55 protein-coding genes and 2 tRNA genes are annotated in these 57,671 nt (G+C 57.7%); 49 read left to right on the forward strand and 8 right to left on the reverse strand.

The window, feature by feature from the left end:
• Positions 1-63: 63 nt before the first annotated feature.
• The 7 genes from LQD11_RS06335 to LQD11_RS06365 all read left to right on the forward strand — a co-directional run bounded on the left by LQD11_RS06335 (position 64) and on the right by LQD11_RS06365 (position 7,031).
• Positions 64-1,185 (forward strand): glycosyltransferase family 1 protein, encoded by a 1,122-nt coding sequence (locus LQD11_RS06335; RefSeq protein ID WP_238616781.1) that lies wholly within the window; start codon positions 64-66, stop codon positions 1,183-1,185.
• 92 nt (positions 1,186-1,277) lie between these two features.
• Complete coding sequence (locus tag LQD11_RS06340; RefSeq protein WP_238616782.1) at positions 1,278-2,309, forward strand: ATP-grasp domain-containing protein; 1,032 nt, start codon at positions 1,278-1,280, stop codon at positions 2,307-2,309.
• 584 nt (positions 2,310-2,893) lie between these two features.
• The gene (locus LQD11_RS06345; RefSeq protein ID WP_238616783.1) at positions 2,894-3,991 is read left to right on the forward strand and encodes an EpsG family protein; all 1,098 of its coding nucleotides are present in this window, start codon (positions 2,894-2,896) and stop codon (positions 3,989-3,991) included.
• Entirely contained in the window at positions 3,988-5,139 is a 1,152-nt protein-coding gene (locus LQD11_RS06350; RefSeq protein WP_238616784.1) for a glycosyltransferase family 4 protein, read from the forward strand. The genes LQD11_RS06345 and LQD11_RS06350 overlap by 4 nt, the downstream gene beginning before the upstream one ends.
• Before the next feature lie 125 nt (positions 5,140-5,264).
• Entirely contained in the window at positions 5,265-6,038 is a 774-nt protein-coding gene (locus tag LQD11_RS06355; protein ID WP_238616785.1) for a YdcF family protein, read from the forward strand.
• Between the two features lie 61 nt (positions 6,039-6,099).
• Complete coding sequence (locus LQD11_RS06360) at positions 6,100-6,549, forward strand: VanZ family protein (protein WP_238617028.1); 450 nt, start codon at positions 6,100-6,102, stop codon at positions 6,547-6,549.
• A 65-nt stretch (positions 6,550-6,614) separates the two neighbouring features.
• The gene (locus tag LQD11_RS06365) at positions 6,615-7,031 is read left to right on the forward strand and encodes a hypothetical protein (protein ID WP_420828255.1); all 417 of its coding nucleotides are present in this window, start codon (positions 6,615-6,617) and stop codon (positions 7,029-7,031) included.
• A gap of 47 nt (positions 7,032-7,078) precedes the next feature.
• Here the strand turns inward: LQD11_RS06365 and LQD11_RS06370 are convergent, their stop codons facing one another.
• Positions 7,079-7,570: an Rpn family recombination-promoting nuclease/putative transposase gene (locus LQD11_RS06370; protein ID WP_238616786.1), complete on the reverse strand. Its 492-nt coding sequence runs from the start codon at positions 7,568-7,570 to the stop codon at positions 7,079-7,081.
• A gap of 196 nt (positions 7,571-7,766) precedes the next feature.
• Here LQD11_RS06370 and LQD11_RS06375 point away from each other — a divergent pair, with 196 nt between their 5' ends.
• Positions 7,767-9,326, forward strand: a complete 1,560-nt coding sequence (locus tag LQD11_RS06375; RefSeq protein WP_238616787.1) for an ATP-binding protein — start codon at positions 7,767-7,769, stop codon at positions 9,324-9,326.
• Between the two features lie 68 nt (positions 9,327-9,394).
• Here the strand turns inward: LQD11_RS06375 and LQD11_RS06380 are convergent, their stop codons facing one another.
• Together LQD11_RS06380 and ppk2 are read right to left on the reverse strand one after the other, a co-directional pair.
• Positions 9,395-11,644: a S8 family serine peptidase gene (locus LQD11_RS06380; RefSeq protein ID WP_238616788.1), complete on the reverse strand. Its 2,250-nt coding sequence runs from the start codon at positions 11,642-11,644 to the stop codon at positions 9,395-9,397.
• Positions 11,645-11,915: 271 nt separating this feature from the next.
• On the reverse strand, positions 11,916-13,157 hold the full coding sequence (gene ppk2, locus LQD11_RS06385) for a polyphosphate kinase 2 (RefSeq protein ID WP_238616789.1): 1,242 nt from the start codon (positions 13,155-13,157) through the stop codon (positions 11,916-11,918).
• 258 nt (positions 13,158-13,415) lie between these two features.
• On the opposite strand from ppk2, the gene LQD11_RS06390 reads away from it, so the two are divergent.
• From LQD11_RS06390 to LQD11_RS06435, 10 genes are all read left to right on the forward strand, one after another.
• Entirely contained in the window at positions 13,416-14,654 is a 1,239-nt protein-coding gene (locus LQD11_RS06390) for an FprA family A-type flavoprotein (RefSeq protein WP_238616790.1), read from the forward strand.
• A 192-nt stretch (positions 14,655-14,846) separates the two neighbouring features.
• Positions 14,847-15,281 carry a hypothetical protein gene (locus LQD11_RS06395; protein ID WP_238616791.1) on the forward strand — a complete coding sequence of 145 codons (435 nt, stop codon included), beginning with the start codon at positions 14,847-14,849 and terminating at the stop codon, positions 15,279-15,281.
• Positions 15,282-15,505: 224 nt separating this feature from the next.
• A complete protein-coding gene (locus LQD11_RS06400) occupies positions 15,506-16,675 on the forward strand; it encodes an MraY family glycosyltransferase (protein ID WP_238616792.1) in 1,170 nt (389 codons plus the stop codon).
• 120 nt (positions 16,676-16,795) lie between these two features.
• The gene (locus LQD11_RS06405; protein WP_238616793.1) at positions 16,796-16,963 is read left to right on the forward strand and encodes a hypothetical protein; all 168 of its coding nucleotides are present in this window, start codon (positions 16,796-16,798) and stop codon (positions 16,961-16,963) included.
• A 34-nt stretch (positions 16,964-16,997) separates the two neighbouring features.
• Positions 16,998-17,624, forward strand: coding sequence for a hypothetical protein (locus LQD11_RS06410; protein WP_238616794.1), 627 nt, complete (start codon positions 16,998-17,000; stop codon positions 17,622-17,624).
• A 1-nt stretch (position 17,625) separates the two neighbouring features.
• A complete protein-coding gene (locus LQD11_RS06415; protein WP_238616795.1) occupies positions 17,626-19,032 on the forward strand; it encodes a PAS domain-containing sensor histidine kinase in 1,407 nt (468 codons plus the stop codon).
• Positions 19,029-20,162 (forward strand): FIST signal transduction protein, encoded by a 1,134-nt coding sequence (locus tag LQD11_RS06420; RefSeq protein ID WP_238616796.1) that lies wholly within the window; start codon positions 19,029-19,031, stop codon positions 20,160-20,162. The genes LQD11_RS06415 and LQD11_RS06420 overlap by 4 nt, the downstream gene beginning before the upstream one ends.
• 9 nt (positions 20,163-20,171) lie before the next feature.
• Positions 20,172-22,421, forward strand: coding sequence for an ATP-binding protein (locus LQD11_RS06425; protein ID WP_238616797.1), 2,250 nt, complete (start codon positions 20,172-20,174; stop codon positions 22,419-22,421).
• A gap of 89 nt (positions 22,422-22,510) precedes the next feature.
• Positions 22,511-22,996, forward strand: a complete 486-nt coding sequence (locus tag LQD11_RS06430; RefSeq protein ID WP_238616798.1) for a response regulator — start codon at positions 22,511-22,513, stop codon at positions 22,994-22,996.
• An 18-nt stretch (positions 22,997-23,014) separates the two neighbouring features.
• Positions 23,015-23,650 (forward strand): response regulator, encoded by a 636-nt coding sequence (locus LQD11_RS06435; protein ID WP_238616799.1) that lies wholly within the window; start codon positions 23,015-23,017, stop codon positions 23,648-23,650.
• On the opposite strand, the gene LQD11_RS06440 is transcribed toward LQD11_RS06435, so the two are convergent.
• Both LQD11_RS06440 and LQD11_RS06445 read right to left on the reverse strand, forming a co-directional pair.
• Positions 23,605-24,156: an arsenate reductase/protein-tyrosine-phosphatase family protein gene (locus LQD11_RS06440; RefSeq protein WP_238616800.1), complete on the reverse strand. Its 552-nt coding sequence runs from the start codon at positions 24,154-24,156 to the stop codon at positions 23,605-23,607. The two genes, LQD11_RS06435 and LQD11_RS06440, sit on opposite strands and share 46 nt — an antisense overlap.
• Before the next feature lies 1 nt (position 24,157).
• A complete protein-coding gene (locus LQD11_RS06445) occupies positions 24,158-24,406 on the reverse strand; it encodes a hypothetical protein (protein ID WP_238616801.1) in 249 nt (82 codons plus the stop codon).
• Between the two features lie 272 nt (positions 24,407-24,678).
• On the opposite strand from LQD11_RS06445, the gene LQD11_RS06450 reads away from it, so the two are divergent.
• The 5 genes from LQD11_RS06450 (at position 24,679) to LQD11_RS06470 (ending at position 30,492) form a co-directional block, all read left to right on the forward strand.
• Entirely contained in the window at positions 24,679-25,563 is an 885-nt protein-coding gene (locus LQD11_RS06450; protein WP_238616802.1) for a response regulator, read from the forward strand.
• 102 nt (positions 25,564-25,665) lie between these two features.
• Positions 25,666-25,742: transfer RNA gene (locus tag LQD11_RS06455), tRNA-Asp, on the forward strand.
• Between the two features lie 54 nt (positions 25,743-25,796).
• Positions 25,797-25,871 (forward strand) — tRNA-Thr (locus LQD11_RS06460).
• Positions 25,872-26,041: 170 nt separating this feature from the next.
• Positions 26,042-26,836 (forward strand): response regulator, encoded by a 795-nt coding sequence (locus LQD11_RS06465; RefSeq protein WP_238616803.1) that lies wholly within the window; start codon positions 26,042-26,044, stop codon positions 26,834-26,836.
• A gap of 170 nt (positions 26,837-27,006) precedes the next feature.
• On the forward strand, positions 27,007-30,492 hold the full coding sequence (locus LQD11_RS06470; RefSeq protein ID WP_238616804.1) for a hypothetical protein: 3,486 nt from the start codon (positions 27,007-27,009) through the stop codon (positions 30,490-30,492).
• Positions 30,493-30,735: 243 nt separating this feature from the next.
• Here LQD11_RS06470 and LQD11_RS06475 read toward each other — a convergent pair whose 3' ends face one another.
• The 3 genes from LQD11_RS06475 to LQD11_RS06485 all read right to left on the reverse strand — a co-directional run bounded on the left by LQD11_RS06475 (position 30,736) and on the right by LQD11_RS06485 (position 32,604).
• Positions 30,736-31,926 carry a phage integrase Arm DNA-binding domain-containing protein gene (locus LQD11_RS06475; RefSeq protein ID WP_238616805.1) on the reverse strand — a complete coding sequence of 397 codons (1,191 nt, stop codon included), beginning with the start codon at positions 31,924-31,926 and terminating at the stop codon, positions 30,736-30,738.
• A gap of 2 nt (positions 31,927-31,928) precedes the next feature.
• The gene (locus LQD11_RS06480; protein ID WP_238616806.1) at positions 31,929-32,135 is read right to left on the reverse strand and encodes a hypothetical protein; all 207 of its coding nucleotides are present in this window, start codon (positions 32,133-32,135) and stop codon (positions 31,929-31,931) included.
• A gap of 61 nt (positions 32,136-32,196) precedes the next feature.
• The gene (locus LQD11_RS06485) at positions 32,197-32,604 is read right to left on the reverse strand and encodes a hypothetical protein (RefSeq protein WP_238616807.1); all 408 of its coding nucleotides are present in this window, start codon (positions 32,602-32,604) and stop codon (positions 32,197-32,199) included.
• A gap of 325 nt (positions 32,605-32,929) precedes the next feature.
• Here LQD11_RS06485 and LQD11_RS06490 point away from each other — a divergent pair, with 325 nt between their 5' ends.
• From LQD11_RS06490 to LQD11_RS06615, 26 genes are all read left to right on the forward strand, one after another.
• Positions 32,930-33,163: a hypothetical protein gene (locus LQD11_RS06490; protein WP_238616808.1), complete on the forward strand. Its 234-nt coding sequence runs from the start codon at positions 32,930-32,932 to the stop codon at positions 33,161-33,163.
• Between the two features lie 109 nt (positions 33,164-33,272).
• Entirely contained in the window at positions 33,273-35,327 is a 2,055-nt protein-coding gene (locus LQD11_RS06495; protein ID WP_238616809.1) for a cobaltochelatase CobT-related protein, read from the forward strand.
• A 97-nt stretch (positions 35,328-35,424) separates the two neighbouring features.
• Positions 35,425-36,612, forward strand: coding sequence for an AAA family ATPase (locus tag LQD11_RS06500; RefSeq protein WP_238616810.1), 1,188 nt, complete (start codon positions 35,425-35,427; stop codon positions 36,610-36,612).
• 65 nt (positions 36,613-36,677) lie between these two features.
• The gene (locus tag LQD11_RS06505; protein ID WP_238616811.1) at positions 36,678-37,301 is read left to right on the forward strand and encodes a sigma factor; all 624 of its coding nucleotides are present in this window, start codon (positions 36,678-36,680) and stop codon (positions 37,299-37,301) included.
• On the forward strand, positions 37,294-37,863 hold the full coding sequence (locus LQD11_RS06510) for a hypothetical protein (protein ID WP_238616812.1): 570 nt from the start codon (positions 37,294-37,296) through the stop codon (positions 37,861-37,863). Before LQD11_RS06505 ends, LQD11_RS06510 begins: the two co-directional genes overlap by 8 nt.
• A complete protein-coding gene (dnaE, locus tag LQD11_RS06515) occupies positions 37,864-41,232 on the forward strand; it encodes a DNA polymerase III subunit alpha (protein WP_238616813.1) in 3,369 nt (1,122 codons plus the stop codon).
• A 79-nt stretch (positions 41,233-41,311) separates the two neighbouring features.
• Complete coding sequence (locus LQD11_RS06520; RefSeq protein ID WP_238616814.1) at positions 41,312-41,824, forward strand: hypothetical protein; 513 nt, start codon at positions 41,312-41,314, stop codon at positions 41,822-41,824.
• Between the two features lie 132 nt (positions 41,825-41,956).
• Positions 41,957-42,817 (forward strand): hypothetical protein, encoded by an 861-nt coding sequence (locus tag LQD11_RS06525; protein ID WP_238616815.1) that lies wholly within the window; start codon positions 41,957-41,959, stop codon positions 42,815-42,817.
• A gap of 52 nt (positions 42,818-42,869) precedes the next feature.
• Positions 42,870-43,802, forward strand: a complete 933-nt coding sequence (locus tag LQD11_RS06530; protein WP_238616816.1) for a 5'-3' exonuclease H3TH domain-containing protein — start codon at positions 42,870-42,872, stop codon at positions 43,800-43,802.
• Positions 43,799-45,859: a hypothetical protein gene (locus tag LQD11_RS06535; RefSeq protein WP_238616817.1), complete on the forward strand. Its 2,061-nt coding sequence runs from the start codon at positions 43,799-43,801 to the stop codon at positions 45,857-45,859. Before LQD11_RS06530 ends, LQD11_RS06535 begins: the two co-directional genes overlap by 4 nt.
• A 50-nt stretch (positions 45,860-45,909) precedes the next feature.
• Positions 45,910-46,455 (forward strand): hypothetical protein, encoded by a 546-nt coding sequence (locus LQD11_RS06540; protein WP_238616818.1) that lies wholly within the window; start codon positions 45,910-45,912, stop codon positions 46,453-46,455.
• 9 nt (positions 46,456-46,464) lie between these two features.
• On the forward strand, positions 46,465-47,502 hold the full coding sequence (locus LQD11_RS06545) for a metallophosphoesterase family protein (protein WP_238616819.1): 1,038 nt from the start codon (positions 46,465-46,467) through the stop codon (positions 47,500-47,502).
• Positions 47,499-47,906, forward strand: coding sequence for a beta barrel domain-containing protein (locus LQD11_RS06550; protein ID WP_238616820.1), 408 nt, complete (start codon positions 47,499-47,501; stop codon positions 47,904-47,906). The genes LQD11_RS06545 and LQD11_RS06550 overlap by 4 nt, the downstream gene beginning before the upstream one ends.
• 223 nt (positions 47,907-48,129) lie before the next feature.
• Positions 48,130-50,076, forward strand: a complete 1,947-nt coding sequence (locus LQD11_RS06555; protein ID WP_238616821.1) for an AAA family ATPase — start codon at positions 48,130-48,132, stop codon at positions 50,074-50,076.
• A gap of 1 nt (position 50,077) precedes the next feature.
• Entirely contained in the window at positions 50,078-50,575 is a 498-nt protein-coding gene (locus tag LQD11_RS06560; protein ID WP_238616822.1) for a hypothetical protein, read from the forward strand.
• A gap of 4 nt (positions 50,576-50,579) precedes the next feature.
• On the forward strand, positions 50,580-51,155 hold the full coding sequence (locus LQD11_RS06565; RefSeq protein ID WP_238616823.1) for a RuvC family protein: 576 nt from the start codon (positions 50,580-50,582) through the stop codon (positions 51,153-51,155).
• Positions 51,156-51,277: 122 nt separating this feature from the next.
• Positions 51,278-52,252, forward strand: a complete 975-nt coding sequence (thyA, locus tag LQD11_RS06570; RefSeq protein WP_338081476.1) for a thymidylate synthase — start codon at positions 51,278-51,280, stop codon at positions 52,250-52,252.
• 448 nt (positions 52,253-52,700) lie between these two features.
• Complete coding sequence (locus tag LQD11_RS06575) at positions 52,701-52,931, forward strand: hypothetical protein (RefSeq protein WP_238616824.1); 231 nt, start codon at positions 52,701-52,703, stop codon at positions 52,929-52,931.
• On the forward strand, positions 52,931-53,722 hold the full coding sequence (locus tag LQD11_RS06580; protein WP_238616825.1) for an SPFH domain-containing protein: 792 nt from the start codon (positions 52,931-52,933) through the stop codon (positions 53,720-53,722). Before LQD11_RS06575 ends, LQD11_RS06580 begins: the two co-directional genes overlap by 1 nt.
• A gap of 527 nt (positions 53,723-54,249) precedes the next feature.
• On the forward strand, positions 54,250-54,735 hold the full coding sequence (gene dut, locus LQD11_RS06585) for a dUTP diphosphatase (RefSeq protein ID WP_420828257.1): 486 nt from the start codon (positions 54,250-54,252) through the stop codon (positions 54,733-54,735).
• The gene (locus LQD11_RS06590) at positions 54,732-55,346 is read left to right on the forward strand and encodes an adenylate kinase family protein (RefSeq protein ID WP_238616826.1); all 615 of its coding nucleotides are present in this window, start codon (positions 54,732-54,734) and stop codon (positions 55,344-55,346) included. The genes dut and LQD11_RS06590 overlap by 4 nt, the downstream gene beginning before the upstream one ends.
• A gap of 79 nt (positions 55,347-55,425) precedes the next feature.
• The gene (locus tag LQD11_RS06595) at positions 55,426-55,983 is read left to right on the forward strand and encodes an Nmad5 family putative nucleotide modification protein (RefSeq protein ID WP_238616827.1); all 558 of its coding nucleotides are present in this window, start codon (positions 55,426-55,428) and stop codon (positions 55,981-55,983) included.
• Complete coding sequence (locus LQD11_RS06600; RefSeq protein WP_238616828.1) at positions 55,980-56,213, forward strand: hypothetical protein; 234 nt, start codon at positions 55,980-55,982, stop codon at positions 56,211-56,213. The genes LQD11_RS06595 and LQD11_RS06600 overlap by 4 nt, the downstream gene beginning before the upstream one ends.
• Positions 56,214-56,263: 50 nt before the next feature.
• Entirely contained in the window at positions 56,264-56,755 is a 492-nt protein-coding gene (locus LQD11_RS06605) for a helix-turn-helix domain-containing protein (RefSeq protein ID WP_238616829.1), read from the forward strand.
• A gap of 75 nt (positions 56,756-56,830) precedes the next feature.
• Positions 56,831-57,382, forward strand: coding sequence for a 3'-5' exonuclease (locus LQD11_RS06610; RefSeq protein WP_238616830.1), 552 nt, complete (start codon positions 56,831-56,833; stop codon positions 57,380-57,382).
• Between the two features lie 15 nt (positions 57,383-57,397).
• On the forward strand, positions 57,398-57,664 hold the full coding sequence (locus tag LQD11_RS06615; RefSeq protein WP_238616831.1) for a hypothetical protein: 267 nt from the start codon (positions 57,398-57,400) through the stop codon (positions 57,662-57,664).
• Positions 57,665-57,671 lie beyond the last annotated feature (7 nt).

Raw genomic sequence — 57,671 nt, forward strand, 5'->3', positions numbered from 1 at the left:
GCTGATGAAAGCTTGAGAATATATGGGCGTAAATAGCATTAACGTAAGGGTGTTAAAAAAGATATGACTGATCCAATAAGAGTGTTGCAGGTTTTCGCAAGCCTTGACATGGGGGGCGCTGAAAGCATGATCATGAATAACTATCGGCACTTGGATCGTTCAGTAATTCAATTTGATTTTGTGGTAAATAATCCCAGCTCGGAACATGCGAGATATGCATTTGAGAAAGAAATTATTTCTCTTGGTGGTCGTGTCTTTTATGTGCCGAGGTTCAATGGGCTAAATATATTAAGCTATCTTCGCTCCTGGTTTTCTTTGTTAAAGAGTCATCCTGAATGGAGCGTTGTTCATGGGCATCATACATCACCAGGCGCACTTTATCTTGGTTTAGCAAGGTCAATGGGTCGACATACAGTGGCACATAGTCACACAGGTGGATTCGATAAAGATTTGCGCTCTAGACTGAAGGTGTTAGCCAGGTTTCCTCTAAGATACGTCGCGCGATCGTTGTTCGCATGCTCAATTGATGCAGCTAAATGGATGTTTGGATCACATTGGCGAAGGGCGAGACTAATGAAAAACGCTATTGACGTAAACAGGTTTGAGTTTTCTCCTGAACAAAGAGAGCTGTTTCGGCATAACTTGGGCTTTAAAGAAGAGCTTATCGTTTCCAATGTTGCTCGATTTTCTAAAACTAAAAATCACGTATTTTTGTTGGAGGTTTTTCATGCATTACTCCAATCAAGGCCAGATGCAATTCTGCTTTTAGTAGGTGATGGCCTTTTACGAAGTGAAATAGAAGAGAGATGTAGGCAGCTTGGGATAGATGAGCGGGTGAGGTTTCTCGGAGTCCGTGATGATGTCCCAGATATCCTTCATGCTAGTGATCTGTTTTTGTTTCCTTCTCTCTACGAAGGGCTCCCTTGCGTCCTTGTAGAAGCCCAGGCAAGCGGACTTCCTTGCGTGGTATCAGATCGTGTGACTAGAGAGGTTGATGCTACTGGACTGGTCTCATTTGTATCACTCGAAGAATCGCCTGAAGCATGGGCGGAAGTCATGTTGTCGATGTCACCAATAAGTGACAGGCATATCGTCAAGGGTCATATTATTAGCAAGGGCTATGATGTTAGGGGTGCATCACGTGAGCTTGCTGATTTCTATTTAAATGCGAGTGGCGCCTGCTAGCTTCATGTTGCCATGCATTCTATTTCTTAGTCAATTGACGGGGGTTCCTGCTATATCATTTTTACTATCATTACACTGAGTAGGGAGGGGGTATGAAAGTAGTAATACATCGAGATTCAGATAGAAAGACCCACAGCAGTAGCTGGAGTCTTTCTTGGGAGGCGCATTGCAAAGAACAAGGAATATCATACAAGATTCTAGATGTGTTTGAGCCCGGCTCTTTTCGTACGATCATGGATCATGATGCGCTGCTCATGCACTTTAGTAATTATAGCGTTCGAGACATGCTCCATGCGAGGTCCATCTTGTATGGTGCAAAGCAAAGAGGTGTTCGTATTTTCCCTGATTTTTTTGACTCCTGGCATTTTGATGACAAGATCGCACAGTCTTATTTGCTAGAAGCTGCCGGTGCAAGTATCCCTCGGTGGAATATATTTTATAGAAAAAGCGATTGGCAGTATTGGGTCAGTCAGAATAGTGAGTGGCCCGTAGTGGCAAAGCTACGAACCGGGTCTGGAGCTCATAACGTTAAATTGATTCATGATCGTGGTTCAGCGATCAAATACGGGAACAAAATGTTTTCCCGAGGATTTAAGCCGAACCCGTCTGTGTTATTTAAGAGTGCTTCTAACATTCGGAGTGTAAAGAGCAGCGAGATGTTTTTTCAACGTGCACGACGTGTCCCAGAGTTCTTTAGGACATGGCTTGCTGCAAGGGAATTTCCGAATGAGAAAGGATATGTTTATGTTCAGGAATTTATTCCTAATGCCGGCTTTGACCTGAGGGTAGTGGTGGTTAATGGGAAACTTGGTTACTGTGCACGTCGCGTTAGGCATGGTGACTTTCGGGCTTCAGGTGGCGGTGATATTTTTTACGACCACTCGCTGATTGATCATGATCTCCGGAATCAGCTATTCGATGTTAGTGACCGATTGCAGTCGGTGTGTATGGGCTTCGATATAGTAATTGATAAATCCAGTAATAAGTCGAAAATTATTGAAATGAGCTACGGATTTGCTGAAGGTGCTAAGAAGGCGGGAGTTTGGTGGAAAAGAAATGGCGAGTTGGTGGAAGGGCATCTTGATGCTCCTGCTGAGATTCTGGAGTTTATAATATCCTATTAGCCTAATAACTATTAGCGCGGCAATCAAGCAAATCACTTGACTTTTTTTAGCTGTCCAGGAAATCATCAGCCTATCGGAGCCGCGACGGATATGGTAGTGTCGACGACTGGTGCGGTCGACGTTAGGTGCTGGGCGTTTGTTGTAGCTGGCGACTTTCGCGAAAGCCGGTGCATTAGTTTAAACCATATTTCCTATTTCAGTTACTCGTCGCGCCGGATGTGTGGATTTCTCACATGCGGTGCAAGGAAAAGGTGTCATGCCTACGCTCATGGAGAGCTACGCGTGCGCAATAGGAACCGTTTCAACCCTATCCCAAAACGCCTAAAAAAATACCTATATCGCACGGCTACTGGAACTCGCTGTGTGAGGGGAAACGGAAAACTATCTTCAGTAATAGAAGTAAGTATTATATTGATTTTTAAGTCGTTTGCGGCAAAGGAGCCGGGATTGGTATTATCACTTGATGAGTCGGCTCATGATCTCGCGTCGTTGTCGGTCCACTTGGTTATCACACTTTGGTGCCTTCACTTATCGGTTGTGGTCAGTTCTCATGCTCGGCGTCAGCTTAGAGGAATATAGCTGAGATGTGGGTGTATTGGTTCATGTTTCTGGTGCCTGCGGTGCTTGCCGTGCAGGAACACCCCCGGCGGATACGGGTATCGTGGCAGGGGATGCCGCGGATTCGCATTCCCCCGGTGTGGTGGGGTGTGCTGATGGTGCTGACCTTGATGGTGGGTTTGCGCCATCAAGTGGGTGGCGATTGGTTTAATTACCTGCGAGGTTTTGAAAACGCTTTAGATGGCCAGCGTTACTTGGACCCCGATTGGTGGTGGAATGACCCTGGTTATCGTCTGCTGCAATGGATCGCCATGCAGATGGACTGGGGGATTCACGGGGTTAACCTGTTGGGCGCTGCGGTGTTCAGTTTTGGGCTGGTGCTGTTCTGTCGCCATCTTCCCCGGCCTTGGCTGGCGCTGGTGGTGGCGATGCCCTACGTGGTAACTGTGGTGGGCATGGGATACACCCGGCAGGGAATTGCGCTGGGCTGCATCATGGCTGGGTTGGTGGCACTAGGCCATGGCAGGGTGATGAAGTTCGTGATTTGGGCAGTGGTGGGGGCTACATTCCATAAGACGGCGGTATTGTTGCTGCCCATGGCGGCTTTGGCTGCCAGTCGGCGGCGTCTGACTACCTGGCTTTGGGTGGGGGTGGTAGCGGCGGGTAGCTATGTAGTGCTGCTGCAGGAATCGGTTGAAAGGTTTGAAACGAGCTATTGGGATGCCGGCATGCAGTCTGAAGGCGCGTTTATTCGTTTGCTGATGAATGCGTTGCCGGCTGCGCTTCTTTTGTGGAAGCGGGAGCGCTTTGCTGCGAACTTGCCCCAGAAGCAGCTTTGGACGTGGTTTGCCGTGGTGTCTTTGGGGTTGATGGCTCTGTATTTTGTGACGCCGTCGACCACGGCGGTGGACCGGATGGCGCTGTATCTGTTGCCGCTTCAACTGTTGGTGTTTGCCTATCTGCCGGAAGCTCTGGGGCGTCGCGACGGGCGGGGCAATAATCAAGTATGGGTATTTGCGGTGGTGGCCTACTATGCGTTGGTGGCCTTTGTATGGTTAAACTACGCCACGCATGCACCAGCTTGGCTTCCCTATCGCTTCTATCCCTTGGAAGGTGTGTTTTGAAGATTCTCCTTTTCGCCAATACAGATTGGTATTTGTATAACTTTCGGCGTTCTTTGGCACAGGCACTGTGCGATGCGGGTTATGAGGTGTTGCTGGTCTCGCCGCCTGGACCTTATGGGGAACAGCTGCTTTCGATGGGGTTTAGGTGGGTACCAGCGCCAATGGAGCGGCTTAGCCTGAATCCGCTTCGGGAAGCTGCGTTGTTGTGGTGGTTACGGCGGTTGTTGAAGGCGGAGAAGGTGGATCTAGTACATGGATTCACTATCAAGTGTGCAGTGTATGGCTCTCTGGGGGCCCGCTTGGCGAGGCTGCCCGCACGGGTTAACGCGGTGGCGGGGTTGGGTTATGTGTTCATCAGTGATAGTCCAAAGGCCCGTCTTCTGCGCCCGGTGGTTCGGTTTTTGTTGCGGGTGGCATTGGGTGGGCCACGGGCACGTTTGATTTTGCAGAATTGTGATGATGTGGCACTGTTTTTAGAGGCCCGACTGGTGCAGGAGGAGCAGGTTCGGCTGATCCCGGGATCTGGGGTGGACTGCGGGCGGTTCGTGCCGGCCGATTGGGATGCCGTGGGGTTGAGAAGTGGGCGTTTGAGGGTACTCTTGCCGGCTCGTTTGCTGTGGGATAAGGGCTTGGCAGAGTTGGTGGAGGCGGCCCGCTGGCTTCGTGCCGCAGGTCGCGGGGTGGATGTGCTGCTGGCCGGGAATCCAGATCCGGGTAATCCGGCCAGCGTTCCCGAGTCGGTGGTCCGGGGCTGGGTAGCAGAGGGGGTACTGGAATGGCTGGGTCATGTGGATGACATGCCTGTTTTACTGCGTTCGGTGGATGTGGTGGTGCTGCCCAGCTATCGAGAGGGCCTGCCTAAGGGACTGATTGAAGCTGCCGCTTGCGCGTTGCCGTTGGTGACCACGGATGTGCCCGGGTGTCGTGAGGTGGTGACTCATGAAGTGGACGGGTTGCTGGTGCCGGTGAAGGATGGTGTTGCCTTGGCGCGCGCGATTGCTCGTTTGCAGGATGACCCTGGGTTGCGTCGTCGGTTGGGCGAGGCAGCCCGGGAAAAGGCATTGCGGGAGTTTGATGAGCGGATCGTGATTGAGCGGACGTTGGGGGTGTATGGGGAGTTGGTAGGGAATGTTGCGGGGAAGGTGTAAACCAGCTTGGCGAAAGGGGCCTCCACCCAAGCCGCTCTCTCCTTCGGCCGGGGAAAGGCTCGGGATGAGGGGGCAGCGGAGGGCCCAATGACTCGCCGCAGTCTGCTCCAAAAGGAGATCAATCAATGTTGTACCTGGACAAACTCCTGGCCCAGCTGGCTTACCCGCTGGGCCTTTTGTTTTTGTTGGCCCTGCTGGCGCTGTTGCTGTGGCTGATCCGCTGGCGACGCACCGGGGCAGGGGTGTTGTGTCTGGGCCTGGCCTGGGTGTGGTTGTGGTCCATGCCGGTGGCATCAGACGCGCTGCGGGCGTCGCTGGAGTCGCGGTTCGAGTATGTGCCGGCACACGCGCTGCCGGAGGCGGATGCGGTGGTGGTGCTGGGGGGTGGCATCAACGTGGGTCCGCCCCAGTGGCCTTATCCGAATCTGGGGCCGGCGGCGGACCGGGTGTGGCATGGTGCCCGGTTGTATCATGCGGATCGGGCGCCGTGGGTGATCGTGTCCGGTGGTTCGGTGCCGTGGCGGGAGCGTGAGCGGGTGGAGGCCCACGCCATGCGGGAGTTTCTGGTGGACTTGGGCGTGCCGGCGTCGGCGGTGTTGCTGGAAACGGACAGTGCCACCACGCGCGGCAATGCGGTGTACACGGCGCAGTTGCTGGAGGACAGGGGCCTGGAGCAGGTGTTGCTGGTTACATCGGCCTTGCACATGGAGCGCGCCCTGGCCACGTTCCGGGCCGCCGGCGTGGAGGCCTGGCCGGCACCCACGGATTTCGAGGTGGAGCCCTTGCCCGCAGATCCCCTGCGCTGGCTCCCGGACGCCCAGGCCCTGGCGGACAGCACCCGGGCATTGAAGGAGTATCTGGGCTTGTGGGTGTATCGGTGGCGCGGCTGGGCGGAGTGAAAAGGGGAGAGACCCCTTTTCTGGTCCTCTTGTCTGAAGGTTGGTGGTGGATAATCAGGTGATGCTCTGGGTGTATGTGATCTGTGCGGGTGTGCTGCTGGCTGCCTGGTATCTGGCCCGGCCGATGCCGTGGTTCTGGCGTTTGGGTTTTCTGGCGGCGATGGCTTTGCTGTTGGCGGGAATGACTCTGCCGCCGGAGGTGATCCGTGAGTGGGCAGGGGTGGTGTCCAGTTGGTGGCCCTGGTCCCAGGAGCCGGATCTGGTCACCCAGCAGACCAGTGCATGGGCCCACCTGATCCTGTTCGCGCTGGTGTCGGCCTGGCTGTGCTGGTGGCGGGCGGATCTGGGGGTGTGGGTGTTGCTGGGTCTGTTGGTGACGTTGTCGTTCGGGACTGAGGGTTTGCAGTTGCTGGTGGACGGGCGTTATGCGTCGTTGACGGATGTGGGCATCAATCTGCTGGGGGCGGGGATCGGGTTCGTGCTGTTGTGGTTCACGCCGCGCAGGTCGTAAAAATGCATAAAAATGGGGACAGACCCCTTTTTTGGGCACAAGAGTCGCTGGGGAACATCCTGCAGATGAACCTGATCGAACTGAACAAGGCGGATCGTCTTGGCTTATCGGAAGGTCCGTTGCATGACTGGATCACCTTTTTCAAGCATTGGCGGGAGGAATTGATCATGGCCAAGGTTGCCCACGAGCCGGTCAAGCGGGCCATGAGCCGCATCCGGGAACTGAGTGCCGACGAGGAAGCGCAGCGGCTGGCATTTGTGCGGGAGCGTGCGCTGCGTGATGAGGTGTCGCTGCTGAATGAAGCTCGGCGGGAGGGTGAGCAGAAGGGTCGGCAGGAGGGTCGACAGGAGGGTGAAGAGATTGGCCTGCAGAAGGGGCAGCGCTTGACGGCCATCAACCTGCTCAAGCTGGGCGTGCTCACCGACGAGCAGATCGCCCAATCGACGGGCCTGTCCCTGGCAGAAGTGAAGGCGCTGCACTGAGCAAAAGGGGTCTGTCCCCTTTTTGTGGGCCAGGTCCGTGGCCAGGGTTACTGCAGGGAGGAATCGTCCTGGAAGATGTCTTCGAGGTGTTCAGCGGTGAGGATGTTGTCGATCCACTGGAGTAATTGAGTCTCATCAGCCTGCTGGACGCGCTGTTGGCAGTGCATCCTGGCCTGGGGGCCGAACTTGCGCTCGATCTGACGCAGCAGGGTCTGAGCCTCGCCCTGTTGAAGGCCTTGCTGAATGCCTTTCTGGAGTCCCTTGGCTTCGCCGCGATCCATCCATTCTTGAGCCAGCGACATGGTGAGTGCCTCCACGAGATGGGGTTTGGCCATGGCCACCCCTTGCTTGAATTCATCTTCGGTCATTGTGTGGACCCGGACGATGTAAATCAATATCTGCCGGGTCAGGGGATCACCGGCCATCTTGTCGGTGAGGGCCTTGGGAAGGCTCTCGCGCAGCAGGGCACCGGCCCGTTCGGGATCTTCGAGCAGGGCCTTGAACAGGGTGTCGTGGGGGTTGGGGAGGGTGTTGCCCATGTTCTGGGTATCGGGGTGGGTGGGCCCATAGGGTAGCCGATCAGAGAGGGATGGAGGCAGTGCGTGAAGTCGGCGGTCAGGCCGGGACAGCCCACGTTGACTCCCTTCTTCCCCCCCCCAGCGGGAGAGGGGCTCTGGCTCTCTTGGGCGATGATAAACTGCCACCGGCATAAAACTTATTCCCGGAGGGCCAGGCATGGCCAACCATCAGCGCCTCACACTCCCCATCGGTATCCAGTCCTTTGAAAAACTGCGCAAGGGCCACTACTACTACGTCGACAAGACCCCCCTGATCGAGTCCATGGCGAAGATCGGCGGCTACTACTTCCTCTCCCGTCCCCGCCGCTTCGGTAAAAGCCTGCTGCTGGACACCCTGCGCTGCCTGTTTGAAGGTCACCAGGCGCTGTTCGACGGACTCTACATCCACGACCGCTGGGACTGGCAGCAGACCCACCCGGCGATTCGCCTGAGTTTTGGAGATGGCGTGCTGACCAGCCGCGAGGCCCTGGACATCCACATCCATGAACTGCTCAATGCCCAGGCCGAGGCATTGGGCGTTTCCCTGCGCAACACCTCCATTGCCGGCCGCTTTCGCGAGCTTATCCACCAGACCCACCAGCACCATGGTCGACGGGCAGTGGTGCTGATCGATGAATACGACAAGCCCATCCTGGACAACATCCTGGAACCGGAGCGTGCCCGGGAGCTGCGCGAGGGCCTCAAGAACCTCTACAGCGTGCTCAAGGACGCCGATCCCCATCTGCATCTGGTGCTGATCACCGGGGTCTCCAAGTTCAGCAAGGTCAGCCTGTTCTCGGGGCTGAACAACCTCAACGACATCACCCTGGACGCACCCTACAGCACGATTTGCGGCTATACCGATGAGGACATCGACACGGTATTCTCCCCGGAACTGCCCGGCCTGGACCGCGAGGCCATCCGCCAGTGGTACAACGGCTACCGCTGGGGCGGCCCCGAGGTCGCATCGGTCTACAACCCCTTCGATGTGCTGCTACTGCTCCAGAAACGCGAGTTCGGTCCCTACTGGTTCGAGAGCGCCACGCCGACCTTCCTGGTCAATCTGCTCAAGCAGCGTGGGGTCTTCACGCCATCGCTGGACCAGTGGGAAACGGAGTACGAGCTGCTCAGCCAGTTTGACGTTGACGACATCAGTACCGACGCGCTGCTCTTTCAGGCCGGCTACCTGACGATCAAGCAGATCAAGGAGCCCATGCTGGGTTACCGCCAGTACACCCTGGGCTTTCCCAACCACGAGGTGGAAACCAGCCTGAACCATGCGCTACTCCCATCATTGGGCGTCGAGAACGGCCCACGTGAACGCCGCACCCTGTTCAAGCACTTGCAGCAGCACGACCTGGCGGGCCTGGAGACTCACCTCAAGGCCCTTTATGCCGGCCTGCCTCACGATTGGTACCGCAACAACCCGATTGCCCGGTACGAAGGCCACTACGCCAGCGTCTTCTACAGCCACTTCGCCGCGCTTGGGGTCCAGGTCACGGTGGAAGACGCCAGCCACCACGGCAAGGTGGACATGACCGTTGACTTCGGCGGCCACATCTACCTGTTCGAATTCAAGGTGGTGGAACAACTCCCCGAGGGCAGGGCGCTGGCGCAGATCAAGGCCAAGGGCTATGCCGACAAGTACCGCGCCTCCGGCAAACCCATTCACCTGATCGGCGTGGAGTTTTCCCGGGAAAAGCGACAGATCGTGGCGTTTGAGGTGGGCCGGGGATGAGGGAACGGCACGATGCAGCAACCCCATCACCCGGAAGCACTGTGGGAGTGGGCACTCGTGGCGCAGTTTCAATATCTGCGCTGGTAGCTGATTGCTCCCAGGGTGTCGGAGGGGGCGTCGGTGCGGTGGCCGGGTTCGCGGATGTGGACGAGGTGGGCCTGGAGGGTGCTGTGGGCGCTAAGAGGATGGCGTAGGCCCAGTTCCAGGTTGCGCTGACGGCCGTCGGGGGTGAGATCCGCAGTGAGGTCGTCGAACAGGATCCGACCGTCCATGGTGCGCCCACCGGGGATGCGCAGGTGGGCTCGGGCCTGATGTACCCGTAGCGGTTCGTGGTACATCAGCACCCATTGGGTATCCTCCCGACGCAGTGTCAGACCCACCGCCGCCTGGCGCAGGGTCATGCCTTCCAGACGGTGTATCAGGCCATGTGGGTGGCTGCGGTCCCCCCGGCCCTGCTCGAATTCGGCGAACAGACTCAGTTGTGGGGTGAAATCGGCTTCGATGCGGCTGTAGAGGAAGTGTGTGACGTGGGTGCCACGGGTGTGCAGGGCGCCGCTGCCGGTGCTGCCCATGAGACGATCCTGTTCGGTGACCCGGGCGCTGCCCAGATGCCAGGTGAGGCGGTTGTGCAGTTGCAGGGCCAGACGGGTGTCCAGACGCTGCAGGGCGCCGTGAGGGTTGAGCTGGGTTGCGTCGCCGGACCAGCCGTAGTCGGCACTCAGGGTGATGCGCTCGCTCAGGCGGTAATGGCCGCTCAGGCCGGTGAGGGTCTCGTCTTCAACAAGCCAGTAGGTACCGCCGCTGTAGGCCAGCAGGGGCATGTGTTCGGCCGGGTGGCCGGGGGTCGGGTTGCCGGCGGTGAACTGGTAGCCGGTGATTCCGCCGTGAGGTCCGTTCCAGGTCAGTTGCATGTTGACCGGCAGACCGTCGGCATCGTAGTCGGCTCGGGCATGCAGGCTGCCGTCGTGGGTGTGGTGTCGGACCAGGGTACGCTCTGCAGAGCCAATGCCCTGCTGGAGGCGTCGGTGCAGTGTGCGATAGGGGTCGACGGGTGTGCGCAGACCGGGAGAGAGATCCATCAGGTAGTCGCGACCCAGGGCGTCGAACCCGGCCACTTGCGACAGTGCCCGGGGCGGCAGGCGGGCGTCGCCGAAGGCGGCCGGCAGTTGCAGGTGGGTCTGGCCAGGAGTTGAGCGGCCTTCGGCGGCGTCCACCCGGGTGCCCATGGCAAGCTGTAGCTCTCCCTTGGGGGCCAGGGCGGTGTCCAGGTCCAGGCGACCCTGTCCATAGTGATAGAAACCGCAGTCCACGGTGCCGCTGGTGCCGCAGCGGGGGTCACCGTAGAGGGGGCTGAAGTGCCGGTCGGCCGTGTCCAGCAGGTGCTGGGTGAGGGTGGCGGCATCCAGATGCGGCCAGTGGGCGCGCAGGGTGGCGGCGGCCGCGGACACGGCCGGGGCGGCGGCCGAGGTGCCGGTGAACTGGGTATAGGCCTGGTCGGTGCTGCTGTGGGCGGTACGGATGCGTTCGCCGGGGGCCAGCAGGTAGCGTGCCTGGGTTGCGGCATGGTCTCCGGGGTGATTGCTGAAGTCGGCGCGATCGTTGCGGGCGGCATTGAGGGCGCCGACGATGAGGTACTGGTGGTAGATCGCGGAGCCGGCCTGCAGGGGTTGGACCGAAGTACTGCTGTTGCCGGCGCTTTCCACCAGGATCACGTCGTTGTCCGCGGCCTGGCGGATGGCATTTTCTCGGTTGGGCACATGGGTGAGGTTGGCGTTGTAACTGAGGTTGAAGACGCCTGCCTGCCGGGTGGCGGCATGTTCCAGGCCGTGGAGGATGATGTTGCGGGTGGTGTTGCCGTCCTCGGTGTTCGAGATCCGGATGTCCATGAGACGGGCCATCGGGGCGTTGCCGGTGCGATGCCCGGCGATGATGCCGGCGACAGCGGTGCCGTGGGGGTTGATGGGAAGTACCCGGGACTGATCCTGGTCGGCGGTGGTGGTGTCCGAGCCGTTGTGTCCTGTGTGGTTCTGTACGGCATCGTAGCGATGGAGGATCCGATCGGTGAGTTCCTGGTGAGTGTGACGCAGGCCGGTGTCGGCGACGGCGACGAGGACTTCTCCTTCGTTGAGTCGGGTGGCGGGTGGGGCGCTGTCGTTCTGCTGTACCGGTGTGGGGCTGCCGCTGCCCTGGTTCGGGTCGGGGCGGACGTTTTTGCCGCCGCCACCACCGCAGGCCGTTAGCAGTGGCGGTATCAGCAAGGCGATGAGTGTGATGCGGACGGCATCCCGATGGATGGGGCGAGGGCGGACGAGGGTCATGACCGTGCCTTGAGCGGTGTCGCGGGTTGCGAGTGGCTTGGGACGGACGTGCCTGTCCGGCCTGACGGCGTGACCGGGTATCGGTTTTTTGCGCGTCAGGCAGGAGTCAAGTTAAATCAAATCCGAAATGGTGTGTTTTCCATTCGGGAGGGGAATTGTTCCGCTGATCGGAATGGTCGGGTTTTAGGCTGAAAGAACCAAGTCAGCGACAGACGCGCCCTTCTCCCCCGAGGGGGAGAAGGGCTGGGGATGAGGGGTGGGGTATTGCGGGTCAGGCGTCTTGCCAGATCCTTTTCACCATGTCGATGGTGTCTCGGTCTTCGATGTCGTCGCTGATGCTGGCGCGGCCGACGATGAGGGGGTCGACCAGGCCCAAGCGCTTGACGTCCTTGTTTTGATAGGGGAGATGGTGCAGGACATGACGCATGGCGTTGAGCCGCGCCCGCTTCTTGCAGTCGGACTTGACCACGATCCAGGGGGATTCCGCCGTGTCGGTGTAGAAGAACATGGCTTCCTTGGCCCGGGTGTAGTCATCCCACTTGTCCAGGGAGGCGCGGTCCACGGGGCTGAGCTTCCATTGCTTCAGGGGATGGACTTCCCGTTCCTTGAACCGCCGGCGCTGTTCTTCCCGGCTGACCGAGAACCAGAACTTGATCAGGTGGATGCCCGAGCGCACCAGATTGCGCTCGAATTCCGGTACCTGGCGGATGAATTCGTTGTATTCCTCGTCGCTGCAAAAGCCCATCACTCGCTCCACTCCGGCCCGGTTGTACCAGGAACGGTCGAACAGGACGATCTCGCCCCGGGTGGGCAGGTGCTGGATGTAGCGCTGGAAGTACCACTGGAAGTACCACTGACCGGCCTCGATGTCAGTGGGCTTTTCCAGGGCCACCACGCGGGCACCGCGGGGATTGAGGTGCTCCATGAAGCGTTTGATGGTGCCGCCCTTGCCGGCGGCATCGCGGCCTTCAAACAGGATGATCACGCGACTGCCGGTTTCCTTGACCCAGTGCTGGAGCTTGAGCAGTTCCACCTGCAGGTCGTATTTCTGCTTTTCATAGCTCTTGCGGCGTAGTCGGTTTCGATAGGGGTAACCGCCTTCGCGCCAGTTGCTGGCCAGGGCGTCGTCACCGCCGCTGCCCGGCGGCGCCCCCTGGCTTCGTTCGTGATGCCAGAGGGCACGTCGCAGCAAGGCCAGATCGTCGGGCGCGGCACCGTCCACGATGGCCGTCAGACCGGTGGCCAGGCGTTCCAGTTCCTTGGGTTCCGAGGTGTGCTGCTTACGTTTTTTGCCCTTGCGGCCCAGATCCAGCAGCACCGACTCCAATTTGAACTGGGCGCCCTGGGTGGATTCCCGGGCTTCGAACTGCTGGATGCCGCGCTGGCTGAGATCCGGGGAGATGTCGCCGCTGTCGATGCTGGATGAGCGGGGGGGAGTGGATTTCCCACGGGCGACGGTTTTCTTGCCTTGAGTTCTGCGTGCTTTGGGCTTCGGGTCGGGAGTGCTGGCCATGGTTCTCCTCTTTGCGCCTGGAAAGCGCCCCTGCCGAGACGGCACAGGCTGGATGTCTGTGCCCAGTGTAGGCAGCGAAGGGCGGGTTTCAGACGGGAAATCCTCCACTCCGGAGGGGATGGCCAGATCCTGAGCGGTCATGATCCGCTCTGGAAGGTTTTTCCGTCGGGCGTATCGGGAATGATTTAGGGTAAGTCTAAATTTTGTCTTCCGGCTGCTATGATGGCGGGTTGGCAAAGCCTGAATAAGGAAAGTGGGATGAGAACAGCGTGTGAAGAGCGGCAGGATCGTGCCGGCATTGAGGTGTGTCCCGATGTCCACTGGGTCGGTGTGCTGGATCATGACATCGTCACCTTCGATGTGGTCATGACCACGGAACATGGCACGACCTACAACGCGTATCTGATCAATGCGGACAAGAAGGTGTTGGTGGACGCGGTCAAGGCGGACTTTTTCGATGTTTATGTGGAGAAGATCCGTCAGGTCATCGACCCGGCGCTGATCGATTACATTGTCTTCAACCATACCGAACCGGATCACAGCGGCTGTCTGGACCGTCTGCTGGAGCTGGCCCCCAATGCCACGGTGGTGGCCAGCCGGCTGGGGATCGGGTATCTGCGTGAGTTCCTGGGGCGTGATTTCCCCCACCAGGTGGTGAAGGGCGGCGACACGCTGGATCTGGGCAACAAGACCCTGCAGTTCGTGGCCGCGCCCCATCTGCACTGGCCGGACACCATGTACACCTACCTGCGGGAGGATGGGTTGCTGTTTTCCTGTGATTCCTTCGGTTGCCATTATGCCCATGCGGCCATGCTCGATGACCGGGTGGGGGATTTCAGCGAAGCCTTCCAGTATTACTTTGACGTCATCCTCAAGCCGTTTTCCCGTTTCATGCTCAAGGCCATCGAGCAGGTGCGGGGACTGGATGTGCGGGGGATACTTCCGGGGCATGGGCCGTTGCTGATGTCCGACTGGCGCAAGTGGGTGGATCTGACCGAGGTTCACGCGCGCCGGGCATTGCAGTATCCGTATCAGGACTATGTGTTCGTGCCCTATGTGTCGGCCCACCACAATACCGAAGCCATGGCCCGGGCCATCGCCGAGGGGCTCGGTAGTGCCGGTGAGTTCCAGGTGCAGGTGGCGGATATCGAGACGATGGCCCTGGGCGAGATGGAAGAGCACATGGCCCGCTGCCAGGCGGTGGTGGTGGGCTGTCCCACCATCAACCAGAACATCCTGTTGCCGGTATACAAGCTGTTTGCGGTGATCAACCCGGTGCGGGACAAGGGCAAGCTCTGCGGTGCCTTTGGTTCCTATGGCTGGAGCGGAGAGGCGGCCAGGATCATTCCGTCCAGTCTGGAGCAGTTGAAGCTGAAGATGCAGGGGGAGGGGGTGTTTGTGCGATTTGCCCCGGATGAGGACGCCCTGGCGGCCTGCCGCGAGTATGGTCGGTCCATGGGGCTGAAGTTGAAGGAGGCACGTCGACAGGCGGCCTGACCGGCGTGTCGTCCGATTCGGGTGTGTAAGGGGCAGTACCTTGCCCGGCAGTGCATGCTGCCGGGTTTTTTTTTGGTTTCAGAATGGACCATTCATTCGCTGCGATACGGTTTGAACCTGTTTACAGTCAATGGATACTTTTTGACGATTCATCGAATCGGCACAGCGGGTGAATGTAAGGAGAATATTTTCATGATCGAGGCGGTATCGGGGCGGCTGGAGGATAGCCTTGCCTATACCCGGTTCATCGGTACATGGGAGCAGTTGCATGATTGCGGCCTGATCACCGATGACTTTTCAGGACCCTCGAATGGCGTCCCTCAGTCATGGCCCAATACGCATCATGACTGTCCCATGAGCACCCTGCACAAGCTGCCTGACGGGCGGTGGGAGGTGCTGTGGTTTCATGAGGGATTCGAGTCCAGGGAGGATGATGAAGCCATCCTTGCATTGCAGGGTATTTCACCATGGGAAGGACGTGTCTATGAGGAAGTATTTGGTCTGATCCGGCTCTACAGGCGTTTGGGGGAGCTGACCTTGCCGCAGCGTCAGAGGCTGATTTACCTGTCGGACTGGTTAATGAGGCATTCCAGGAAAAATCCTTCCGATACAGAGGGTAAGGATTGATTTTATGTTCAAAATGGAGGTTTCTGGTTTTCCGGTTTTACTTTTATTGCTTGTTTTTTAAGTTATCACTTTCATTTTGAATCAGTCTTTTGTTGTGCCCTGGTTTCATGCTGCTAACTTGAGAAAAGAGTGACGTTCAGCGCATCGGGTGATGTTGGTTTTTCACTCGCTGATGGTTTCGGTCTTTTCAAGGGAGAGTATGCATGGGCAGTGCGGAACGGGACATGCTGCTTGTACAGTTTTTCCCTTCATCGGAATGGATGCCGATGGTCATGATGCTGACGGCGATGATTGTCGTCGTTGTCTCCCTGGCTCTCAGTCTGAAAGTGGGTACCGATTATTTCGGTTTGCTGGATCATCCCGGTGCTCACAAAACCCATGTCACACCCACTCCGCTCATCGGCGGCATTGCCGTCATCCTCACCTTGCTGCTTTGCACATTGCCGGTCTGGGCCTGGCACCTGTCGGGCGCGGGCGAAGTGCTTCTCCTGCCTCCCGGGGTGCTGTCGGCCCTGCTGCTGTTGCTGGTGGTGGGCGCGGTGGATGATGCCAGACCCGTTTCCGTCCGACTGCGGTTGGTGGCGCAGATCCTTGCCGTGGGCATGATGGCGTGGTCCGGCGTTCTGATTCTGGATATCGGCCTGTTTGCACTGAATGACGTGTTCGGTGTCTGGGGATGGGCCGTGGCCGCTCTGGTGACGCTCTTTGCCGTGGTGGGATGCATCAATGCCTTCAACATGATCGACGGCATGGATGGCCTGGCCGCCGGACTGGGGGTGGTGTCTCTGGCAGGGCTGGCGGCGGTGCTGTTCATGGCCGACCTCGGCGCACAGGGGATGTTGCTACTGATTCTGCTCGGCGCACTGGCTGGTTTCTTGTTGCTGAACATGCGCCTGGGGCGTCCCCGTGGGCTGGTTTTTCTCGGCGATGCCGGCAGCACCACCCTGGGGTTCCTGATGGCCTACTGGGTGATCGTCATGAGCCAGTCGACCGATGCCCTCATTCCGGCCACGGCCGCCCTGTGGTTCCTCGGGCTTCCCGTCATCGATACCCTGCGCGTGATGCTCAAGCGCATGGCTGCCGGTGCTTCGCCTTTTCAGCCTGGGCACGATCACCTTCATCACCTGCTGCAGGCTCGCGGCCTGGGCGTCAATCAGACCCTGGCGGTCATGCTGGGTGTGCAGGCCGTCATGGTCGGCACGGGCATCTGGCAGGCGCTGTTTGCGACATCGGCCCTGGTCATGACCTTGCTGTGGGTGGCGCTGATAGCGGCCCTTACGGTGACGGCGGAATGGTTGCGCGTGGGCCGGCCCGCCATTCCCAGCCCAGCGACCGATTCGGTGCGAACCAGACAGGTGGTTGATTTGTCTATTGAAAACGTGAAGAGGAGGTGATTTGGATCGATCCATCCGAAATGGATGCTTCGTTTTTGTGATTGCCGCCATTTCGGGCTTATAGTCCACCAGGCTTGGCACGGCCGGTGCCGGGTACTGAACCGAAACGTGGGGTATGTGATGGAAATCAATTGCTGGCTTGCGGTCTATGCGGCTCTGATGCTGGGCGGTGCCGCCGGCATGGTGCTGGCAGCCTTGCTGGCCATGGCCGCCCGGCGCCGTGATGAAGATGATTCCAGTGCCGTGACTTCCGTACTGAACTCAAGTCCCGATAAACTGAAGGGATGATGCTTCTTATTTCCCGCTTTTGTCACTGATGTTCATGCCAGGTATCCGGTCCCCCCAGTGGCAGCGCTGGTTGTGGACGCTGCTGCTGGGCGGCCTGGGTGCCGCGCTCAATCTGTTCCCGATGGTGTCGCTGCACCATCCGGGTCTGCCACTTCAGCTGTACCTGCTGCCAGGCCTGGCGGCGGCCTTCCTGGTCCTCATTCTGTTCGGAACCCGATGGGCATTGCTGGCGACCGCCATCGTTGCCTTGCCGACCCTCTGGCTGTGGCACACCGTGCTTGCAGTCCTGGTCCTGCTGCTGGAGATGCTGGTGGTGGCCTGGCTGGTCCATCGCCGGCATCTCATGCTGCCGGTGGCCGATATTGCCTTCTGGGGGTTGTTGGGTTTGCCCCTGTGGTGGTTGGTGCATCAGTTCGATCCGCGTCTGGACCAACTCGCCGCTGCGGTGGTGTTGTTCAAGCAGGCCTTGAACGGGGTGGCAGCCGCCGCGACGGCAGGACTGATCGTGCTGGTATTCAAGCGCGATCTGATGGATATTGCCGAGCCCATCCGGCAGCGGGTGTATTCCATTCGCGCGGTCGTATTCAACCTTTTCGTGCTGATGACCCTGCTGCCCGCCGTCGTTTTCATTTTTTTTCCATGCCTACCTGCTGGGCGATGACATGGCGTGGCTGCGCTCCACTCATGCCTTTCTGGACTATCTGGCCCTGTCGATACTGATGCTGTTGTCCGGCCTGATGCTGGCACACTGGTTCAGTGTCGTGATCAGCCGTTCGCTGATGCAGACTGCCGTTGCGGTGCAGGGTTTGACCGAGGAACAGACGGTGCCGAGGATGGCGACCCGGCTCCTGGAGCCGGATGTGCTCAATCAGGCCCTGGTGAACCTGTCCCTGGCCCTGCGCGAGGAGCGGCATCAGGTGGAGATGCAGTCAAAGCGGCTGCAGCGCTTGGTGTTCAACGCGCCCATCGCCATCTGGTGCGGACGGGCGCAAACGGATGGCGCGGTGAAAACCACCTTTGCCAACGGCCGATTTGAAGAATTCATCGGTCTGAATGCCATTCCAGATTCCACTGCCTTCTTTGAGCGCGTGCATCCGGTGGATGCGGACAAACTGGCAGGGATGTTCCGTGCGGTACACCTGCGGGGCTATGTGAAGGAAGAGTTGCGTTTCAAGGACTGCAACAATCGCCAGGTTTGGCTCTACATGAATATCAGTCTGCTGGAAGATCCGGTCGGCGAGAACCCGGAAATGGTCTGCCTGATGATGGATATCAGCGAACTCAAGTACAGCCAGTCGCAGCTGGTGCAGGCGGCCAAGATGGCGACCCTGGGGGAGATGACCACGGGGGTGGCCCACGAGCTGAACCAGCCGCTGCAGGTGATCCAGTTGGCGGCGGATAACGCCTATGAAGTCCTGGAGGATGCCGAACTGACGCCGGCAAGCGTGGCGTATGTGCGGGCACGACTCAACCGGGTGACGGATCAGGCCCGTCGCGCGGCGGACATCATCGATCACATGCGGGTGTTTGGCCGGCGCTCCGAACAGGAGTGTCGGGTGCTTTCTCTGTCCGAGGTCACGGAGGGTGTCCTGTCCCTGGTGGGACAGCAGTTGCTCATGAGCGGGATTCGGCATGAAGTGTCCCACCAGGAGCCGCCGGCCCTGGTGAATGGAAAGCTTCAGCAACTGGAGCAGGTACTGCTCAACTGCGTCAGCAATGCCCGGGATGTCCTCAGGGAGCGGACCGCCCTGGCCTCCCAGGAGGGGCGTGATGATTACCATCCCCGGGTTTGGCTGCGCACCTTTGTTCGCGACTCGGGCTGTGGGAAGAAGGAGGCGGTACTGGAAATCCGTGACAATGGCGGTGGCATCTCCGAGGAAGCCATGGAACATCTGTTTGAACCGTTTTTTACCACCAAACCGGTGGGGCAGGGTACCGGGCTTGGACTTTCCATCAGTTACGGGATCATCCGGGATCTTGGCGGCCACCTTGATTGTTGCAATACGGAGGATGGTGCCGTGTTCCAGATCGTTCTGCCCGCCGTGGAGCCGGAGCAAGCGACCCCATGATCGGAGCCCTGTTTGACAAAACCGGCACCCTGACCGGGATGGCGCACCTGATGAAGGCGGCGTCGAACATGCCGGGATGCGCCGGCCTGATGGTGTTGGCCTGCGTGGACAATGTCTGGACGCCGCCGCGGTTGGAAGCCCTGATGCGCGCCCAACGACTGCCTGTGTTCGGCGGGATCTTTCCTGGGCTGCTGTATGAGGGCCAGCGTTTTGAGCGTGGCACCATCGTGGTGGCCCTGTCGCAGGCGCCGACCATGGTCGTGGTACCGGATCTGGCGGCGGCTTCGGAGCAGTCCATCGCCTTGTCTCTGGAGGGGGCTTTTACCTGTCATCAGGAGCAGGATGCCGTCATGGTTGTGCTGGTGAACGGCTTTTCAAGCCATATTTCCAAGCTGATCTCCGGCGTGTTTGACGGCATGGGCCTGAGTTGCAACTATCTGGGAGGCGGGGCCGGGAACCTGTCCTGCCCCGAAACCCCGTGCCTGTTCACCGGTGACGGCCTGCTCAAGGATGGCGCAATCATGGCCCTGATGAACCTCAAGTCCGGCATCGGTGTTTCCCACGGGTGGCGATCGATCTCTTCGCCGGTCAAGGTTTCCAAGTCCCTCAGGAACCGGGTTCTGTCCCTGAATTCCCGGCCGGCCCTGGACGTGTATGCGGAACTGATCGCGGCCCATTCCGGAGTTCGTATCCGTGCCGACAATTTCTTTGATGTGGCCAAGGGCTATCCACTGGGCATCTGCCGTTTGCGGGGGGAGTTCGTGGTGCGTGACCCACTGAGCCTGGATGAGGAGGGTGCCTTGGTCTGTGTGGGGGATGTGCCCGAGGGAGGTTATGTGGAAATCCTGCATGGAGATGTGCGGGATCTGACACAGGCGGCGGATTCGGTGGTGAAGGCGGCCGAGCGGTTGTACCCGGGGCAGGGGCTGCCGGCGCTGGGGTTTGTCTGTGATTGTATTTCCCGATCCTTGTACCTTCAGGACAAATTTCCTTCCGAGCTGCGCAAGATGCAGCGTGATTATCCCATGGTGGGGATTCTGTCCATCGGCGAGATTGCCAATAATGGTCAGGAGTGTCTGGAGTTTTACAACAAGACCATCGTCCTTGGACTGCTGGGATCACAGCATTGAGTCGCCGGTGTGAATCTGGTCGTTGAAACGCAGGTTTTGTTGCAGATTTCCCTGTCGGTGGGCAGGAGCCTTGAGCTTGATTCCATGCTCGGGATCTGCCTGGCGACCCTGGTCCGGTCGACCAACAGTCTGGGGGCGGCCGTGCTGCGGCAGGACCGCGAGGGGCCCAGGCAGTCCCGCTGGCCGGTCATGCGCTGCATGCCCATGCGGCTGTCCGCCGATGCCGCATTTGCCGACTTTCTGCGCGAGCAACGATGTGACCAACTGTGGGCCATGCTTGAGGCTCGGCGAGGTTCCGGCTTTCTGATCCTTGAGCATGAACGCGGCAGCGTTCATGTATTTCAATTACCGGGTTACGGTCTGCTGATCACCTTCTCCAGCGAACCTTTGCCGGTCTCCTTCTGCGAGTCATTCTGCGCGGTTGCCGACAAGCTGGCTCAGGCCTGCCTGGCCTGCAAGCAAAGCGAGGAACTGGAAAAATGGGGGGAGTTCGAGCGTCTGCTGACCCATTTTTCCATGCGCTTCATGACGGCGCAGGAGAATGAGCTGGATCCGCTGATCAATGCGGGACTGGAACAGATCGGCAGCCTGGTCCGGGCCGATCGTGCCTTCCTGTTTTCCTATGACCTGAATGCCTATACCGCCACCAATACCCATGAGTGGTGCGCGCCAGGTATTTCCAGCGAGCTGGCCAATCTGCAGCAGTTTCCACTGCAAGGACTGGAGGCCTGGGTGGAGGCACATCGGGCCGGGGAGGTGCATTACGTACCCGATGTGCCGGCGTTGCCTCCGGAGTCATCCCTGCGTCATGCCCTCGAACCTCAGGGCATCCGGAGCAATATCACCATTCCCATCATGGGCAAGGACGGCCATTGCGAGGGGTTTGTCGGTTTTGATGCCGTGCATCAGCATCGCCAGTGGGGAAGCATCGATGTGGCCATCCTGCGCACCATGGCGGACATGTTTGCCAATGCTGAGATCCGGCGCCGGCAGCAGCGGGAGATTCGCCGGGTACAAGAGGCCCTCATCCAGTCCCGTGACGAGGCCAATCAGCTGGCCATGAAGGCCAAGGCGGCCAACGAGGCGAAATCCCGTTTTCTGGCCACGGTGAGCCATGAGATTCGTACCCCCATCACGGCGATGCTCGGGATGGCGGAGCTGTTGCTGGATTCTCCGCTGGACGCGAAGCAGCGTCGGCATGCCCGGTCGCTGGTGCGCTCCGGGGAAGCCCTGCGCAGCATCATCAATGACATCCTGGACTTCAGTGAGATCGAGTCCGAGCAGGTTCGCATCACTCATGAAGTGGTCGATCTGTATCGCGTACTGCGCGACAGTCTGCATGTCCTGGAAACGGCGGCCAATAAGCGGGACAACGTGGTGGTGGTGGATCTGGCCCCGGATCTGCCCGAAGCGGTATTGGTGGATGTGCTCAGGATGCGACAGATCCTGTGGAATCTGGTGGGCAATGCCATCAAGTTCACGCAGAACGGCTTCATTACCCTGCGCGTGCGGCGTGATCCGGACAAGGCCGTGCCCTCTGGTTTCCATCCCCTGGTCTTCGAGGTGAGGGACACCGGCATCGGTATCGCCCCTGATGTCATCCAGCATCTGTTTGAGCCGTTCTTTCAGGTGCGTGACCCCGGTTCCGGCACCATTGGAGAGGGAGGTACGGGCCTGGGGCTTCCGATCGTGCGCAATCTGCTCCATGCGATGGGAGGGCATGTCGAGGTGAGCAGTGTGGTCGGTGAGGGTACCGAGGTCCGGTTTTACCTGACCCTGGAAGAGGCCTGCCTTGAAGATCGCGACCCCAGCGGCTTCTTCGAGATGTTTCCGATCGTGGAAGCGGGGAGTGCCGGACCGGCTCAGCCCGACAAGCCCCGCAAACCCCGGATCCTGCTGGTGGAGGACAACGCGGATGTCAGGGAACTGGTGGTGGAAACCCTGGAGCTGTTGGGGTGCGAGGTGGAGTCTGCCTGCAATGGCCGGGAAGGTGTGGATGCGTTTTTGTCTTCTGACTTTGATCTGGTGCTCATGGATTGCCAGATGCCGGTGATGAGCGGCATCGAGGCGACGCGGATCATTCGTGAACAGGAAAGGGCGGGACGCCGGGTGCCCATCATTGCCCTGACCGCGGCCCTGACCACGGAACAGCGGGACGGATATCTGCAGATCGGTATGGATGACTGGCTGCCCAAGCCTTATACCCGCAAGGAGCTGGCGCTGATTCTGGAGAAGTGGCTGGGCGAGGGGCATGCCTGAATGTCTGGAATGCTTCCAGAATGGATGGGTATGATCGGTCGGTCGGTTCCGGACATGCTCTAATAGCGTGAAAAATCGGAAGCTTGGCCATGCAGCAGAATCAATCGCCTCTGACCGCCGAAGAGATCGCCTTCATCAACCACTTGAACTCTCATCCCCGAAACTCCAGCCATTCCCTGGATCGCTGGGCGCTGATCGTCGAGGACGATGGTCTGATCCGCAGCGAGCTGGCTTCGGCCATTTCCAGGATGGGCATCCTGTGTTGGCATGCAGCCAATCTGGGCGAGGCCAGGCGTCTGATGATGGATGACCCGCCGCCTTCCATCGTGTTCCTCGATCTGCGCCTGCCGGACGGCAGCGGCATGGAGTTGCTGAAGGATCCCGCCTTCCGAAGCTGGCGTGCCCACCATGGCATTCAGGTGGTGGTCATCACCGGGCATGGTACGCCCGTGCTGGCCGAGGAAGCTCGGACCCAGGGTGCCTTTGCCTTTCTGAACAAGCCGGTAACCATCCGCCAGCTACGGGAAATCACCCGGGCCAGTCTGGATGTCCACGATGCTCTGGTCAGTCAATAACCGGCGTGAGCAGGGCTGATGACGATTGCAAACGAGTTTCATGGCGGCGGCTTGCGTTATCGTGACGAGATCTCCGGCGGCGATAGCGCCGGGACAGGGAATGGTTGCTCGGCATTGCGGGTGCTGATCGTTGAAGATGAGCAGGGCATTTCCCAGGAGCTGATCTCCGATCTGGAAAGGCGGGGCGTGGAGAGTGTCCCGGTGGAGTCATCCGAGCAGGCGTTGCTGCTCCTGCACGACGGTTTTCGGCCTGATTGCATCCTCATCGATCTGATGATGCCCGAGGGAGACGGGTTCTGGCTGGTGGATCATGTCCGACGGTTTTACACTCACCATGGATGGCTCATCCCTGCGCTGGTGGTCATGACCGGGAGCGTGGAGCAGGCGTTCATCCGAGGTATCTTTCGCAAGAAGGTGGATGACTTTCTGCTCAAGCCCGCGGATATGGCGGGCTTTCGTGACGTGGTCCTGAGAGGATGCGCCCTGACCCGGTTGAGGATGCAACTGCTGCGTCAAGGCATTCCCGGCTGCCAACCCTCCATTTCAGCCCAGGAGGCCCGCTCGATTCTGCAATCTCTGGTGCCCGAGGAGAACCTGGAAGAAGTGATTCAGGCCCTGTACAGGGAAGGGGTGTTGCCGCCGGTGACCCTGTAGGAGGGCACCGGGGCCATGGACGTGTCCGAAACCGTCTGCGGAAGCGACCGGGCGCCGGCACGATTGAGAGCCGCACACCAGCCGCCGATGGATTCGGAGATTCGGGTGATGACGTCGAGGAGGTTTTCCCGGTCATCAGGGTCCGGCTCGAAGAGTTCCCGTGAACTCCATTGTGCAACCCTGAAGATTTTGTGCCGGCAGTCGGGGAACTGCTGTATGAGGTGTTGTTTTTGACGGTTGTCCTGTACCAGGACATGGGTGGCCGAGATCAGGGCGGACCGGCTGAATGCCATGCCCGTTGTCTGATCGGGTTCAATGCCGACCGGGTGCAGAATGTCCCGTAGCTGTGGCCGGGTCGGCGCGGGCGGGTGTGAGGTCAGGCTCATGGACCGAATGCGGGTATCCGGGGGCAATCGGGCGGTATGCTGGAATAGGGCGACGATCACGTTGCCAAGGCTGTGGCCTTCTCCCGTGATGATGAGGATGTCCAGGGGGCGCTTGATCATGTCAGATGACCCACAGAAGGTAGCTCAGGGTGAAGATCACCATGCTGATCAGTAACGTGACCGCGGATATGGCGATCATGAGACTGACCTGTGGATCTTCATGCCGTCGCTGGATGCCGTGATCCTGCTTCAGGTCCTTGTCGTCATTCACAAGAATGAGATTGATCTGCATCGGGGTCTGAGGGCTTTTGGGGAGCAGGGTTTCCACGCTGCGATAGACTGCGGCCGGCCGATGCACGATGTGTGTCATTTCAAGATCCCTGAAGTGTCAGGTTTTAACGATGCCTTTGCCGTGCCCGGAATGGAAATGAAAAAGAATCCATTCCGGAGGTGGCTCGCTTCAGGTGTATGTCGCTTCCCGTGTTTTCCGACAAAAGGCTCGGATTTGGAACTATTGGGTGGTCATCGTCCTGTCACTACTGCATTGCAAAGGATAAAATATCCAAATTAATTAAGGCTTTGGATATTTTCAGAAGTGCAACGCGCGAGGGATGTGGCTTGAAGGCACTGCCGAATCATGAAATGAGCAGGGTGCTGGTTCTGGATGACGAGCCGGATATCCTTGAGGAACTGGAGGCGATGCTCAAGCGCGCCGGCTTCGATCCCATCGTCAGAACGGACCCTCGCCAGGCGCTGGAATGCCTTGAACAGGACATCGGCATTCGCATTCTGGTATCCGACATCCGGATGCCCGGCTGGGACGGTATGGATCTGGTCAGGGCCCTGACCAAGAGCCAGGGGGAGGATCGTGCTGAAATCGTCTTCATGAGCGGCTACGCCTCCCGTGATCATGTGCAAAGTGCATTGCGCATGGAGGCGGCCGATTTCCTGTTCAAGCCATTCCGGGAGCAGGAGTTCATCCTGGCGGTGCGGCGTGCCCTGCGCCGGGATCTGGAAAAGCGTCAGCTCAGGGAAGTCCTGAGCATCACCCAGGGACAACTCAGCAAGATTGAGTCCCGTCTACGCTACCTGCATTCGGAAAAGGAAGATATCGAGCCGGAATCGGTCAGGGGGGGTAGCCGGACGGCGGCTGACGGCAAGGACGGCGGGCTGGCCAGTGCCGGTGCCCGGCGCATCCTGAAAAATGCCGCGGAAGCCCGCGCCCTGCGCGGCCGTTTTTTTGACCCGGAACTGTGCTCCGGGGCAACCTGGAACATTATGGTGGATCTGATGATTGCCCGGCTGGCCAACCGGCCCGATTATGTGTCCAGTCTGGCGGTGGGGTCCGGCATCCCGCTGACCACCGCGCTGCGCCACGTGGAGGACCTGGTCAACCGGGGGTTGGTGCGCAAGGAGCGTGATCCTTCCGACCGGCGTCGTGTGTTCCTGTGGCTGACCGACGAGGCGGCGAGAAAAATGGAAGGCTTCCTGGAGGCGTGCGCCAGCGACAGCCTGCTGGAGATTTGAGCCTGGATCGGCACCGATTCGGCGATTGAAATTTTTCGTGCATTTTTCAAAAAAGCCGTTATAATGCGCCTCCATCACACAGGCAGTGTGGTGAAGCAATCTGGAGTGGTAGTTCAGTTGGTTAGAATACCGGCCTGTCACGCCGGGGGTCGCGGGTTCGAGTCCCGTCCACTCCGCCATTTTTGAATCCCTGGAGCAGAAGGCTGCAGGGTGTATTGTTTTTCAAGTGTCTTGCCCATGTGGCTCAGTGGTAGAGCACTCCCTTGGTAAGGGAGAGGTCGGCAGTTCGATCCTGCCCATGGGCACCACCCCCCCTCCTATCTGTCTCCCATGCCCCCTGAGTTGTCCGGCGGCATGTTCCTGCGTTTCTCGTCTTCAGCATCTTGCCTGAATGAGGCATGATGGTTCCGTGGTACCGATGCACCCCCTGTGTGCGGCATCGGCATCCAATCCTGGTTAACCGGAACGGGACTGATTCATGCGTCAAAGGGTGTGTGTGGAAGATCTGGCCATCTTGCTCATCGAGCCGTCACGGACACAGCGCCAGATCATCATCCGGCTGCTGTCCGAGGGGCATATCCTCAAGATCGAAAGCGTGGGCAGCGCGGCGGCCGCCCTTGAACTCATGGCCACCTACATACCGGACCTGCTGATTTCCAGTTTCTACCTGCCGGACATGGAAGCACCCGAGCTGTTTGCCAGGATGCTGGAGGACCCGCGCCTGGTGGAGGTGCCCAAGATGGTCATTTCCAGCGAGCAGCACCATGACAAGCTGGATGCGGTGCGTCAGAGCGGCGTGCTGGCCCTGCTGCCCAAGCCCTTTGATCGAGATGATCTGGAACGGGCCCTGACGGTGACCCTGGATTATCTGGAGGAAGAGGAACTGGAACTGGAGGATCGGGACATCGCCGACGTGAGGGTGTTGCTGGTGGATGATTCCCGCATGGCGCGCAATCATTTGTCCCGGGTGCTGGAGCATGTGGGGATACAGCACATCGACCAGGTGGAAAACGGTGCCCTGGCCCTGGAGCAGTTGCGCCGGCATGAGTATGACCTGGTGGTGACCGATTACAACATGCCGGTCATGGATGGCCAGGCCCTGGTCAACGAGATCCGCGGCAACCCCGCCTATGTTCATATTCCTGTGATGATGGTGACGTCCGAGTCGGACGCCTCCCGGCTGTCCTCGGTAAAGAAGGCGGGAGTGTCCGCCATCTGCGACAAGCCCTTCGAAGTGGATCAGGTACGCAGGTTGTTGCGGCGGATGATCTAGCCGCGTCGCCGGTGATCGAATCAATCCCAGTCAAGGCATCCGAATAATAAAGTCGACACGCGGTCGACTTTACGGGGTGCTTGCGCCGTACAACCATGAGCTTCTTGGTTGACGGGAGCGCACACGTGTCCAGCAGATTGTCTTCCAGCAGTCTTCGGCGGTCGGTTGTCTTGGCGTCCGGCCTTGTGGTCGTGGGTACACTGGTGCCCTTGGCCCTGGAATCCTCACGGTTGCACGCCGGGCCATTGTTGCCGGAGGCGTTGCGCACGGAAGAGGCGCTGACGGTCCGGGCGCTGGTGGGGTTCGATCTGCTGCCGGCACAGACCGTCTCGGAGTTGGTCCGCCTGCGTCAGGCCGGCATCGATGTATTGCCCATGACGATCGGGGACCTGGAGCGGCTACTGACCGGGGCACCGGCCGATCTGCCCGAAGCTTCGCGCCGGACCCTGACCGCGATCCTGCAACAGATGCAGGATACGCTCGGTCTCGCGGAAGGGGCGGGAGAGGCCGCTCCCGTACCCGCCTTTGTCTCCCTGCCGGCCTTGCCGATGCCGCCCTCGTTCCCGTTGGAACAGATGGGGGAGACCCATTACACCGCCCTGATCTCCATTGCCATGGAAGGTACCCGGGCGATGATGGGGCCGATGTCTTCGGCGGATGAGGCGCGGTTCGAGGCCTACTGGAAACCCTATTTTGATTTTCCCGATGCATCGATCATCGCGTACTTCAAGGCGGCGATCCCCTTGTTGTCGGAATTCGTGGTGTTGCGTCAGGCGCAGGCGAAGGCCGCCGAAGCGTTCGATGATGCCTGGGAGGAGGCCATGCTGGCGGCCGCCTATGACAGCGAGGCGGACACCCGGGCGGCATTGAATCTGGCGCTGATGCAGCAGGACTACATGCGTGCCCTGCAGGCGCGCATGGATGACGTGACCCGTGCCATGGATGCGCTGGGTGACCCGCCCGATCCGGTGGAACAGAAGGCCGAGGCCGCCCGCCGTCATCAGTCCGCCATCGATGCCATTCTGGAAGCCTTGCCGCCCGATGCCCCCCATGAGGGGCTTTGGGTGGGGCAAGGGGGTGTGGCCGGCAGTATGGTGATGGACGAGCTGCCCGGTTTTCCCGTGCTGTTTCTCGTCTATGCGGTGGGGGATCGGGATGATCCCGAATACCGGGCCTTTTTCCTCGGTGAGCCGGACGAGGAGGAAGGCATCCATGAGTATGTGCAGATACTGCCCATGCGCGATGGGGAGCACGCGTTCATTCCGGGGCTGTTCCATGGGTTTTCCCGAGGGCATTTCCACGCGGAATTCGAAGATGAGGATGGGGAGGATACCCTGATCATCCAGGCCAGGCAGCTGACCGATCCGAACCAGGCGGTGGTCTATCCTTCCGACATCGATAGCGCCGCCTTTGAAAGGGCGTATCGACAGAAGATGGCAGCGTTGGCGCGGGAGCGGGAGGCGTTGGTGGCGGCGGAAGGTGGAGACCCGGTGGAAAATGCCGCCCGCCTGGTTGGTGCCCATGCCGGGCTGGCGGTGGCCGAAGCCATCACGACGGCCTATGTGAACATGGCGCGCACCACGTTCGCCCTGACGCCGGCGTTTCAGCGGGCGTCCCGGGAATGGCTGAGTCAGCGCCCCTGGAGCGAGGATTCCAGCCTGCAAGAGGACTTGCGTCAGTTCAACGCCCTGTTCGACCGGCACGCCGCCGGCGTGACTGTGGCCACCGGCGATGCCCCAGGGCCTCGGCCGTCCGCGCCTCCCGTGGCGCAGAGCTCGGAGGAGGCGGCACGGCAGCAGGCTGAGCTGGCCGAAGCGCAGGCCGAAGCCGAGCGAAAGCAGGCGCGGATCAAGACTCACGAGCACAACATCACCATGATCGGGCACTATCTGCGTCGGGAGCAGGAAGAGCTGGCCGTAGAGACCGACCCGGAGCGCCGTGCCGCCCTGGAGTTCCGCATCATCACCCGCATGGCCGACCTGCAGTCGGAGCAGGATCTGATCGATTCCATTCGTACCGGTACGCTGGTGCGCACCCGCAGCGTGTTCGATGACTATGCCCATCAGGGCTTTATCGAGAACATCCGCCAGTCTCAGCGGCAGATGGAGGATTTCACCCGGGGCGTGGATGCCCTGTATCGGTTGAGCGGGATGTTGCCCGACCATGAGCGAGAACAGGCGCGGCGCTTCATCGAAAACCAGCTCACCCCAGAGGTGCGTCAAAAAATGGATCAGGATGTCGTGCAGCGGATGGCCTCTGCCATCGGCCAGCAGGTACGGGGATTCCACGAGCTGGAGCAGGCCCGGGCCGAGGAGGAACTGGCCTGGCATCAGTACAAGGTGGAAACCGCCGAAACCCTTCAGGCCGCGGCCAACCGGAGCATGATGGTGGCTTCGTTGTTCGGAGGGCGCCCCGCCAATCTGGCCTACCAGGGCATCACCGGGTACATACAGGGGGGGCCGAGGGAGGCGATGTTGCAGACCGCGGCCTACATGGGACCCAAGGTGAACGCGGCCGCCGAGGCGGTCCGCGGCTATCAGGAGGATGGCCTGATGGAGGGTGTCCGGCGCGGGGCGGTTTCTTTTGCCACTTCCAAGGCCATGGAATATGGCTTCAGCAAGCTGCTCGGGGGTGGGGCAGGGACTCGGCAGCAAACCCAGGGGGCCTCCGGCGCCGGGCAGCGGCCGATGGCGCTGCCTTCGGCCGCGGATCGCCAGGCCCAGGCGGAATTCCATCGGGCACGTGCCGAGGGCGAGCGTCTGGTGCGAGAGTTTCAGGCCAGCCAGCAACAGCTCCTGGCGGCGGGTAGGGCGGGCAGGTCTGCCAGTGAGATCACCCTGCTGCAGAACATGGTTCGCAACAAGGCGGCGGCCATCAACGGCAATCCCAGTGCAAAGAATTTTCTCAAATATCAGGGCGCCTATGGCACCCAGGCTGCCTACAACGCCCATTTGAAATCGATTCATGCCGAAGTGGAGGCCGGTTTCCATGCGGGCATGGGCAGTCGTGGCTGGAATCGACAGCCGTTGCGGGAGTTCCGCAATGCCGCCAGTGCCGGCTCGGTGGGCATGGATTATGACATCGGTCTGGATGAGGCCCTGGTGCGTTCATTGCAGAAAGGCGGCAGGCCCGCGGGCGTGCATGAATGGCAGCGGGATGCCCAGCGGGCCTGGGACGAGGCTTATCGCAAGGTGACCGGACGCAGTGCTCAGCAGGCCTGGGAGAACGTGACCACCAGCGTTCATCCCGAGAGCTACAGGGACGTGGCCTGGCTATCCTCCAACCGACGCAATATCTCCAGGGCCTGGGGGCAGCAGGCGGCGGATGTGACCCGTTACAAGTCCTGGCACATGCTCAACGATCCTTCCTTGAGTCATTTTGAAAGGCTGCAGGAGGTTTCGAGGGGGGCGGCGAAGGATTTTGCCAAGATCGGCCGGGTGACCGCCGCCTCGCCGGCTTCTGCCGAGGCGCTTCGGCAGTCCCGGAATCACTGGGGGGAGGTGGTTCGTGTGCTGGAGGATTTCGGCAACAACACGCTGGACCCGCTGGAGGCCAATCGCCGTATCCATCAGCTCACCGGCGGCAAGTCGATCCCGGATGTGGTGGAGGACATGGCCATGCTCATGGAGAGCATTACCCGATTTGGACCGAGATAGCCGAAGGCACAAAAAAAGCGGCCCGGGTATCCCGTAAGCCGCTCTTTTTACTGCATTTTTTGGTAGGCGCGATTGGACTCGAACCAACGACCCCCACCATGTCAAAATAATCCTAGCAATCCTTCAAGCTCTTGTTTTTATGGCATTTTCTTCTGGAATGTGGTTAAAAAAGTAAGCAGTTGCTTACCCCTCTAATATCAAATAGTTACAGGCGATCTTTGCCAACCAATAGCGTCAAAATCGTCATCGGCCAGCAAGGCGCTTAGCAAGGTCCAGATCCAGGTCCGCATCGACAAGATTGTACCGGACCTCATGCCCTGCGGCGTAAAGGTCTGTCATCTTTCTGTCCGAATGACCCGCCAAATCCTGCGTGTAGGACTCGCTTTTCCCCAGTTTTTTCTCGTAAACATGGACTCCGAGCGAGCGGATTTCGTGGAAAGTGGGGCGCTCAGCCGGCTGCAGGCGCTTGAACAGGCCGGTTGCATTCCTGACCTCGGCAAACGTGTTGGTCAGAAGGTTCGGCGTGACCTGAGTCCAGTGCTCCTTGGCCGCCATTTGATCCCGACACTTGCGAAGTGGTGAGTAATGCACGACGAAAGGCGAGGCGATGTTGTTCCTTGACCTGGAAATTACCGCCTGCAGCGCGTCCGTCACCCGGATTGCCAGGAACGCCTTATCGGACTTCTTCTTGGTCTTGTTCTGCACCAAGTACCAGCGCAGCACGCCATCTTGATCCTTTCGGATGTCGTCATAGCGCATCTCCACAATGTCGCCACGACGCTGCAAGGTAATAAGGGCGATCTCCATGGCGATCTTCAAGAACTCCGGCGCCTTATCGTGAATGGCGTAGAACTGCTCCAGAGTCAGGCGTTTTCGCACCTTGTCCTCGGGCCTGAAGGTCTTTGCCAGGGTTGCGTCCGCCGGGTTCTCCTTGACGTATCCGCAGGCAATGGCGTAGGCAAAGATGTCGATCAGGCGGGTGCGGTACTTCGTGTGTGCCGCTGGCGTCATCGTCTTGAGCCAGTCCGAGAGTGTCAGCACGTCAATCTGATCCAGCTTTTTGGTGCCGATCTCACGCTTGATTTTGGCCATCAGCGCCATGTAGTTCTTCTCGGTTTGCTTGCCCCACCGCTTCTCAGGCACCCGTTCCACGATGTACTCGTCAATGAGCTTGCTTAGGGTCATGGCCTGAATCCTGCGGGGCTTGACCACGCCGGCCTCGACATGCTCAATCAGGGACTCCGGCTTGTCGCCCTTCAGCATCAACCTCAAGTTGAGCTGGTTGCCCACCTCGATAGCCTTGGCCCGATTCTTCCCCAGGCTGAAAAAGCGCCGGGTGACGGGGTGGTGATAGCGGTAATAGACGTTGCCCTTGGATTCGTTCCGGTAGACGTTTGGGGGCAGGTTGGCGGAAACGCCCTTTTTGATGGCCATGCTCACCCTCTCAGGATGCGGTTGATCAGTTCGTCCTCCGTGGCGGCAGACGCTTCCGCCTCCACCTCAACGTAGTATAGGTTCCCGAGCCTTTTGCCCGGCAATTCGCCTTCTCTGATCCACTTCTTCAGGGTGTTGATGCTTGGGCGTGAGCCTGGCGTGAACCGCAGATGGCGGTATTCGGACACCAGCATGAGACGTTTGGACATAAAAATACCCTCCGCGACAAAGCCGGGGAGGGTAAGTTACTGGTTACTTCTTGGCAAGAGTTTAATTTTCGGCTACATTACGCGCCCATTCGATAAGCTGCCGCTTCTGTTCTTCGGTGGCAATATGTACGTCTTTTCCGTCCGCACCCTCACGGATAACCTTGAGGATCGCACGCTCCTTCTCGGTGACGACATCGCCCATGATTTCCTCAATGGTTTCGAGGACTTCCGGCATGTAGTCGTTCATGGCGATTCGGAGCATGTACGCCGGGTCAACATTTAGAGCCTTTGCCAAAGGCCCGACTTTGCTGACCGGGATCTTGGTGATTCCCTTCTTGAACATGGTCATGATGTTCGCGTTGGGATAGCCAAGTTCTGCTGCGATCTCGCGCTGGCTCTTTTCCGACATTTCGAGCTGCGCGTTGAAATAGTCCTTCATCGAAGGCAGATTAACCTGCTTTTTCCTCATTGCTTCTTCCCCTTGACACTGCGGCCTTTTTGTACTAGCCCCCTCTGGGCTTGATTCTGAGTATAGTCTAACCCACGACTTACATACATGGGTACAAAAAAAATCAAGTATGTGATGAGTGTGGCAAATTCATGAATGGCGGTGTAAGATCCGCCGATCCCTCCGATTCGGAGGTTTTTTTTCTGATGGTGTCGCAAGACAGGGGCCATGGATTGACAGGGGTTGTTCTGGCACAGCCATAGCCGCCAAAGCTGGGTCTATACCCAAGAACTCTCGTTCTATACTGAACGGCTCGGTACGGTAACTTTCGAGGAAAAGGTTGCAAATGAGTGAGGTTGGCGCGTTTCAAGAGGGCGCAAAGCCCGAAGTGTTGGGCATCGAAAGTCTTGAGGAATTGTCAGATGCCCTGGAAACGGAAGTTCTGAAGCCTCTCAAAAGTGTTGACTTTGGAGAATTTTCTTTGCTGGTTTGCGATGCTGGCAATGGGTCACTGTTCACGGTGGTTTCGGGATGCAACGGGAGTCTCGCGGTCGTAGGCGGCGAACCAGCCGCAGTGTAACTGGAAGCTGCTTTGGCAGAAAAGCTGGGGTCTTCTGATCCCAGCTTTTTTTGTGCATCATTTATTAAGTCAGAAATTACTTATTGTTGCGCAGAGAAGGAGGTGTCAGATGGCCGAAGTAAAAGACATTATCGCCATTCGTGAGGCGATGAAAAACATTACTCAGATCCTTGCGGAGAAGGATCTGAAAGTGACTCAGCAGGGTTCGAGAGCCTATGTCATGGCTAACGAAGTGACCTGCGAACCTTACCGGGTCAATTTGCCCTACATCCCCGACAACGCCAGCGACGAGCTGCTTGCAGCCATTCAGGGCTTCCTTGATCACGAGGTTGCCCATGTACTCTTCACCGATTGGAAGGTTGTCCGCAAGGCCCGGAGCAAAGGCGGCAGGGTTGCCGAGATCCACAATGTCGTCGAGGACACTTTCATTGAAAGAATGATGTGCCAGCGATTCCGTGGGAGCGCCATGAATCTTGACCGCGTGGGTAGCTTCTACATCCAGAAGTTCGTTCAGCCCAAGCTGAGTGAGGCGCTGGAATCCGGGGACCGTGGCAAGGTTTTTTCCGTGATCATCGTTTCCGCCATGCGGGCCTGGGCCGGCCACTCCGTATTTCAGGACTTCATGCGAGACAAGTGGCACCTCTTGGATAAGGTGCCCGAGTTGCTGGGCGAAGAGGTGATCGAGCGGGTTGCCAAGATCAAAAGTAGCCAGGAGGCGCTGGAGCTTGCCGAGGAAATCGTCAAGCGGCTTTCCCCGCCCAAGAGCGAGAAGAGCACTGAAAAAGAGGGCAAAAGCGAAGAGGCGCCGAAAAAGTGCAAAGGCGAAAAGAGCGCGCCAAAGCCCCCCGAACCCAAAGAGGACGAAGAAGAAAAGCCCGAAGAGGGCGAATCCGAAGAGGGCGAATCCGAAGAGGGTGAGGACGAAGAAGAAAAGCCCGAAGAGGGCGAATCCGAATCCGAAGAGGGTGAGGGTGAATCCGAAGAGGGTGAATCCGAAGACGAAGAGGGTGAGGGTGAGGGTGAATCTGAAGAGGGTGAAGACGAAGAGGGTGAGGGTGAGGGTGAGGGTGAGGGTGAATCTGAAGAGGGTGAAGACGAAGAGGGTGAGGGTGGTGAGGGTAGCGAATCTGAAGATGATGGCGTCAGAGAGTCCGAGCGTAAACGCCTGATCGAGCAGATTTCCGAGGCCCTTGATGCCGTGGCCGGAAGCGATTTCGACGAAGCCACGTCGAAGGCGATTTCCGAGGACATGATTCGCGCTCATACCGACAGCGACTACCTGCCGTTCACCAGGGATAACGACATCATCGAGCCATTCGAGCTGGATGGTGGGTGGCAGGACGATTACCTCAAGCAAATGGACGATGCGACTTCCGCAATGGTGGGCACGCTCCAGAAGAACATGGAGCGCCTGATCGTGGCGAAAACCCAAGCCGGGTGGCAGCCGGGAATGCGCTCTGGCAGCGTCAATGCGGCCTCTTTGTATCGTCTTCGCACTGGCGATACCCGCGTCTTTCGTAAGCGCCAGGAAAGCCAGAAGATCGAGACGGCCGTATCTTTGGTGGTGGACTGCTCCGGCTCCATGAGCGATGGCCCAATCAATTTGGCGGCAATTTCCGCTTACGCCATGTGTTCGGTATTGGACCGCATTGGCGTGCCCAACGAGGTTATTGGCTTCACGACCAAGCCACCTCTGCGGGACTTGGGGAAGGAAATCGAAAAGGAATCCGAGGAAGTCGGAAAGCGCATTGAGTATTCGAGGTTCGAGGGGATCTACATGCCGATCTTCAAGTCCTTCAATGAGCGGCTGAGCCTGGAGCAGCGCCGCAGAATCGCCTACATGCCTCACAAGCCATTCCTGCGTAACAACATTGATGGTGAGTCTGTCGAGTACGCCGCCATGCGTTTGCTGTCCAGACGCGAGCCAGGAAAGGTGATGTTCGTGCTGTCCGATGGCTACCCGGCCGCTTACGGGGACACCTCTGCCATGCGCCGGCACCTGAAGAAGACCGTGAAGAAGATCGAGGCTGCAGGCGTGAAGATGATGGGCATTGGCATCATGTCCAATTCCGTCAAGGACTTTTACGGCCACTATGCCGTCCTGAACGACATCAACGAGCTTCCCACCCGCATCATGCAGGAGCTGCGTTCAGTTCTCCTGTAAGGCAATCGCGGGCAGTCCGTTGTAACCCCATCGGGCTGCCCGTATCATTGAAAATAAGTAACCGATGAATCACCTTCAAAACGAGAGAGGGAGCAACATGAGCCAGAAAATCACCTGTCAGATTTGCGGTGCCGCCGTTCACGCCGTCGCCATTCACCTGCGTGACGAGCATCCGGAGGTGTCCCTGGACGCTTACAAGAGAATGTACCCGGACGCACCTTTGCTGTCCGAAATGGCACGTCAGCGCCTGGCCGAAAAGAAGGCCGCTGCCGCTGCGGCCCCTGAGTCCGAGCCGCTGAAGGCTGAAATGGCCGAATCTGCGACCGTGACCACGCTTCGGCCGGGCGCTGTCAAGAAGCCCATGCACGAAGTTTTCAAGCTGGGCAAGGTCAAGGCCGCCCTCAATGGCCGTGGCGAGCCGATCCCGATTACCGTCCTGGGCAATGACGGCTTTGAGGACATGATTCCGGACGAGGACACTGCCTACGTCTTCAACATCGAACTGCTGAAGACTGTCCTGCTGGGTCTGGAGCTGAAAATCCCGACGTATTTGTGGGGCCATGCCGGCGTAGGTAAGTCAACGGTGATTGAACAAATCTGCCATTACACCCGCCGCCCCTACATGCGTGTTCAGCACACGGCCAACACCGAAGAGGCGCACATCGTCGGTCAGATGCTGGCGAATGAAAAAGGCACCTACTACGAGCCGGGTCCGCTGGCACTGGCAATGAAGCACGGCTGGACCTACAACGCCGACGAATACGACTACGCCTCTCCCTCCGTGTTGGCCGTGTATCAGGCTGTGCTCGAAGGCAAGCCGCTGGTCATCAAAGAGGCTCCGCCGGAGTGGCGGGTGGTCCGTCCGCACGAAAACTTCCGCTTCCTGGCGACGGGCAACACCAACGGCGCCGGGGATGACACCGGCCTTTACCTGGGCACGAATCTCGGCAACGCGGCCAACTACAGCCGCTTTGGTATCACTGAGCATGTGCCCTACATGCAGAAGAACATGGAGGTCGCGGTGATCTCGAATCAGGCCGGCATCGTCAAGGAAGACGCCGAGAAGCTGGTCGAGTTTGCCCAAGCCGTTCGCAAGTCCTTCGACGGCGGGAAGATGGCGTCCACCATCGGTCCACGCGAACTGATCTACGCCGCCAAGCTGGGTCTGCGTCGAGGCTCTTGGACCGTCGGCCTGCAGCTCGCCTTCATCAACCGCTTGAACAAGGTTGACCGGGAGACTGCAGAGGGCGTGGCGCAGCGCATTTTCAGCACCGTCGGCGCCTGAGTCTAAGTTTGGCCATAGAGATGGCCGTGGGGGCTTATGCCCCCACATGCTTGAAGGAGATACGGATGGACATGAAAGATCAAACCAGCTACGAGAACAACCTGGGCCTCATTCTCCACATTGCCCGCAAGTGCCACGCCCGCATTCTCGCCTGTCATATTCCGATGGAGTTTGATGACGTTGTGCAGGAGATCAGCCTGACATGGCTGATGGCAAGGGACAAGTTTGACCCAGACGCCGGCTTTCGCTTTTCGACCTACTTTGTGAAGTCGGCCTATACCGGCATCAATCGCCTGGTCGAAACGCAGACCCGCCTTACGACCTTCAGCTACGACGAACCGATGGGTGACGATCAGGAGGGCAGCACGATGCTGGATCTCTTTGAGTCGGATATACCCGGACCTGAAGCTGAGTATGACCGTGAGGCTCAGTATGAAAGAAACTGCCGCAGCCTCTCCAAGCTCGCGCTGACCGCTCTGAACTGGCTTATTGATCCGCCAGACTTTGTGATGGATGAGTACCGGGCAATGAGGGCGCAAGCCGACATGGCACAACGGCAGGGCTTTGCTACCCGCTGCGCGAAGGACGTTGACTTGGTTCTTATCTTGAATTGCCTATGCAAGACCTTCGGCGTGAGCAAGGCGGAGCGGTATTCCATTTTGCGTGAACTGAGAGCGATTTATGAGTGAAGTCAGCCTCTACAGGCCCGGCTGTTTTGGCTCAATCATCTCCTTCAGTCCCTCCAATGTTCTGTGTGCAGGCTGTCCGTGTTCAGCGGATTGCGGAGAACAGGCAAGCCAGACGCTGAGGGCAATTCGGGCGGAAGAGGGTATCGCCGTGCCAGAGTCACCGGCCGCGAAGACGAGGAAGGCCGAAAAGCCTGTCACGCCGCGAACCAGGGCGACCGGCCTTGATGCAGACAGCCAAAGAGTGCTGGAGCGGATCACGGCAAAAAAGCCTGCAGAGTATGCCGAGCGTTTGTTGCGTCAAGGCTTCACCTGCGAAGTTATGGGCCTGAATCTGCGGAAGAGGCAAAACCCGTTCGCAATCAAAGGCCCGAAGTACATGAGGATCATCATTGACGGACTGATTGATGGCGGACTGTCCAAGAACGATCTTGCCACGCTTTACATGCAATCTGGCATGTCAAAGGCCACCGCTTATTCGCACGTCAGTATCGCCATTCACTTTTTGCTGGCTATGGATTTGATCAGTGAATCCGATGGCCGCTTTGTTCTTACCGGAGGCTGAATGAACTACCAACATGCACTTGCCGTCCGCTCCTACTTCTCGATGGGAGAGGCGCTGATGGCACCAAAGCAAATACCAACGCTGATGAAGGCTGCCGGCTATAAGAGCGTGGCTTTGGTGGACACTATGAGCATCAACGGCCTGGTGGATTTTTGTACCTGCGCCGAGAAAGAGGGTGTCAAGCCCATCGTCGGAGTTCGCCTGAAGATTGTGCCGGACCCGACGCTCAGGGAGAAAAGCGTGTCGAAAAAGGAGGCGAGAGCAAATGGGCCGTGGTATCCGAAGGTGTACGCCAGAAACCATGCCGGGGTACAGGATATTATGAAGCTGCTGTCGCGCTCCTATCAGGAGGATCGCTTCTACATTGAGCCTCGTCTTGGGCTTGAGGACTTGTTGCCGGCCTTGGCGCGGGGCAATTTGGCAGTCTCTTCCGGGGACTTCTACAGCGTCCTTCACCGCGAAGACTGCCGGGAGCTGCTTTTGAAAATGAGGACCGCCGCAGCGGGCTGTGCTTTCGTTGAAATCGTGCCCATCAATACTCCGCTCTTTGACCGTCTGAATGAGCGAGGGATTGAATTGGCCCGAGAGCTTGAGATGGATACCGTGCTGACGATGCCAGTCCTTTACGAGTCGGCAGAGGATGCGGACGCACGCGATGTCATGGCCGCTATCGTCGCCAACGGCAAAATGGACAGTCCGGCGAGACACATCCCCTACATGCGCGATCTGACCGTCAAGGCGCCGCTGGAAGTGGGCCGGTGTGGGGTGGCTCTTGCGGCAAGGCTCAAGCGTTGGACAACGCTGGAGAACCCGTCCGGGGCCATTGCCGGCGCCATTGCCGGGATGCAAAAGCTGGTTGATGCCTGCAGCTTTGAGTGGAAGAAGCAAGCCATCTCCTTACCCGCGATGGCTGAAAATGAACAGGCCCGCCTGGTGGCTGAGTGCAAGATCGGCTGGAAAGAGCGTCTGTCGAAGCCGACGATGGGGTACATGCCTTCCCCGGCCGACATTCCCAAGTATCTTGAGCGCCTGAAGTACGAGCTTGGCGTACTGAACAGAATGGGGTTTGAGCGGTACTTCCTGGTTGTGCAGGAGCTGGTTCAGTGGTCAAAGCGAAACGGCATCACGGTAGGGCCGGGACGCGGGTCGGTTGGCGGATCGCTGGTCGCGTATTTGCTTGGCATCACCGATGTGGACCCGATTCGGTTCAACCTCATTTTTGAGCGTTTCATCAACCCTGAGCGTCTTGACCTTCCCGACGCCGACCTGGACTTCATGAGTTCCAGACGGGGCGAGGTGATTCAGCATCTGGTGGAGAAGTATGGGGCCGAACGGGTGGCCGGCATCAGCAACTACACCACGATGGGCGCGGCCTCTGCCTTGCGCGATACTGGGCGAGTGTTCGGGTTATCCAAGTTCGACATTGAGTGCTCCAAGTACATCCCAAAGGACACTGATTTGGTCCCGGCCTGCGAGACGGTTCCGGAGCTTGAAAAATTCAGAGAGGCACACCGGGAGGTTTGGGATCATGCCGTTCGCCTTGAAGGCAAGCTCAGATCATTGGGGCAACACGCGGCCGGTGTGGTGATTGCCGGCGAACCCATCATCAACCGGGCCACCTTGATCCAGCGGTCGAGCGATCTGCCTGTCGTCAACTGGGACAAGCGGGTGGTCGAAGACTGGGGGCTGGTCAAGATCGACATTTTGGGCCTGTCCACGTTGGACTTGCTTACCTGCGCCAAGAGCATGATTCAGGCCCGGCACGGTGTCACCATCGACTTTATACAGCTTCCCCTGGACGACAAGGACGTGATGAAGGCATTTGGTCAGGGGGACACGGTGGGCGTATTCCAGTTTGAAAGCTCTGGCATGAGAAAGCTCCTGAAGGATCTGGCCGTGGGCGGCGACTTGACCTTTGATGACCTGGTTGCGGCCACTGCGCTTTATCGTCCCGGTCCCATGCAATCGGGCCTGCTGGACGATTTTGTGTCCATTCGCCAGGGCATGAACGCGCCTCACTATGAGCATCCGAATATGAAGGCTGCGCTTGAATCCACGCAAGGCGTCATTGTGTATCAGGAGCAGGTCATGCAGCTTGCGGTGGATTTGGCCGGATTCACTCACGCCGAATCGGACCACATGCGGAAAGCTATGGGTAAAAAGGATGCGGACAAGATGGCCGAAATGCGCGAAAAGTGGGTGAGCGGCTGCAAATCACACTCCGGTATGGATGAACGTCGCGCAAGGGATATTTTTGACAAAATCGAAAAGTTCGCAGGGTACGCCTTCAACCTTTCGCATAGTGTGGAGTACGCGATTATTTCTTACCTTGCAATGTGGATCAAAGTGAAATATCCACCTGAATTTTATGCCGCCTCGCTTTCCGTCATGAAAGAGGAAAAGCTGACAGAAATAGTGAAGGACGCAGAGAGGCGAAATGTCTTTGTGGCCCCGCCGGACATCAATTTGTCCGGACCTGATTTTGAGATTCACGCGGACCCCGCCGGCAATCCACTGTTGGTCGCACCTTTCAACCGTCTCAAGGGCGCCTCCGACAAGACTGCCGACGCCATTCTTGAGGCCCGCAAGCGTATTGGCAGGCCGTTTACCAGCAAAGAGGATTTCCTGGCAAACGTCAACAAGCGAAACGTCAATGTCAGGGTTCAGGAGGCGCTGGAGCGGGTCGGCGCTTTCGCTTCGGTAACGGCCGGTTCGCTGCCGGCAAGGCATCCGGATCGCCTGAAGGATCAAATGGAGCTGCTGCCGGGGCTTGTGGTTGAACTGCTGAAGGCGGATCGGAAAATCGACATTTCGCCTTACATCAAAGGTGAAATCGTCAAGTTGGCCAACGAAGTCAGGTCGTGCGAAAAATGCAGCCTGCAGGGTAACGCGCACCCATTGCCGCGCATGGGCAAGTCGCCAAAGTTCATGGTTGTCACCGACTGCCCAAACTGGGCCGAAGAGAAGGCCGGCAAGATGATGGAGGGTGACGCTGCCACCTTCGTCAAGAGCGCCATCAAGGAGGCGGGGCTATCGGTTGGCGATGGCTACTTCACCGCGTTGGTTCGCTCGCCAAAGGTGGATAAGCAACTCACCAACGAGCAGATCAACGGCTGCTGCGGGTATCTGGACCGAGAGGTGGGACTGCTCAAGCCGCCAGTGATTGTGGCCCTGGGTGGCGCGGCCATCAGGCACTTTGTTCCTGACGTGAAGGGTGGCTATGCGGACCTATGCGGGCAGGTTCACTATCTGCCCAAGCTCGATGCCAGTGTGATCTTCGGCATCAGTCCGTTGATGTGCCACTTTGACGGCTCCAAGCAGAAGATGTTGGACGACCTGTTCGCCAAAGTAGCCGAAATGGTACTTTGAAAGATAAGTCATGGATGACTTTTATTCCCTGAAAACGTGCGAGACAATGCACATACTGCAACAACGACCGGAGGAAAGAGTGACTACTGAAACCAGCGTTGAGAAGTTCATCGACGCCGACCAGCTCATGCGGGATTCGAGCTTTGGCGACACCAACTTTGATGAGGCCGTGCAGGAACAGGCCGGATTGATGGCGCACTACGGTGTGCTTGCGGCCAAAGCCGAGCGCCAGGCCGCAATCAAAAAGCTGAGCCTGGAGGCGCTTGAAGCCAAGCTCGACAAGGAGATCCGCGACGAGGCCGCATCGTCGGGCACCAAGATCACCGAAACTCAAATCGAAAAGGCGATCAAGCGCGATTCCCGTTACGTCAGGGCCGCTCTGGCCGTGATCGAAGCGAAGACGGTGGAAACGATGGCGAAGAATGCCATTCGCGCCATCTCCGACAAGCGGGACATGCTGATCCAGACCGGATCGGATCGACGCAAGGACATGGACGGCACCCTTCGGGTGATGGCAAAGGAGGCCGCAGAAACTCGCGCCAACTCGCTCCGTGACCGGGCGCTGGCAATCGCAAAGGGTGCCGAACATTAGCCTTAAAAGATAAGTAACAGGTGACTATACTTGTGCTTGTGAAGTCTGAAACGGCGACACAAGCACAAAACAACCCAAGTACAAAAACAACCAAGCAAAAGGAAACGAAACATGCCTACCCCAAGAGAACTGATGGAACTCGTCCGCAACAAGAAGGCTGCCATTCAGGCTCAGTCCGGACGCCGCGCCAATACCGTCAAGCCCACCCCCGGCAAAAGCAAGTGGCGCATTCTGCCCGGCTGGCGTGGCGAAAGTGATCCGCAGTTCTACCACGACTTCAGCCAGCACTTCGTCAAGGGCGTGGACGGCTCGATCAAGGCGGTCTATCTGTGCGTGGAAAAGACCTTCGGCAAGATGTGCCCGGTCTGCGAAGCCATCAACGGCGGGATTTCCAAGGCCGGCTCCGACGAAATCATCAATGCCCTCAAGGAAGCGAAGTCGAAGGGCCGCGTTCTGCTGAACGCGCTGCACCTGGACGGCGAAGATCCCTCTGCCCCGGTCATTCTGGATCTGACCCCCGGCACCTTCGAGAAGATTCTGGAGGTGATGGAGCAGTACGGCGACGAAGGCATCAACATCCTCGATCTGAAAGAGGGCGTTGATCTGGTGATCAACCGTACCGGCAAGGGGCTGAATACCGAGTATTCGGTGATGGCTGCGGTGAAGTCCAACCCGGTCGATCCTGCAGTGCTGAAGAAGCTCCACAATCTCGATGAATACGTCCAGCAGGAGTACAAGGAGGGCGAGACGAAGGCGCTGTCCGCAGTGGCTACCGTGTCCGGCCTGGCATTGGCGGCTCCGGCAGTCTCTCCCGACAAGCCGACCACCCCCGCTCTGCCTTCTGATTTCGATGATGATCTGCCCTTCGAGTTGGACGGCGCGACCGCTGCCCCTGCGCCCGCAGCGGCCAGACCCACCGTGACGGTGGCGGCCACGGTCGAGGCGTCCGAGGACGATCTTGAAGCACTCCTGGGCGACCTGGAAAACGTCTGATCGCAGCAAAAGAGGCCGGCCTCGCGCCGGCCTTTTTCTATGGGGGTGCAGTATGTCCAATATTCTCATTGTCGATGGCAACAATATCGGCTTTGCCGCGCAGACCGGAGGCGCGAAGCTCTCGGTTGGCGGCCGCGATGTTCGTTCCATCTTTGGTTTTCTCAAAACGCTTCGGATGTTGGCCCAAGCCCACTCCGACTATTACCCCATTGTCCTGTGGGACGGGAAGGATAATTGGCGTTTCAAGGTTTATCCCGAATACAAGGGCAACCGCAACAAGGACAGCAAGATGGCTCAGGCAAAGGAAGCCTGGTCCGAGCAAAAGTCTGATCTGCAGCAGGCGCTGCGTTTGCTGGGCGTGGCTCAGTGCTTTCCCGAGCAGGCCGAGGCTGACGATGTGGCCGGGCTTTTGGTCCGCAAGCGTGCCGGGCGAAAGGCCATCCTGGTTACTGGGGACAAGGACTGGGTGCAGTTGGTGAGCAACGATGTGCGCTGGTATGACCCGATCCGTGACCGCTGGTGTTTCCCGTCCAATTTTGCCGAGTTCACCGGCTACGCCTCGGCCCGTCAGTTCTTGGACGGCAAGGCGCTGACGGGGGATTCGTCCGACAACATCAAGGGCGTTGGCGGCATTGGTGAGAAGGGCGCCCAGGAGTTGATGATGCAGTATGGCTCCGTTGAGGCGTTCTTCCATAAGGTCGATGCGATGGGCCATGCCCCTGCCAGTGCGGTCCTCAAGCGTTTTGCTGCCAATGAGGTGCCACCCAAGTCTTCCGTCCCCATGCGGGACGCTTATTACCGCAACCTGCGGCTGATGAATTTGATCGACAACATGGAGCCAATAGGCTTGGTGACATGGGACCGTTCGACCCCTGACATCGCGGGCTTCAAAGCCTTCTGTGAGGAATTTCACTTTCTGTCCATCTTGTCGGTTCTCGACCAGTGGCAGTCCGTTTTCAGCATCGAAAAAAGGAGAGCAGCATGAGCAGTGCATTGGCAGAACTTGAGGCCCTGATTGGCGCGGCAGCGGCGTGTGAAGACGAGGTGAAGGGTTGGCTCAGCACTGGCTTCCCTCAGCTCAACAAGATCCTCTCCGGGCGTTACGACGGTGGCTTTGCTTATGGGCGCATGTACGAGATTTATGGTCCATCTTCTTCCGGCAAGACCGTGATCGCGGCCAATGCCATGATCGAGGCGCAAAAGGCCGGCGGCATCGTCATCATGGCCGACTTTGAGCGGGCCTTCATGGTTGAGCTGTCCGCCAAGATGGGTTTGAACGTGGAAAAGCCTCATTTCATCCACATGCAGCCGACAACCTGGGAGCAGGGCAACACTTTGGCGATGCAGGCGGCGGAATTGATCCGCAAGCGCGGCCTGATTGATCCGCAAGCGCCGATCCTGTTTGTGCTTGACTCCATCGCGGCGGCAGTGCCTAAGTCGATGGTCGATAAAGAGCTGGATGAGTTGTCCATGAACGACACCACGGCCCTGGCCCGTGTCACCAGTACAACGCTCAAGGTCATCAATGCCAGAGCTTCGGCCATCAACATGACCTGCTTGTACCTCAATCAGATCCGCACCAAACCTGGGGTCGTTTATGGCGACCCGACCTGCCTCAGAGGGGACGTAATGATTCCCTTTGTTGATGGGACTTCCGCAAGCATTGCCACGGTGGTCGAGCGGAAAATTGATAAGGAGGTTTGGTCTTACAATGAGGCCACTCAGTCCATTGAGCCGCGCAGAATTATCGGTTGGCATGACAACGGCCCGAAGCCGGAGGGTAAGGCTTGGGTTCATATTCGTGCGCAGGGCTTCGGCACAAAGAATGGGATCTTTGGCATGACAGTGACCAATGACCACCTCATCTTGACGCAAAGGGGGTGGGTGGAGGCCGGAAGCCTGACCACTGACGACAAGGTTGTTTCCAGTGTGGAACGTATGTTTGCTGGTCGCGCTCTTGAGTTTCTGAAGGCGGTCATGGCCTTTGACTGCAGTTTGGTTCAGCCATCACGTCAGAGACTGACTGCCTGTTTGAATCTGCAAGACAACAGGAACCCTGAGTATGCCAAGTGGAAGGTTGAAATGCTGAGTGAGCACCTGTCTTTCAAGGCGACTGAAATCAAGTGGAAAGGTGGGAGTGGCATCAAGTACGCCTCCAACTTTTCCAACGAACTGAAGCTGCTTTCTGATTGCGCCAGAAACCCTCTGAGAGCCTTCGAGGATGGCATCACCAAGGAGCAACTTGCCATTGCGATCATGGATGATGGGCACATGAGTGACGACCGGGCACGGTACACCTTGAGCTTCAGGAGGTTCGCCGGGAACCACGATCATCTTGAGAGGATAGGGGAGATTTTTGCCGACCTCGGACTCACGTTCTCGATTCGCTATGGTCTTGGCGCAATCGTGTTTGATGCGAATTCCTCGCGGAAGATTGCCGGGATGATTGCCGAGCATGTCCCGTCTTGCATGGAGTACAAGCTGCCACCTGAGTTCAGAGGTAAGTACGTTCATCGGCCTTTGGCTTGCACTCCGATGACTGAGGCGGAATTTGCCGACGTTGTTGAGGTTCGTCCTGGTGGCAAGACGCACCAGAGTCATCGGATGTACGACATTACCGTTGAGGGGAACCACAACTATCTGGCTGGCAACGTACTCAATGGGTTCGTCGTGCATAACTGTACCCCAGGTGGAGGCGCGATGGAATTTTACGCCTCTGGTCGGTTGGCCGTGGGTCGCAAGAAGATCATGGACAAGGAGAAGGAATTTGCCGGCCAGTTGATCTCGCTCAAGGCGGTGAAGAACAAACACACCAGACCGTTTCAGGAAACCGAACTGTACTTCATGTTCAGGGAGGACGGATCGGGCTACTTCGACCACATCCATTCGATGATCGACTACTTGGTGAAGATTGGCAAACTCACGCAGTCCGGCGCCAGAATCGCATGGACGGACGGCAAATCCTACTTTGTCAGTCAACTGATCAAGAAGGTCGAGGAAGAAGGGCTTTACGGCGAGCTTTTGGCCATGTTGCCATCATGACGGCAGCGTAATTAGGGGTATGATTATGGGCATCTTCAGAGGGGGTGCCCATGATCAATCCGGATATGCGTTACATAGAGCCAGTCATCGTAGAGAACACCTGTCACTATGCCTCAAAAACCCGCCTTCTGTGTGACCACTGTGGTCGACAGGGGCGGTGCCTCGACGAAGCGGGTAGGCGAGAAATCTTCGATCACCTCCGTATCAAATCCTGCCATCGGTTCATCCCGATTTTCGCCTTCAGACCGCCTCTGGTGGGTTTTGAGGATGAGTTCAACACGTTCCGAATGGGCACGGCTTGGGCGCGTCGAATCTTTCCGGGCAGCGTGGTTACGCTGTTGGATACGAAGTCTGAGAGCTTGTTTGCGGCCGCCTCGGTCACGCGGGTATACAGCGGCAGCATCGACGATATGGCGACGCTGTATGCGGCTCAGAATCATTTAGCTAAAGCTGGGCTGATAGAAAAAGATAACGCCGCTCAAAGCATGAAGGCAACTCTCAGGAAGATGTACGGCAATCTGATTTATTCCCAAAACAAAAACGCTACAGTAGTTTTTATGAAAGTTACGCGAAGGTTTGTTCAGGCGACAACGTAAGGAGAATTTATGGCTTTTGTGATTATTTCAGACACACACCATCACGCCTGGAGTGCATTTGGGAAAACGCTCGACAATGGCGTAAACAGCAGAAACCAGATCATTCTGGACGAAACACGTCGGGCCGGCGAGTTGGCCCTGGAGCACGATGCCGTCCTGATCCACGCCGGCGATCTGTTTCATGTGCGCGGAAACATCGCGCCTTCAGTCTTTAATCCCGTCATCAAGCTCTATGGCGAGCTGGTTGAAAGAGGTCTGAAGGTGGTCATGATTCCCGGCAATCACGACATGGAGGCCCGTGAGTCGGGTTCCATGACCAACGCCGTGACGGCGATGGAGTCGGTGGGTGTGACGGTGTGCCACGCCCCTTCGGTGATCGAGAAGTATGGCCTGACCCTTGTGCCCTGGCAGCCCACGGTGATGCAGTTGAAGTCCATCCTTGAGGGGGTGGATGCAAATAAAAATCACAGCCTGATCCTTCATGCGCCCATCGACGGCGTGATCGAGGGGCTGCCGGATCATGGACTGACGGCAGAATGGCTTGCCAGTCTTGGGTTTGGTCGCGTGTTCTCCGGTCACTACCACGCCTTCAAGGCGATGGACGGCGGGGTGTATTCGATTGGCGCCTTGACGCATCAGACCTGGGGCGATGTGGGTACAAGGGCCGGCTTTCTGTTTGTTGACGACGAGGGGAAGGTGCTTCGTTGCGCCACTCATGCGCCCTCGTTCATCGACCTGGACCCTACCTTGCCGGAGGATGATGTGGCCTTGATGGTGGATGGCAACTACGTTCGGGCCAGGGTTGAAGTAGAGCGGGAGAGCCAGATTGCCGACATGCGCGAGTGGTTGATCAGCTTGGGCGCGGCGGGTGTGGTGATTCACCCGATCAAGAAGGCTGCGGTGGTCAGCCGCACCGGCACCACAGTGTCAGCAGGGGTTAGTCTGGGCGCGTCCGTGGCCGAGTTTATCAGGCTCAAGGGCTTGGCCCGTCAGGAAAAGCTCAATGTCTTGTGTGCTGAAATCCTTTCTGAATCGGAGGCGGTATGAGTAACAATAACGACGCAAAAGACACTTATGCTTCCTGGTTGGAATCACTGAAGCCGGGCGACAAGGTGGTAGTCAAGCGATTCAATTATGGTCACTCAAGCATATCTTTGGATGTGGTGGACAGGGTTACGCGCACTCAAATTCTACTGAAGTCGTCAGGCAGGAGATTTCGCAGAACCACCGGGAATTTGATAAGTAGCGATCACTGGGGGCGGTCAGTCAGAATTGTTCAGCCAACCGATGAAATTTTGCAAAAAATCAAAGAGGCAAAACTCAGAGGTTATGTACTGCGCTTCTTTGACGATAAAAAGAATTTGGGCTTGCTTACGTTTGAAGAGGTGCAGAAAATCTGCGAAATCATTGACGCAGCCAAGAACAAGAACAAGGATGGAGAAGCGGCATGACAGTCAAAAGCCGATACGAGGGGCGCATCAAGGTGGTGGGAGAGGATTTGATGTGCTTCCCCGTGGACCCAAAAACGCTGGAGCCAATGGGTTGCAGTTGTTATGACCCTTACGCATGGGCGGACCCGGAAGTTGGCCCTGTTGAGACGATTGGAGTGAGTGAATGGAATCTCCGACGAAACAAGGCTCATGAAAGGGAAAGGCGGGCAAAGAGGATTGGTAGATGAAAATCGAGCGACTGGAAATAGAGAACTTTCTGACCATCGGCCAAGCTGAATTGGAGTTGGCCGGCAAGAGCCTGGTGTTGATCCAAGGGCGCAACGAGGATGACGACAGCGCAAACAGCAATGGCGCCGGCAAGAGCACCCTGCCAGACGCACTGTGTTGGGCGCTGTACGGCGAAACAGCCAGAGGTGTTACTGGCGATGCGGTCATCAGCAAAAAGGCCGGAAAGGGCACCAGAGTGGCTTTGGTGGTGGTCGATGACACCGACATCTACCGCATCGTTCGCCACCGTAAGCACAAGGAAGGCAAGAGTGCGCTTTGGGTGTTCAGGCTCAAGCCAGACGGCACCGAGGACGATCTGACGCTGGGCACCGACAAGCAAACTCAGGAGGTGGTGGAGAGAATCATGGGGTGCTCCCTGGAGGTATTCAGGGCGGCGGTGTATGCCGGCCAAGAAGCGATGCCAGACCTGCCGGGCATGACCGACAAAGCTCTCAAGGTGCTGGTGGAAGAGGCTGCCGGAATCCACCGGCTGCAGGCTGCTTATGATGTGGCCCGCAAGCGCCTGTCCACTGCGGAGAGTGAACTTGCGGCCAAAGTCTCAAGACTGGAGGCTAAGCGCGATGCGCTTTCGCACTCAAAACTGGGCCTGGCAGAGATCGAAAAGTCCATTATCAAGTGGCGTGAAGATAATTCACGGCTTACTGATGAAGTGGTGGCGTCGGCAAAGAGCCTTTCCGAAAAGATAAAGCTCATGGAAAAGGAAGAGTCTTACTTATCGGAGTCGGAGGTTAAGTCGGCGCTGGATGAAGTCACCAAGACGTTGACGGGCCGTGGCGAGCAGGAGAAGGCGGTGGAGAAGGCTCAAGCCGCCCACAGCTCGGCGCAAAGCGAGATGGACCGCCTGAAGTTTGTGGTGCAAACCAAGAAGGCCGAACTGGCGAAGGCCAGGGCTGATCTTGATGGGATCAAGGAGCGCGTTGGCAAGCCTTGCGGCGAGTGCGGCAAGCCCTACGAAGAGAAGGACTTGGAGGCTGCGGAAAAGCTGAGTCGAAAGAGGGTGGCTGGGGTTGAAGCGGAAGCCATCAATGTGCTGAAGGCTTACAGGAAGGCAGTCGAGGTGGCCGAGACAAGGGCGGCCGAGGTCGAATCGCTCAAGGCGGCCCTGCCGGACGTGAGCGCGGCCCTGCACCTGCAAAGTCAGTTGCTGGAGAAGGCGGAGAAGATCCGCGACCACAAGAACGCGATTGTGCGTTCAAGGGAGTCATTGGCCGGCATGGTCAACGAGGTCAAGCGGCTCCGTGCGGCAGTCAATCCACACGAGGAAATGCGGGCCAAAATCGCGGAGCGGTGCAAAGACCTGGAGCGGGGAGTTTCCGAGTTGGAGCAGGAGGTTTCGGCGCAGGAAGAACTCCGTGAGCTTGCGCGGGACGCGGCCACGGTCTTCGGTCCCGCCGGTGTGAGAGCGCACATTTTGGACACGGTGACGCCGTTTCTGAATGAGCGGACGGCGCATTACCTGGGGGCGCTGTCGGACGGCAACATCACGGCAACATGGAGCACGCTGTCCGCCACGGCAAAGGGCGAGCTGAGGGAGAAGTTCAACATTGAGGTAAGCAACGACAAGGGCGCCGAGTCCTTTGGTGGGCTGTCGGGCGGCGAAAAGCGCAAGGTCCGGGTGGCCACCACGATGGCCCTGCAGGATCTGGTAGCAAGCCGGGCCACCAAGCCCATCGACCTGTTCGTGGCGGACGAGATCGACCATGCCCTTGACGACGCCGGCCTGGAGCGTTTGATGGGTATTCTCGACGAAAAGGCCCGTGATCGCGGCACTGTGTTGGTCATCAGTCACAATGACCTGGCCGACTACATTGGGCAGGTCTGCACTGTGACCAAGAAGGGAGGGGTTTCAACCGTCTCTGGCGCACTGACGAAGGAGATTTGATATGGCAACTACAAAGACAAAGGGCTTGGTTGGCGAGCAAGAAATCGCGCACATGCTCGCCAATCCAGAATTGGTGGCGAAGATCAACGAGATTCTTGAGAGCGAAGATATCGAGGTGGTACTGAATCAGCCGGCCACTGTCACCTTTCTTTTCGAGAAGGGTTATCGCAAGGTGCCGTTGATTGGCAGCGAAGCATTCAGGCTCAAGAAATTCAAAACCGGGAAGCGAGTACCACTTTTGATTGAGGCGGAGCCGCTTTTGCCGGTCGGTGGGCCACCCGGGCCACCCTCAAACCCCTTCGACGCAAAACATGCTGAGTTTGGCATTTTTGAGGCGCTTATTGCGCTTGATGGTCTTCGGGGGTTTATGGATCGGGTTTTGGGGCGCTCTATTGACGAGGTGGCAATGGAGATCGGTCTGGCGAAAAAAGAGGCCGAGAGAGCCGTTGCAATCCTGAAGAACGCAGAAGTTTACGGGCAATCCTTTGGAAGCTGGTGAGGAAATGATGAAGCAAATCATGGTGGCAGGCATTGACCCAAGCCTGCGTAATCTTGGCACGGTCAGAGCGTTGATTGATCCGATCACCCGGCGGGTGGAGGTGGTTGGCATGACGCTCTACACCACCGAGTCGAGGGACAAAAAGACAGTCAGGAAGAACTCCGACGATCTGCGTCGGGCCAGGGAGTTGAGGTCGGGCATCGACCGCGCCTGCGTCAACTGCTCAGTGGCGATGGTTGAGGTGCCGGTAGGCAGTCAGTCGGCCAGGGCGTCGTGGGGGCTGGGCATCGCCGTGGGCGTTCTGGCGTCTTGCCCGGTGCCTATGATCGAAGTGACGCCCACGGAGGTCAAGTTGGCCACTGTGGGATCAAAAACCGCCTCCAAAGAGGACATGATCTTGTGGGCGATGGAGCGGCACCCGAATGCGCCCTGGATTCGGCGCAAGATGAAGGGGAAGGAGGTCATCACCAACGCCAACGAGCATCTGGCGGACGCTCTCGGGACGATTTACGCGGGCCTGCACACCGAGACGTTCCAGATGGTGTGCGCTGTTCGTGGCGCTGCCGAAGTCGCAGCCTGACTGTTTTCGTGCAATAAAAAATAAGTTAGCAATTACCTAACTTTTTCTTTAGACTACCACTCGATACCCCTGTTGCCGGGGCATATTCTGTCCCGGCAATCAACAAAAACGGGAGATAATCCGTGACCTATCAAATGAATAACTACCACGAGCTTCTGGATAACGTCCTTCGCGCCGGCATTGACCGCGAAGACCGAACCGGCACTGGCTCTCGCGCCGTGTTCGGTCGCCAGATGCGCTTTTGGTTGGGGGGCGAGGAATTTCCTCTGCTGATCACCAAGAAAGTACCCTTCAAGCTGGTGGCTTCCGAGCTGCTGTGGTTCTTGAAGGGCAACCAGAACATCGACTACCTGCACGAGCAGAACAACCACATCTGGGATGAATGGGTCCGCGAGGATGGCACCTTTGGTCCCATCTACGGGCAGCAGTGGCGGTCTTGGCCGGACGGGAAGGGCGGCCATATTGACCAGCTCGCCAAAGTGATTGAGCAGTTGAAAGTGAATCCCAACAGTCGCCGGCTGCTGGTCAGTGCCTGGAACGTGGCTCAACTGGATGAAATGGCCCTGCCGCCGTGCCATACGATGTTTCAGTTTTTCAGTGAGCCGCTGAATCCGACTTGGATATGGAGTCGCCTGGTAGAAAAGAATGATCCGAGTCTGATTTGGGGCATTCACAAGCCTAGCTCAATCAGATTCAAGTCCACTCAGAATGTGAACACCATTCATGCCGCCGCCAAGAAGGCGGGGATTCCTGCGCGGGCCTTGTCCTGCCAGCTCTACCAACGCTCGGCGGACATTTTCCTCGGTGTACCCTTCAACATCGCCTCCTACTCACTGCTGCTGCACATGGTAGCCCAGGTGACGAACCATGAGCCGCGTGATTTTGTCTGGACAGGCGGCGACATTCATCTTTACCACAACCACTACGACCAGGCGCACGAACTGCTGGGTCGGTGGGTGAAAGTGAAGGGCGAAGGAGCCTCCCCGGCACTGACTCTGAATCCGGCCATCACCAGCATTGACGACTTCACCCTGGAAGATATGCAGGTGGTCGGATACAACCCGATGCCGGCCATCCCGGCGCCCGTGGCTGTGTGACGCCATGCAGCGATACAGAAGTCGCTTGCATGTTAAGAAGCTGGAGAGCTTCGCACGCTTCTGCGAATCCCAGGGTTGGAGTCGGGAGAGTTCGGTTGGGCATTATGAGGCGCTTAGGATGAGGCATCCAAGTGAAAAAGCTCCGCTACTTGTTTATGAGCGGAATGACGCTAAGGAACATCTGACGATCTTTGGGCATAGCGCCAAAATGTTTGATCGCTGGATGAGCCAAAGAAGGAGATACTGACATGAGCCTTTGCATTTGCGTTCCGTTGCCGTCTAGTGAATTTATTGGTTTGACCATGTGCATCTGGTATTTGGGCGCCATTTATGCGTGGTCTGTTTTTGCGGCTTATATGTACACAAGGGAAGATAGTAATGAGGTCAGTGGTTGGGAGTATTTTAATTTCATGGCATTGATATTTTTCATCTGGCCTCTTTGCGCTTATTGGCATTTGAAGAGCAAGTTTTAACTGGTGACGTTGGGTTTTGTGAGGGTTTCGATATGGTAAGGGCGCTTGTTTTGTGGTTGTTTGTTTATGCGGTGGTGGCCGCCCTCATTCTGGGCTACCGGCACATACACGGCAAAGACATCAAGGTTGCCGCCAAGATGGGTTTTGCCGCTTTTGTCACGGCAGTCATTGTGGCTGTCATTTTTGTTCTGGAGGTAAGTCACTGATGAAAAAGGTTATTGGAGTTTTTCTGTTGCTGGCGATGGCCCTGGCACTGACTGGGTGCGGGACCGTCGAGACGGGTAACGTGGGGGTACGCACCGCCTGGGATGGTCATGTCCAGCTCACCGAATTGCCGCCCGGCTTTTACACGGCCTTCATGTCTTCGGTGCAGGAGTTTTCGACCAAAGAGATCACCGTGCCCATGAGTGGCCTCAAGCCGAAAGCGAGGGATAACCTATCCCTGGCGAATGTGGATGTGGAGGTCTATTACACGGTCAGACCCGACCAGGTGGCCGAGTTGAGTACGAAATACGCCAATCGGCATTTGCTCGAAGGAGGTATTTGGTATCCGGCGTTTGAACTGGTGAGGTCGATGGGCCGGGATGCTGTTTATGCCACATTTGCCGAGTACGACAGCCTGATTGTCCACCAGAAACGCGACGAGGTGAGGGAGGCGATTGAGGCCCGCACCCAAAGGGCTTTGGAGCAATCCGACCCTGGCGTGTTTCGGGTGACGAAGGTTGTGGTCCGTGACATCAGAACTGATCCATCCGTGGAAGAGGCCATCAAGACGGCTGTAAGCCGAAACAAGGAGTTGGAAGCGAAGAGCGTTGAGCTTCAGATTGCCGGTGAGCAGGTTCTGATCAACCAGGCGCTAACCCAATCACTGACGCCGGAAATCTTGCGTCAACGGGAGTTGGAGGTGATCGAGGCCGCTTGTACGTCCGGCAAGAGCACCTGCATTCTCACGGTCGGCCAGGGCACTGGACCGCTGCCTTTGGTGAACGTCAGGTAAAGTCTTTTTGATCTGAAAGTTAAGTAATTGGTTACTATACTCTAAAGCGAAGAAGCAGTACGCCGTCTCACCAGGGCGTTATCTGGTGAGCATCGGGAAGGGCTTTGGTCGAGTGTTGACCACACCCACGAGGTAAGTGTCCGGCGGTTTACATGACGGCCACCAAAGCCCTTCCCGATGTGGTGAATGCGTAGGCTGATACGCAAGGTGGTACAGCCCTTGAGGACTGCCCTGTAACCAGACCTCTAAGTTGGGGATCAGCGCCGACCACTGCATCAACGGAACCCCTCTCGCCGTAGTACAAAGGAGAGGGCATCGGGAAGGGTTCTGTGGCACCTCGTGGCCGCTGTAACTCAAGTGCTTGGCGGGTAACGGTAAATCAAAAGGTCTTCGGGCACAGCGATAGCCGCCGCGACTGGACGCACCGAAACGCGGATTAACGGAGCGCAGGTAATAAGTCCGCAGATCCCTTCCCGATGTGGTGAATGCCGCACGGCCATCACATCGCCACACCTCATCAACCAACTATGGGAGAAAACGCTTTGAACCTTCCCGTTCAAATCAAAATTCTGGACGACCGTATCGGCGCCACTTTCGATCTGCCCGCCTACAAGAGCGACATGGCCGCCGGCCTGGATCTTCTGGCTGCAATCGACAAGCCTCTGCGCTTGGCGCCCAATCAGGTTGAGCTGGTAGGGACCGGCATCGCCATCTGGATCAACAACCCCGGCTACGCCGCCATGATCGTTCCCCGCTCCGGGCTGGGTCACAAGCATGGCATCGTCTGCGGCAACCTGACCGGCATCATCGACGCCGATTATCAGGGACAGCTTCACATCAGCGTCTGGAACAGAAGCGAAGAGCACTACGTCATCAACCCTGGCGACCGGATTGCCCAGCTCCTGTTTGTGCCCATCGCCAGAGCCGATTTTGAAGTGGTGTCTGATTTCCATGCCAACACTGTTCGGGGCTGCGGTGGCTTTGGCAGCACGGGCATTTCTGGAGTCGCATGATGATTGGCGTGACGGGCGCTCACCGCGTTGGCAAGTCAACGCTCTGCAAGGCGTTCGCGGAGTCTTGTGGTCTGCCTTTTGTACAAACCGATGTGTCAGGCGTCTTCGTCGAGCTTGGACTCGATCCGAAGGAAGATTACGACTTCGACATTCGCCTGATGATTCAGGGGCGGATTCTGGCTCTCATGAGCAAGACCTTTGAAGGGGCGCCGTCGCGCTTCATCACGGACAGAACACCCATTGACCTCCTGGCCTACACCCTGGCTGATGTCCGCAGAACCAATCTGTCTCCGGAGCGCGTTGGGTGTTTGATGGCTTATTCGGACGCCTGTTTTCGCGTGGTCAATCGCCACTTTTCCTCTTTGGTGGTTGTTCAGCCGGGCATCAAGCTGGTAGAGGCTGAAGGTAAAGCGCCGGCCAACCCTGCTTACATTGAGCACATCAACAGCCTCATTATGGGGCTGGCGGCGGACGAGCGGTGCAAGGCGACCAAGCACTATATGTCGCGGTCGGCCACCGATCTTTCCGAAAGGGTGATGGGTCTGCATCGTGTCCTTCTTGGTGTTGAAAAGCGTCATGAGGAAGTAGTCAGGAGAGTTGCTATTCACTGAACACTTCCCTGAGTTCGATTGTTACTATTTGCATCGTTGAAGTTTGAAGTGAAGCACAACATAAGCGGAGGGTATGTCCATGTCTGAAGAAAAAGTCGTATCTCACAAGATGAACAAGGCCATTCGTTCTGGCCTCGTGACGCTTTTGGTCGAGGATTCGATTGACAAGAAAATGAATGAGCTTAAAAAGAGAGAGGCTGAGATCGCAAGGAAATTCTACGAAAGGGAAATGGCGGGTTTTGCCTATGTTATCAAGTCCAAGCCGTTCCGCTTCTTTACCACGACCAGAGACATCCTGCTGAGTCGTGAAGGCCACTCTATCGTAATTGAGATGGACGACTTTCGTCCGGCCTTCAATCGTCATGTTTTTGTTGAGGTTCGAGCGGACGATCCCGATTACATTGAGGCAAGGGAGATCAAAGATAAAATCGACGAAATTCGCGCCTCGCGGAGATCGGTTTGTCAGGAAATCATGAAAGCTCTGACTCTCATTAACACCACTGCCCAGTTGAAGGAGCAATGGCCGGAAGCATGGGATCTGCTTCCTCCTGAGTACAAAGATCCCAAAAAAAATCTTCCCATGAAGCCTGTTGACGGCATTCGCAAGACGCTGGCCGAATTTAAGCAGGCATCGTGATGAAAGAACTTAATGCCTACGAGGAACTGCGGTACGAAATCAACCGCAAGGCAACCGAAACGCTCATGCACCTGCTGTTGTGTTATGAGCATGGTAAATTGTCCACCGAGGCATTGAGCGCATCAATCGACACGTTGTTTATGGCTGTATCGGGGCTGGTTGACGGCGATCTGTTTGACATGATCACGGCAACCAGTGAAATCTTCAAATCTACCAATTCAAACCCCTGAATTTCGTTACTAAGATAAGTAACGAATCAATTACAAGTGGAGCAATTACAATGGCAAAGACGGTAAAAGAAAAAGGCGTTCTGACTCAATTCGGCAAGGAGCTGCGCAAGATTCGCATCGACCGCGACCAGACTCTGCAGGACATGGCCGGTGAGCTTGGCATGTCGAGCGTGAAGCTGGCGAACATCGAGTTCGGCCGCATCCCGGTGTCCAACCGTCTGCTGGAGATTATCGTGGGTATGTACGCAGAGGACGAGGCCCACGCTCAGAAGCTGACCAATGCCTCCGCCCTCAGCACGCCGGCCCTGACCTTCCATCGGCACGAAATGTCCGCCGAGGACTGGGAGACGCTGGTGGAGCTGCACCGGATGGTGATGGAGAAGCGCGGTGAGAGCGTCGTGGATGCCACTCAGGATGACCTGCCCGAAACCGAGCTGGAAGAGGCCGCGAAGGCCGGCGAGGAATTTGTCCCTGAATGCTGCGCTACGTCCGAAGCCGAGGACGATGAGCTGGAAATCCTGAAGGAGCTGGAAAGCCTCTGATCCTGACAAGGGCCGGGGCTTCGGTCCCGGCCTTTTTGCTGCCCATCAATCAGTGAGGTTGATATGAGAATTGGCGTGATAGACACGGAAACGACCGGACTTCATCAGGAGAAGGGCGACCGCATTATTGAAATCGCTCTGGTGGAGTATGACCTGGAAACGGCCAAGCAAGTGGATCAGTACGTCCAACGTATTCATCCTCTGCGAAGCATTGACCCGAAGGCTCAGGAGGTGCATGGGATCGGCATTGAGGATCTGGTTGGGTGTCCGACCTGGGAGAAGGTAGCGCCGGAGGTCCATGCTCGCCTTTCACGCCTGGATCTGCTGATTGCACACAACATGGGGTTCGACGGACCCTTCATCGGTCTGGAGTTGTTGCGGGTAGGCATGACGCCGCCGGCACTGCAGTCCTTCTGCACGATGGAGAGCGCAAGATGGGCAACCCCGATGGGTAAGTTGCCGACGCTCAAAGAGCTGTGCTTTGCGCTGTCCGTGCCCTACGACGAATCTGCCGCTCACGCCGCTTTGTACGATGTCCAGAAAACTGCCGAATGTCTGTTCCGGGGCTTAGCGCGTGGCTTCTATACTATCGAAACGACGAATGACGAAGGCCGTAAGGCCGCTTGATACGAGGGGACGACGATGCGACACGGTGAAATTTTTGGCTTCAAATGCAGCATTGGCAAGAATGAAAAGTGGATCGACTCTGTGGTGGCCGGCGCCTACATCTGGCTGATCCTGCCGAGACTTCTTTTCGGCCTGATTGCCATGCCCATTGTGAGAGTCTTTTTCGGCCTGGCCATATTCTCCTTCAACATTCTGCTTCTGGTCATCTTGCTTCTGGTCATGCCGATTCTTGGTCTGCTTGGTCGGGTCAAGCTGCAGAAGGTGGTCAAGGCTGCTACCTAGTCGGTCG

This window comes from Ectothiorhodospira shaposhnikovii, from assembly GCF_022227765.1.
GTDB lineage: Bacteria > Pseudomonadota > Gammaproteobacteria > Ectothiorhodospirales > Ectothiorhodospiraceae > Ectothiorhodospira.

Coding starts and splice junctions, on each gene's coding strand:
- LQD11_RS06530 (WP_238616816.1), top strand. CDS start 42,870: ATGTCCAATATTCTCATTGTCGATGGCAACAATATCGGCTTTGCCGCG.
- LQD11_RS06445 (WP_238616801.1), bottom strand. CDS start 24,406: ATGACACACATCGTGCATCGGCCGGCCGCAGTCTATCGCAGCGTGGAA.
- LQD11_RS06360 (WP_238617028.1), top strand. CDS start 6,100: ATGCTCTGGGTGTATGTGATCTGTGCGGGTGTGCTGCTGGCTGCCTGG.
- LQD11_RS06555 (WP_238616821.1), top strand. CDS start 48,130: ATGAAAATCGAGCGACTGGAAATAGAGAACTTTCTGACCATCGGCCAA.
- LQD11_RS06590 (WP_238616826.1), top strand. CDS start 54,732: ATGATGATTGGCGTGACGGGCGCTCACCGCGTTGGCAAGTCAACGCTC.
- LQD11_RS06420 (WP_238616796.1), top strand. CDS start 19,029: ATGATCGGAGCCCTGTTTGACAAAACCGGCACCCTGACCGGGATGGCG.
- LQD11_RS06410 (WP_238616794.1), top strand. CDS start 16,998: ATGCCAGGTATCCGGTCCCCCCAGTGGCAGCGCTGGTTGTGGACGCTG.
- LQD11_RS06525 (WP_238616815.1), top strand. CDS start 41,957: ATGGAACTCGTCCGCAACAAGAAGGCTGCCATTCAGGCTCAGTCCGGA.
- LQD11_RS06450 (WP_238616802.1), top strand. CDS start 24,679: ATGAGCAGGGTGCTGGTTCTGGATGACGAGCCGGATATCCTTGAGGAA.
- LQD11_RS06435 (WP_238616799.1), top strand. CDS start 23,015: ATGACGATTGCAAACGAGTTTCATGGCGGCGGCTTGCGTTATCGTGAC.
- LQD11_RS06485 (WP_238616807.1), bottom strand. CDS start 32,604: ATGAGGAAAAAGCAGGTTAATCTGCCTTCGATGAAGGACTATTTCAAC.
- LQD11_RS06550 (WP_238616820.1), top strand. CDS start 47,499: ATGAGTAACAATAACGACGCAAAAGACACTTATGCTTCCTGGTTGGAA.
- LQD11_RS06335 (WP_238616781.1), top strand. CDS start 64: ATGACTGATCCAATAAGAGTGTTGCAGGTTTTCGCAAGCCTTGACATG.
- LQD11_RS06510 (WP_238616812.1), top strand. CDS start 37,294: ATGAGTGAAGTCAGCCTCTACAGGCCCGGCTGTTTTGGCTCAATCATC.
- dnaE (WP_238616813.1), top strand. CDS start 37,864: ATGAACTACCAACATGCACTTGCCGTCCGCTCCTACTTCTCGATGGGA.
- LQD11_RS06465 (WP_238616803.1), top strand. CDS start 26,042: ATGCGTCAAAGGGTGTGTGTGGAAGATCTGGCCATCTTGCTCATCGAG.
- LQD11_RS06490 (WP_238616808.1), top strand. CDS start 32,930: ATGAGTGAGGTTGGCGCGTTTCAAGAGGGCGCAAAGCCCGAAGTGTTG.
- LQD11_RS06375 (WP_238616787.1), top strand. CDS start 7,767: ATGGCCAACCATCAGCGCCTCACACTCCCCATCGGTATCCAGTCCTTT.
- LQD11_RS06395 (WP_238616791.1), top strand. CDS start 14,847: ATGATCGAGGCGGTATCGGGGCGGCTGGAGGATAGCCTTGCCTATACC.
- LQD11_RS06400 (WP_238616792.1), top strand. CDS start 15,506: ATGCTGCTTGTACAGTTTTTCCCTTCATCGGAATGGATGCCGATGGTC.
- LQD11_RS06345 (WP_238616783.1), top strand. CDS start 2,894: ATGTGGGTGTATTGGTTCATGTTTCTGGTGCCTGCGGTGCTTGCCGTG.
- LQD11_RS06475 (WP_238616805.1), bottom strand. CDS start 31,926: ATGGCCATCAAAAAGGGCGTTTCCGCCAACCTGCCCCCAAACGTCTAC.
- LQD11_RS06355 (WP_238616785.1), top strand. CDS start 5,265: ATGTTGTACCTGGACAAACTCCTGGCCCAGCTGGCTTACCCGCTGGGC.
- dut (WP_420828257.1), top strand. CDS start 54,250: ATGGGAGAAAACGCTTTGAACCTTCCCGTTCAAATCAAAATTCTGGAC.
- LQD11_RS06430 (WP_238616798.1), top strand. CDS start 22,511: ATGCAGCAGAATCAATCGCCTCTGACCGCCGAAGAGATCGCCTTCATC.
- LQD11_RS06370 (WP_238616786.1), bottom strand. CDS start 7,570: ATGGGCAACACCCTCCCCAACCCCCACGACACCCTGTTCAAGGCCCTG.
- LQD11_RS06380 (WP_238616788.1), bottom strand. CDS start 11,644: ATGACCCTCGTCCGCCCTCGCCCCATCCATCGGGATGCCGTCCGCATC.
- LQD11_RS06480 (WP_238616806.1), bottom strand. CDS start 32,135: ATGTCCAAACGTCTCATGCTGGTGTCCGAATACCGCCATCTGCGGTTC.
- LQD11_RS06540 (WP_238616818.1), top strand. CDS start 45,910: ATGATCAATCCGGATATGCGTTACATAGAGCCAGTCATCGTAGAGAAC.
- LQD11_RS06440 (WP_238616800.1), bottom strand. CDS start 24,156: ATGATCAAGCGCCCCCTGGACATCCTCATCATCACGGGAGAAGGCCAC.
- LQD11_RS06495 (WP_238616809.1), top strand. CDS start 33,273: ATGGCCGAAGTAAAAGACATTATCGCCATTCGTGAGGCGATGAAAAAC.
- LQD11_RS06545 (WP_238616819.1), top strand. CDS start 46,465: ATGGCTTTTGTGATTATTTCAGACACACACCATCACGCCTGGAGTGCA.
- LQD11_RS06565 (WP_238616823.1), top strand. CDS start 50,580: ATGATGAAGCAAATCATGGTGGCAGGCATTGACCCAAGCCTGCGTAAT.
- ppk2 (WP_238616789.1), bottom strand. CDS start 13,157: ATGGCCAGCACTCCCGACCCGAAGCCCAAAGCACGCAGAACTCAAGGC.
- LQD11_RS06605 (WP_238616829.1), top strand. CDS start 56,264: ATGGCAAAGACGGTAAAAGAAAAAGGCGTTCTGACTCAATTCGGCAAG.
- LQD11_RS06390 (WP_238616790.1), top strand. CDS start 13,416: ATGAGAACAGCGTGTGAAGAGCGGCAGGATCGTGCCGGCATTGAGGTG.
- LQD11_RS06415 (WP_238616795.1), top strand. CDS start 17,626: ATGGCGTGGCTGCGCTCCACTCATGCCTTTCTGGACTATCTGGCCCTG.
- LQD11_RS06505 (WP_238616811.1), top strand. CDS start 36,678: ATGGACATGAAAGATCAAACCAGCTACGAGAACAACCTGGGCCTCATT.
- LQD11_RS06560 (WP_238616822.1), top strand. CDS start 50,078: ATGGCAACTACAAAGACAAAGGGCTTGGTTGGCGAGCAAGAAATCGCG.
- LQD11_RS06615 (WP_238616831.1), top strand. CDS start 57,398: ATGCGACACGGTGAAATTTTTGGCTTCAAATGCAGCATTGGCAAGAAT.
- LQD11_RS06500 (WP_238616810.1), top strand. CDS start 35,425: ATGAGCCAGAAAATCACCTGTCAGATTTGCGGTGCCGCCGTTCACGCC.
- LQD11_RS06340 (WP_238616782.1), top strand. CDS start 1,278: ATGAAAGTAGTAATACATCGAGATTCAGATAGAAAGACCCACAGCAGT.
- LQD11_RS06405 (WP_238616793.1), top strand. CDS start 16,796: ATGGAAATCAATTGCTGGCTTGCGGTCTATGCGGCTCTGATGCTGGGC.
- LQD11_RS06535 (WP_238616817.1), top strand. CDS start 43,799: ATGAGCAGTGCATTGGCAGAACTTGAGGCCCTGATTGGCGCGGCAGCG.
- LQD11_RS06595 (WP_238616827.1), top strand. CDS start 55,426: ATGTCTGAAGAAAAAGTCGTATCTCACAAGATGAACAAGGCCATTCGT.
- LQD11_RS06365 (WP_420828255.1), top strand. CDS start 6,615: ATGAACCTGATCGAACTGAACAAGGCGGATCGTCTTGGCTTATCGGAA.
- LQD11_RS06580 (WP_238616825.1), top strand. CDS start 52,931: ATGAAAAAGGTTATTGGAGTTTTTCTGTTGCTGGCGATGGCCCTGGCA.